This window comes from Streptomyces sp. NPDC028314 (genome assembly GCF_055565795.1).
In genome coordinates, this window is record NZ_JBVHTP010000016.1 from 56652 (window position 1) to 113605 (window position 56954).

Annotated in this window: 44 protein-coding genes and 1 pseudogene (2 of these 45 cut by a window edge); 21 read left to right on the top strand and 24 right to left on the bottom strand. The window is 73.5% G+C overall.

Annotation, left to right across the window (positions count from 1 at the left end):
• On the top strand, positions 1 to 469 hold the 3' portion of the coding sequence (locus tag ACZ4TG_RS31000) for a hypothetical protein (RefSeq protein ID WP_468169045.1). Its footprint begins 11 nt before the window's first position; the window shows 469 of its 480 coding nt (coding positions 12-480); its start codon lies beyond the left edge, outside the window; the stop codon is at positions 467 to 469.
• A gap of 24 nt (positions 470 to 493) precedes the next feature.
• On the opposite strand, the gene ACZ4TG_RS31005 is transcribed toward ACZ4TG_RS31000, so the two are convergent.
• From ACZ4TG_RS31005 to fxsA, 6 genes are all read right to left on the bottom strand, one after another.
• Entirely contained in the window at positions 494 to 1390 is an 897-nt protein-coding gene (locus ACZ4TG_RS31005) for a DUF4231 domain-containing protein (RefSeq protein ID WP_468169048.1), read from the bottom strand.
• Positions 1391 to 1465: 75 nt separating this feature from the next.
• Entirely contained in the window at positions 1466 to 5446 is a 3981-nt protein-coding gene (gene fxsT / locus ACZ4TG_RS31010; protein WP_468169051.1) for an FxSxx-COOH system tetratricopeptide repeat protein, read from the bottom strand.
• Positions 5443 to 6870: a TIR-like protein FxsC gene (locus ACZ4TG_RS31015; RefSeq protein ID WP_468169430.1), complete on the bottom strand. Its 1428-nt coding sequence runs from the start codon at positions 6868 to 6870 to the stop codon at positions 5443 to 5445. The genes fxsT and ACZ4TG_RS31015 overlap by 4 nt, the downstream gene beginning before the upstream one ends.
• Before the next feature lie 43 nt (positions 6871 to 6913).
• Positions 6914 to 7912 carry an AAC(3) family N-acetyltransferase gene (locus ACZ4TG_RS31020; protein WP_468169054.1) on the bottom strand — a complete coding sequence of 333 codons (999 nt, stop codon included), beginning with the start codon at positions 7910 to 7912 and terminating at the stop codon, positions 6914 to 6916.
• Positions 7909 to 10173, bottom strand: coding sequence for a radical SAM/SPASM protein FxsBH, inactivated beta-hydroxylase extension form (gene fxsBH, locus ACZ4TG_RS31025; protein ID WP_468169057.1), 2265 nt, complete (start codon positions 10171 to 10173; stop codon positions 7909 to 7911). The genes ACZ4TG_RS31020 and fxsBH overlap by 4 nt, the downstream gene beginning before the upstream one ends.
• A gap of 29 nt (positions 10174 to 10202) precedes the next feature.
• Complete coding sequence (gene fxsA / locus ACZ4TG_RS31030) at positions 10203 to 10367, bottom strand: FxSxx-COOH cyclophane-containing RiPP peptide (RefSeq protein ID WP_468169060.1); 165 nt, start codon at positions 10365 to 10367, stop codon at positions 10203 to 10205.
• A 260-nt stretch (positions 10368 to 10627) separates the two neighbouring features.
• On the opposite strand from fxsA, the gene ACZ4TG_RS31035 reads away from it, so the two are divergent.
• Positions 10628 to 11878 (top strand): hypothetical protein, encoded by a 1251-nt coding sequence (locus ACZ4TG_RS31035; RefSeq protein ID WP_468169063.1) that lies wholly within the window; start codon positions 10628 to 10630, stop codon positions 11876 to 11878.
• 8 nt (positions 11879 to 11886) lie between these two features.
• On the opposite strand, the gene ACZ4TG_RS31040 is transcribed toward ACZ4TG_RS31035, so the two are convergent.
• Positions 11887 to 12789: an alpha/beta fold hydrolase gene (locus ACZ4TG_RS31040; protein WP_468169066.1), complete on the bottom strand. Its 903-nt coding sequence runs from the start codon at positions 12787 to 12789 to the stop codon at positions 11887 to 11889.
• 342 nt (positions 12790 to 13131) lie between these two features.
• Here ACZ4TG_RS31040 and ACZ4TG_RS31045 point away from each other — a divergent pair.
• Positions 13132 to 13351, top strand: a pseudogene (locus tag ACZ4TG_RS31045) (butanol dehydrogenase); the annotation flags it as partial.
• Positions 13352 to 13584: 233 nt separating this feature from the next.
• On the opposite strand, the gene ACZ4TG_RS31050 reads toward ACZ4TG_RS31045, so the two are convergent.
• Positions 13585 to 14190, bottom strand: a complete 606-nt coding sequence (locus tag ACZ4TG_RS31050; RefSeq protein WP_468169069.1) for a TetR/AcrR family transcriptional regulator — start codon at positions 14188 to 14190, stop codon at positions 13585 to 13587.
• Between the two features lie 156 nt (positions 14191 to 14346).
• Here ACZ4TG_RS31050 and ACZ4TG_RS31055 point away from each other — a divergent pair, with 156 nt between their 5' ends.
• Together ACZ4TG_RS31055 and ACZ4TG_RS31060 are read left to right on the top strand one after the other, a co-directional pair.
• Positions 14347 to 15798, top strand: a complete 1452-nt coding sequence (locus tag ACZ4TG_RS31055; RefSeq protein WP_468169072.1) for a purine-cytosine permease family protein — start codon at positions 14347 to 14349, stop codon at positions 15796 to 15798.
• 136 nt (positions 15799 to 15934) lie between these two features.
• Positions 15935 to 17584 carry an amidohydrolase gene (locus ACZ4TG_RS31060; RefSeq protein ID WP_468169075.1) on the top strand — a complete coding sequence of 550 codons (1650 nt, stop codon included), beginning with the start codon at positions 15935 to 15937 and terminating at the stop codon, positions 17582 to 17584.
• A gap of 16 nt (positions 17585 to 17600) precedes the next feature.
• On the opposite strand, the gene ACZ4TG_RS31065 is transcribed toward ACZ4TG_RS31060, so the two are convergent.
• Positions 17601 to 17879 carry a hypothetical protein gene (locus ACZ4TG_RS31065; protein WP_468169078.1) on the bottom strand — a complete coding sequence of 93 codons (279 nt, stop codon included), beginning with the start codon at positions 17877 to 17879 and terminating at the stop codon, positions 17601 to 17603.
• 472 nt (positions 17880 to 18351) lie between these two features.
• Between ACZ4TG_RS31065 and ACZ4TG_RS31070 the strand changes: the two genes are divergently transcribed.
• The gene (locus tag ACZ4TG_RS31070) at positions 18352 to 19611 is read left to right on the top strand and encodes a vanadium-dependent haloperoxidase (protein ID WP_468169081.1); all 1260 of its coding nucleotides are present in this window, start codon (positions 18352 to 18354) and stop codon (positions 19609 to 19611) included.
• A 302-nt stretch (positions 19612 to 19913) separates the two neighbouring features.
• Here the strand turns inward: ACZ4TG_RS31070 and ACZ4TG_RS31075 are convergent, their stop codons facing one another.
• Positions 19914 to 21044: an ABC transporter permease gene (locus ACZ4TG_RS31075; RefSeq protein ID WP_468169084.1), complete on the bottom strand. Its 1131-nt coding sequence runs from the start codon at positions 21042 to 21044 to the stop codon at positions 19914 to 19916.
• 176 nt (positions 21045 to 21220) lie between these two features.
• Between ACZ4TG_RS31075 and ACZ4TG_RS31080 the strand changes: the two genes are divergently transcribed.
• Both ACZ4TG_RS31080 and ACZ4TG_RS31085 read left to right on the top strand, forming a co-directional pair.
• Complete coding sequence (locus tag ACZ4TG_RS31080; protein ID WP_468169087.1) at positions 21221 to 24907, top strand: DNA polymerase III subunit alpha; 3687 nt, start codon at positions 21221 to 21223, stop codon at positions 24905 to 24907.
• Complete coding sequence (locus tag ACZ4TG_RS31085) at positions 24904 to 25908, top strand: DNA polymerase Y family protein (RefSeq protein WP_468169090.1); 1005 nt, start codon at positions 24904 to 24906, stop codon at positions 25906 to 25908. The genes ACZ4TG_RS31080 and ACZ4TG_RS31085 overlap by 4 nt, the downstream gene beginning before the upstream one ends.
• A 301-nt stretch (positions 25909 to 26209) precedes the next feature.
• Here ACZ4TG_RS31085 and ACZ4TG_RS31090 read toward each other — a convergent pair whose 3' ends face one another.
• Both ACZ4TG_RS31090 and ACZ4TG_RS31095 read right to left on the bottom strand, forming a co-directional pair.
• A complete protein-coding gene (locus tag ACZ4TG_RS31090) occupies positions 26210 to 26830 on the bottom strand; it encodes a hypothetical protein (RefSeq protein ID WP_468169093.1) in 621 nt (206 codons plus the stop codon).
• Positions 26827 to 27312 (bottom strand): hypothetical protein, encoded by a 486-nt coding sequence (locus tag ACZ4TG_RS31095; protein ID WP_468169096.1) that lies wholly within the window; start codon positions 27310 to 27312, stop codon positions 26827 to 26829. The genes ACZ4TG_RS31090 and ACZ4TG_RS31095 overlap by 4 nt, the downstream gene beginning before the upstream one ends.
• 178 nt (positions 27313 to 27490) lie before the next feature.
• Between ACZ4TG_RS31095 and ACZ4TG_RS31100 the strand changes: the two genes are divergently transcribed.
• Complete coding sequence (locus tag ACZ4TG_RS31100) at positions 27491 to 28351, top strand: esterase/lipase family protein (RefSeq protein ID WP_468169099.1); 861 nt, start codon at positions 27491 to 27493, stop codon at positions 28349 to 28351.
• 38 nt (positions 28352 to 28389) lie between these two features.
• Here the strand turns inward: ACZ4TG_RS31100 and ACZ4TG_RS31105 are convergent, their stop codons facing one another.
• The 3 genes from ACZ4TG_RS31105 to ACZ4TG_RS31115 form a co-directional block, all read right to left on the bottom strand.
• Positions 28390 to 29502 carry a lytic polysaccharide monooxygenase auxiliary activity family 9 protein gene (locus ACZ4TG_RS31105; RefSeq protein WP_468169102.1) on the bottom strand — a complete coding sequence of 371 codons (1113 nt, stop codon included), beginning with the start codon at positions 29500 to 29502 and terminating at the stop codon, positions 28390 to 28392.
• A 269-nt stretch (positions 29503 to 29771) separates the two neighbouring features.
• Complete coding sequence (locus ACZ4TG_RS31110) at positions 29772 to 30254, bottom strand: ribonuclease FAU-1 family protein (protein ID WP_468169105.1); 483 nt, start codon at positions 30252 to 30254, stop codon at positions 29772 to 29774.
• A 54-nt stretch (positions 30255 to 30308) separates the two neighbouring features.
• Positions 30309 to 31250, bottom strand: coding sequence for a GNAT family N-acetyltransferase (locus tag ACZ4TG_RS31115; RefSeq protein ID WP_468169108.1), 942 nt, complete (start codon positions 31248 to 31250; stop codon positions 30309 to 30311).
• Positions 31251 to 31321: 71 nt separating this feature from the next.
• Here ACZ4TG_RS31115 and ACZ4TG_RS31120 point away from each other — a divergent pair, with 71 nt between their 5' ends.
• Positions 31322 to 31714: a GntR family transcriptional regulator gene (locus ACZ4TG_RS31120; RefSeq protein WP_468169111.1), complete on the top strand. Its 393-nt coding sequence runs from the start codon at positions 31322 to 31324 to the stop codon at positions 31712 to 31714.
• 154 nt (positions 31715 to 31868) lie between these two features.
• Here the strand turns inward: ACZ4TG_RS31120 and ACZ4TG_RS31125 are convergent, their stop codons facing one another.
• On the bottom strand, positions 31869 to 32408 hold the full coding sequence (locus ACZ4TG_RS31125) for a heme-binding beta-barrel domain-containing protein (protein ID WP_468169114.1): 540 nt from the start codon (positions 32406 to 32408) through the stop codon (positions 31869 to 31871).
• Between the two features lie 183 nt (positions 32409 to 32591).
• A complete protein-coding gene (locus ACZ4TG_RS31130) occupies positions 32592 to 33689 on the bottom strand; it encodes a DUF5925 domain-containing protein (protein ID WP_468169117.1) in 1098 nt (365 codons plus the stop codon).
• Between the two features lie 200 nt (positions 33690 to 33889).
• Between ACZ4TG_RS31130 and ACZ4TG_RS31135 the strand changes: the two genes are divergently transcribed.
• Complete coding sequence (locus tag ACZ4TG_RS31135) at positions 33890 to 34702, top strand: SGNH/GDSL hydrolase family protein (protein ID WP_468169120.1); 813 nt, start codon at positions 33890 to 33892, stop codon at positions 34700 to 34702.
• Here the strand turns inward: ACZ4TG_RS31135 and ACZ4TG_RS31140 are convergent.
• Positions 34686 to 36413 carry a serine/threonine-protein kinase gene (locus ACZ4TG_RS31140; protein WP_468169122.1) on the bottom strand — a complete coding sequence of 576 codons (1728 nt, stop codon included), beginning with the start codon at positions 36411 to 36413 and terminating at the stop codon, positions 34686 to 34688. The two genes, ACZ4TG_RS31135 and ACZ4TG_RS31140, sit on opposite strands and share 17 nt — an antisense overlap.
• A gap of 283 nt (positions 36414 to 36696) precedes the next feature.
• Between ACZ4TG_RS31140 and ACZ4TG_RS31145 the strand changes: the two genes are divergently transcribed.
• Positions 36697 to 36966 carry a hypothetical protein gene (locus ACZ4TG_RS31145; protein ID WP_136214965.1) on the top strand — a complete coding sequence of 90 codons (270 nt, stop codon included), beginning with the start codon at positions 36697 to 36699 and terminating at the stop codon, positions 36964 to 36966.
• Positions 36967 to 37043: 77 nt separating this feature from the next.
• On the opposite strand, the gene ACZ4TG_RS31150 is transcribed toward ACZ4TG_RS31145, so the two are convergent.
• The 3 genes from ACZ4TG_RS31150 to ACZ4TG_RS31160 all read right to left on the bottom strand — a co-directional run bounded on the left by ACZ4TG_RS31150 (position 37044) and on the right by ACZ4TG_RS31160 (position 40258).
• Complete coding sequence (locus ACZ4TG_RS31150) at positions 37044 to 38255, bottom strand: CaiB/BaiF CoA transferase family protein (protein WP_468169126.1); 1212 nt, start codon at positions 38253 to 38255, stop codon at positions 37044 to 37046.
• Between the two features lie 186 nt (positions 38256 to 38441).
• Entirely contained in the window at positions 38442 to 39230 is a 789-nt protein-coding gene (locus ACZ4TG_RS31155) for an ABC transporter permease (protein WP_468169129.1), read from the bottom strand.
• Positions 39227 to 40258: an ATP-binding cassette domain-containing protein gene (locus tag ACZ4TG_RS31160; RefSeq protein ID WP_468169132.1), complete on the bottom strand. Its 1032-nt coding sequence runs from the start codon at positions 40256 to 40258 to the stop codon at positions 39227 to 39229. The genes ACZ4TG_RS31155 and ACZ4TG_RS31160 overlap by 4 nt, the downstream gene beginning before the upstream one ends.
• Positions 40259 to 40328: 70 nt before the next feature.
• On the opposite strand from ACZ4TG_RS31160, the gene ACZ4TG_RS31165 reads away from it, so the two are divergent.
• Positions 40329 to 41060 (top strand): TetR/AcrR family transcriptional regulator, encoded by a 732-nt coding sequence (locus ACZ4TG_RS31165; RefSeq protein ID WP_468169135.1) that lies wholly within the window; start codon positions 40329 to 40331, stop codon positions 41058 to 41060.
• Positions 41061 to 41094: 34 nt separating this feature from the next.
• On the opposite strand, the gene ACZ4TG_RS31170 is transcribed toward ACZ4TG_RS31165, so the two are convergent.
• Positions 41095 to 42222: a type ISP restriction/modification enzyme gene (locus ACZ4TG_RS31170; RefSeq protein ID WP_468169433.1), complete on the bottom strand. Its 1128-nt coding sequence runs from the start codon at positions 42220 to 42222 to the stop codon at positions 41095 to 41097.
• A gap of 139 nt (positions 42223 to 42361) precedes the next feature.
• On the opposite strand from ACZ4TG_RS31170, the gene ACZ4TG_RS31175 reads away from it, so the two are divergent.
• Positions 42362 to 42532 (top strand): hypothetical protein, encoded by a 171-nt coding sequence (locus tag ACZ4TG_RS31175; RefSeq protein WP_468169138.1) that lies wholly within the window; start codon positions 42362 to 42364, stop codon positions 42530 to 42532.
• A 64-nt stretch (positions 42533 to 42596) separates the two neighbouring features.
• On the opposite strand, the gene ACZ4TG_RS31180 is transcribed toward ACZ4TG_RS31175, so the two are convergent.
• Entirely contained in the window at positions 42597 to 43346 is a 750-nt protein-coding gene (locus ACZ4TG_RS31180; protein ID WP_468169141.1) for a GntR family transcriptional regulator, read from the bottom strand.
• A gap of 50 nt (positions 43347 to 43396) precedes the next feature.
• On the bottom strand, positions 43397 to 44725 hold the full coding sequence (hmgA, locus tag ACZ4TG_RS31185) for a homogentisate 1,2-dioxygenase (RefSeq protein WP_468169144.1): 1329 nt from the start codon (positions 44723 to 44725) through the stop codon (positions 43397 to 43399).
• Positions 44726 to 46289: 1564 nt separating this feature from the next.
• On the opposite strand from hmgA, the gene ACZ4TG_RS31190 reads away from it, so the two are divergent.
• The 7 genes from ACZ4TG_RS31190 to ACZ4TG_RS31220 form a co-directional block, all read left to right on the top strand.
• Positions 46290 to 48431 (top strand): right-handed parallel beta-helix repeat-containing protein, encoded by a 2142-nt coding sequence (locus ACZ4TG_RS31190; RefSeq protein WP_468169147.1) that lies wholly within the window; start codon positions 46290 to 46292, stop codon positions 48429 to 48431.
• Positions 48432 to 48523: 92 nt separating this feature from the next.
• Complete coding sequence (locus ACZ4TG_RS31195) at positions 48524 to 49405, top strand: cupredoxin domain-containing protein (RefSeq protein ID WP_468169436.1); 882 nt, start codon at positions 48524 to 48526, stop codon at positions 49403 to 49405.
• Positions 49406 to 49485: 80 nt separating this feature from the next.
• Positions 49486 to 50793 carry a hypothetical protein gene (locus ACZ4TG_RS31200; RefSeq protein WP_468169439.1) on the top strand — a complete coding sequence of 436 codons (1308 nt, stop codon included), beginning with the start codon at positions 49486 to 49488 and terminating at the stop codon, positions 50791 to 50793.
• A gap of 35 nt (positions 50794 to 50828) precedes the next feature.
• The gene (locus tag ACZ4TG_RS31205) at positions 50829 to 51449 is read left to right on the top strand and encodes a TetR/AcrR family transcriptional regulator (protein ID WP_468169150.1); all 621 of its coding nucleotides are present in this window, start codon (positions 50829 to 50831) and stop codon (positions 51447 to 51449) included.
• Positions 51450 to 51636: 187 nt separating this feature from the next.
• The gene (locus ACZ4TG_RS31210; protein ID WP_468169153.1) at positions 51637 to 54057 is read left to right on the top strand and encodes a molybdopterin oxidoreductase family protein; all 2421 of its coding nucleotides are present in this window, start codon (positions 51637 to 51639) and stop codon (positions 54055 to 54057) included.
• Between the two features lie 73 nt (positions 54058 to 54130).
• On the top strand, positions 54131 to 55639 hold the full coding sequence (locus ACZ4TG_RS31215; protein WP_468169156.1) for a CitMHS family transporter: 1509 nt from the start codon (positions 54131 to 54133) through the stop codon (positions 55637 to 55639).
• Positions 55640 to 55747: 108 nt separating this feature from the next.
• Positions 55748 to 56954, top strand: the 5' portion of a protein-coding gene (locus ACZ4TG_RS31220; RefSeq protein WP_468169159.1) for an aldehyde dehydrogenase family protein. 206 nt of this gene lie beyond the right edge of the window; 1207 of the gene's 1413 nt are visible here — the first part of the coding sequence; its start codon is at positions 55748 to 55750; the stop codon falls past the right edge of the window.

A 56954-nucleotide genomic window follows, 5' to 3' on the forward strand; every position in this document is an offset into this window, starting at 1 on the left:
CGGCGTGACCGGACACCGGTCGATTCCCATCGAGGTCCTCGACCACGTGACGGACGGCCTGCGGAACGTGCTGGACGGCCACGAGGGGCCGTTGGAGGCCTTCTCCAGCCTCGCCGAAGGAGCGGACCAGCTGTTCGCCGACATCGCCCTGGAATGCGGCGCCGACCTCACGGTGGTGATCCCCAGCGGGGACTACGAGGACGCCTTCGAGGACGCCGAGTCCCTGGCCCGCTACCGGCGGCTCAAACGCCGGGCCACCCAGGAGGTCCGGATGGACTTCGCCCGCTCCACGGACGAGGCCTACTACGCGGCCGGCACCTTCATCGCCGACTCCTGCGACCGGCTCGTCGCGGTCTGGGACGGCCTGCCGGCCCGCGGGCACGGCGGCACCGCCGAGATCGTCGCCTACGCGCGGGCGCTCGGCAAACCCGTCGTCGTCATCTGGCGCGAGGGCGTGACCCGGGACTGAGCCACACCCCCACCCGGCCCCTCGTCAACTGCTGTGCCGGGCCAGCCAGTCGGTGTGCTGCGGAGACACGTACCGCTCCGTCTCGTAGACCGCGGACGGCCACTGGGACTCGGTGATCGTCGTCTGCATCACCACCATCATCGCCGACAGGTCCTGCTCGATCAGGGTGTGCGCCTCGATCAGCGGATGGTGCCTGCGCACCTCGTTCCAGGCGATCCCGGCCGCCGCGGCCGCGCTCAGCAGCCCGGTCAGCTTCGACCCCGGACCCGAACCGAACGCCCCCAGCAGGGCGAACAGCAGGGCCAGGCAGGTCAGCAGCACGATCGTCCACGACCACAGCGCCGTCGCCCGCCGGGACACCTCCGTCTTGCGCTGGTACCAGTTGCGCTGCTCGATCAGCCGGTCCCGGACGTACGTCTCCCTGCGGACGTGGTAGCCGAGACCGCGCAGCCGGTGCATCGCCCCCGTGATCTCCCCGCCCTCCGGCACCAGGCCCGAGGTCCGCGGATCCTCCCAGCCCATCTTGCGGAGCTCGTCCAGCCCCTTCTCCAGCCGCTCCCGGTACGCGGCCTCCGGGCCGCCGTCGGTGGAGCCGAAGGGCGCCCCGTGCACGGCGTACCGCCAGGCCAGGGACTTGATGAACTCCGCCGCACTGCGGTTGAGCTGCCACTGCGGACGGGCCCGGCGCCGGGTCGCCCGGACGCCCACCGCCAGCACCCCGGCGTACGCCAGCGCGCTCAGCGCCCCGAACAGGTGCAGCGAGCCCAGGGCGGGCCCCGAAGGCAGGGCGGCGGCTGCCGCGGCCGCGACGAGCAGCATCAGCTGGGCGCGCGTGGCCTGGGTGGACTCCCGCTGCCGGGAGATCGCCGCCTGGTCGGTGTGGTGGAAGAGGGCCGGCAGGTCCTCGTTTCGAAAGGTCATGCTGTCGGTCACAGCGAACCCCCCAGTCTGCTGCTCGGTCGGGGGCGGCCCCGGTCCGGGGCCGCCCCCGTCGGATCACACGGCGAGCGGCTCCAGGTCGCGGTGGACCCGCCGTTCGTCGCGGGCGTAGCGGGTCAGGCCGTGGTCCTCGCCGAGCAGCCGCGTCAGCTCGGCCACCGCCTCCGCCCGTACCCGGGCCGCCTCCTCCTTGCGGCCCATCATGTCCAGGCTCACCGCCATGTTGGAGGCGCTCGCCAGGGTCTCCGGATGGTGCACCCCGAGGGCCTCGCGCAGCCGCATCACCGCCAGCCGCTCAAGTTCCAGCGCGCCCTCCGGATCACCCAGGTCCGCCCGGGTGTTGGCCAGGTTCAGGTTGGCGAAGATGGTGTGCGGGTGATTGTCGCCCAGCACCTCGCGCATGTGCCGGATCGTCTGCCGCAGCATCGGCTCCGCGGTCTCCGCCGCGCCCGTGCCCCAGTGGAACACCGCGAGGTTGTTGACCGCGGCCAGCGTGTACGGGTGCCGCTCGCCCGGCACCTTCATGAACTCGTCCACCACCTCCTGGGCCAGGTCCCTCGCCGCGCCCGGATCACCGGTCGCGAACAGGTCGGAGGCCAGGTTCAGTTCACAGGCCAGCAGGTCGGGGTTGACCGAGGTGTACTTGGCCCGGTAGCGGTTGCGGGTCGCGGTCGTCAGCCGCAGCGCGTCCTCCAGCTCCCCCGCCCTGCGCAGCGAGACCGCCAGGTTCTTCGCGGCCGACAGGGTGCCCGGGAAGGCCCGGCCCAGCGTCCGCTTGTAGATCTCGTACGTCCGGGCCAGCAGCTGCACCGAATCGTCGTAGCGCCCCACCTCGCGCAGGTCGCGGGCCAGGTTCTGGGCCGAGGACAGGGTGTACGGGTGGTCCGTGCCCAGCACCTCGGTGCGCCGGTCGAAGACCTCCTGGTCGATCTCCCGCGCCCGGGCGTACTGGCCGACCATGCGCAGGTTCAGCGCCAGGTTGTTCGCCGCTGCCAGGGTGCGGGGGTGCGCCTCGTGGAATATCTGGCTGAATCCCTCGTGGGCGGCCGTCGCCAGCTCCATCGCCTCCGCGTACCGGCCCAGCGCGCCCAGGTCCATCGCCAGTCCGCTGGTGGTCATGTACGTGTGCGGGTGCGAGGGGCCCAGCACCGTCCGCTGCCGTTCCAGCGTGACCTCGCCCAGCTCCTTCGCCTCCACGAACCGGCCCTGCGAGCGCAGGATGTTCGACAGGTGGAAGCGCAGGTACAGGTACTGCAGGTCGTCGTTGCCGAGGGTGTCCTTCCAGATCTCCCGCAGCTCCTCGCCCAGCTGGTACGCGGCCTTGAAGTCACCGCGCTTCCACAGGTAGCGGACCCGGTCGATCAGGAGCCGGCGGGTCTCCGGCTCCTTGCAGTTACGGGCCTCGGAGGGGGTCAGGTGCGGCCAGATGGTGTTGAACCGCGGCCAGGTCTCCGGGTTGTCTATCGGCTCGTCGTCGTCCGGGCGGGCCCCGGCGAGGATCCGGTGCACGGCGTGCCGGGCCTCGCGCTGCTCCTCCTCCGACAGCTGCGCGCGGATCACGGCCTGGACCAGCCGGTGCACCTGGATGCTGTTGCCGACCTGGTCGACCTTGGCCATCGCGAAGCGGCCGATCTCCCGGATCACCCGGCCCAGCATCAGCTTCTCCTGGAGCGAGGAGTCGTACGGCTTGAGCGCGTTGATCATCTCCTTGCTGTAGAGGAGGTTCGCCGAGATCGGCTCCGGCGCGAAGAAGGCGCACAGCTGGAGCAGCCGCACCGCCGCGGGCGAGCGGGACTGGAGCCGCTCGATGGACACGTTCCAGGTGGCGGCCACCGGCTCCGGATAGCCGGGGGGCTGGTTCAGCCCCAGCACCCGGGCGGCCTGCTCGGCCAGCTGCTCCAGGTACGCGGACACCGGCGTCGCCGTCTCCGCGATCCAGGCCCCGGCCTGCTCGACGGCCAGGGGCAGGTCGCCCACCGCCACGGCCACCTGCTCGGCGTCGTCCTTGGTCAGCCCGGGGGCCCGCCGCTGGAGGTGCTCGATGGACTCCTCGCGCAGGAACACGTCCACCGGGAGCGCGTCCCCGTACTGCGACCAGGACTGGTTGCGCGAGGTCACCAGGACGTGCCCCGGGCCGCCCGGCGGGAAGAACCGCTTGAGCGTCTCGGGATCGTCGGCGTTGTCGAAGACCAGCAGCCAGCGCGAGGTCGGCACCCCGCGCCGCAGCAGGTCGATCGCCTCCTGGGAGGCCGCCGACATGTCCTCGCCGGTCTGGGCGCCGAGCCGTACCGCCAGCTCCGCGAGGGCCGCGACCACGTCGTCGGTCTGCTCCGAGGAGATCCACCAGACCAGGTCGTAGTCGGCCATGAACCGGTGCACGTACTCCAGCGCCACCTGCGTCTTGCCCACCCCACCGAGCCCGTACAGGGTCTGCGGCTGCGGCAGCACCACGGCCATGCCGCCGCCGAGCTGGTCGCGCATCCGCTCCAGCACGATGCTGCGGCCGGTGAAGCCGGGGTTGCGCGGCGGCGCGTTCCAGATCTTCGGGACCGTCCCCGGGAACCGGGGGCCGGGCTGGGTGGCGCTGTTGACCGAGTCCGGCAGGGCCATCGGCCGCTCCACCGCGCGCAGCAGGGCGGTGGTGGCGTGCACCTCGTCGAGCCGGAACAGGTCCACCGGGTTGCGGTCGATGTAGGGGGTGGCGAGGCGTACGTCGCCCACGCGCAGCGGCACCAGCTGGCGCCTGCCCCCGGTCGGGTCCTCGGCGGCGGCCCGGTTCCAGACGTCGACGGCCCGGGCGGACTTGAGGTAGGCGCTGGAGAGCAGCACCACGGTCCGGGCGGCGTTGTCGATGCTGATGCCGGACCCGCCGATGGTGTCCCCGGCGCCCGATGCGCCCGGGGCGCTCTCCGCGGAGACGTCCTTGGGCACCACCCGGAAGCCGGCCCGGGTGAGGACCGACTCGATCCAGTCGGCCCACATCCGGTTCTCGGCGACGTACGAGAGGAACAGGTCGGCGGGCAGGGCCGGACGGCGCCGGGTGAAGGCGTCCCGGATCCGCATCCGGACGTCCTCCGCGATGGCCGGCATGGAGCTGATCTCGCCCTCGGTGACCACGGCGGTCAGCCGCTCGAAGGCGGAGAGCAGGGAGTTGGTGAGACCGGCCTCGTCGCCGAAGGTGGCCAGCGTCTCCTCGTAGGCGTAGTAGGGCCGGTACGGGATCTCCACCGCGCCCCAGTAGGAGGTGAGTTCGTCCCCGACGAGGCCGTTGGGGAAGCGGTCGAACCTGATCCGGGCCAGCGCCCGGCCGGCGTCGGCCTTCTCCTTCTCGCCCTCGTCGATGCGCATCGGGACCGGGTAGATCTTGATGCCGCGGTCGTTGAACCGCTCGTCGATCTGCCGGGCCACGGAGGCGGCGCCGTCGATGGACTGGTCGGAGAGGGTGAAGCAGTCGACCAGGACGTCCGGCAGGTGCACCGTGCAGATGTCCGCGATGTCGGACAGGCCGGTCCGGCTGTCGATCAGCACGTAGTCGTAGTTCTTCTTCATGTCGGCCCGTAAGGCGTCGAAGAAGAGGCCGCCGCCGAGCCGGTCGTAGAAGTTGTCCCAGTCGAAGGTGGAGACGGTCGCGGAGTACTCGCGGTTCTGCCGGCCCGCCGAGACGAAGTCGAGGGTGCCGCCGTCCGGGAACTCCCAGCCCAGGGTCTCCGGTGTGAGCGAGACGGCGTGCGGCTGGATCCGCGCGTAGTCCTTGTGCCAGTCGTCGGCGCGCTGCACGGGACTGGTGGCCGCCCAGGCGTACTCGCTGATGAGGTCGATCACCCCGGTGGTGGCCCCGAGGGTGGAGGGGTCCAGGAAGGGGTGGAAGAAGCGGTGCAGGCCCGGGGCCTCCAGGTCCCAGTCCACGGCGAGGACGCGCTTGCCGTTGGCCGCGAGGATCCAGGCGGTGTTGGCGAGCGCCATGGTGCGGCCGGTGCCGCCCTTGTACGAATAGAAGGTGACGATGTGTCCGTCACGGCTGTCACGACTCGCTGTCATCCGCGTCCCCCCGGGTCTGTGTCGTTGTCGTCGGTGGCGCTCCGGCCGCGGGGCCCGTCGTCGCTGTCGCGGCCGTCGTCGCGGCTGTCTCCTTCGCGGCGTTCGCTGTCGGGCGGGAAGGGTGCGCGCGGCGGCAGTGGTGCGGGCGGCCCGTTCATCCCCATCGGCCCCAGCAGCCGGGGCCGTTCGGTGTGGGTGCCGCCCGCCGGCGGGTACACCTGCGCATGTCTGAGGAACTGCTGGGCGGCGGCCTCCACCACCTGGGGCAGGATCTGCCCGAGCGTCTCCATGTTGGCCACGCCGTTCGCGGCGGCCCGGCAGGCGGCCCGGCCCTGGCTCATCTTGACGGGCATGGTGTCCTCCAGCCGGTGCGCCAGCTCGTTCTCCTTGGCCCGGCTCTGGTGGTCGTACCGGTTCCAGGGCACGACCACGTTGATCCACGGCCGGGACTCCTGGTCGAAGGCGGCGAGGCGCTGGCGGCGCTGCTCGTCCTCCACCGCCCAGCGGTCGACGATCAGGATCTCCGGCCGGGTCGGCGGCTGTTTGCTGTCGAAGTGCCCGGCCTCGTCGTCGAAGGAGCCGAGGCTGGTCTGGTAGTTGAGATTGCGGACCAGGTCCTCGGCCACCAGGGCGATGGGCCGCTGGGAGGCCGGATGGTACGGATTCCAGTCCAGCGCGCTGTCGCCGTAGTACTCGGGGCTGCGGCCCTCCGGCAGATCGTGCCGGGAGGCGGCCGCCACCGTCACGTGCAGGGAGCGGGCCGGGCTGCCGGTACTGCCGAAGGCGCTGGGCACCACCCGGTAGTCCACCGGCCGGATCGGGTCGAGGCGGACGGTCTCCGCGACCCGCACGATGCGCTTGGCGAGCTCGTACACGGCCCGCTCGTACTGCTCGGCGTACCCGCGGAGCTTGATCAGGCCGTACAGCCCGTCCGTGACGTAGCGCTCGCCGAAGGTGTTGTGGTTGAACTGCAACCGTTCCGCGGGACCGGGAAGCTGGGAGGGCGGGACCGGCACCCACAGGGCCGGCACGATGGCCTCGGCGGGCTGGTTGCTCACCGCTCCCTGCTGGATGGCGCGCTGCGCGAAGGCGAACCACTCCTTCCCGCACATCTCGCTGGCGAAGTACCGCGGCGAGAACAGCGGGACGAAGACCCGGCAGGTGGCGAGTGCCGCCCCGAGCCGTTCCGACCAGCCCTCGCCGCTGCGTATCTCCCGGTCCATGAAGCCCGCCTCGGATCCGGCGGGCAGATCAGTCAGCGCCATGACGTGGTTGCAGAGATCACGGAAGAGGCGCTCGACCCACATGTCCGGGTCGGGCCCCCCGGCCCCGAATCTCGGTGTATGCGCATAACTGAGAAAAAAGTACGGCTGCACTGATGCGGGCACACGACCCCCGTCCCGAAGATGCGAGCGAAGAAACATCATTCCGGAGCTGCTTCGCCACATCCCCTCATCGTTCAGTCAATCAGCGTCTGTTTTCGGTCATCCAGTCGAGGGCGTGGTCGACGGCATCAGGAATCGAGAAGAGCATGGCCGGTACCCCTCCCACCCGGCCCCTGCGCAGCTGCGAATCGGGGAACGTCCTGCCGATCTCGGCGAAGTCGCCGTCGTCCAGCGCGACATCCTCGTACGAGGTCCACTCTCCCCCCTGCTGACGCCCGTGCTGATCCCCCGGAAGGTTCACCTTCACCACACAGTCGTACATGCGCAAGGGGGGCTTCGGAATTCGATACTCCGCGAGATGGAAAGCGGTGCAGACGGAAAAACCCACATTGATCATGAGTACCTGTCCTCCCTCCCAGCACAGCTTTCCCAGGGGCGACTCCTCACCCATGTGGCTGTCGATCCGATGGCCCTCGCACAGCCTTTCCGCGTCCTTGCCGAGAGCGGCGAAGGAGGTCTGCGGGTGGGCGCTGCGCGCGGCTCCGGGGGCGGTACGGACGGCCTCGGCCAGGACGCCCATGCCGTGACTCGGGGTGGACGCCGGATCGAAGGCCGGCATCCGGGCGCGGAACCCGGCCACCTCGGACTCGTCCAGCCCGGCGATCCGCGCCAGATGGGCGGTGGAGGTCAGCGAGTTCTCCGTGGTGAAGGCCGGGACCACCAGGGTGCCGTGCGGGCCGAGGACCCCGGTCAGGGCGTCACGCAGCGCCTCGGCGCGCAGCCCGGTGCCGCCGAGCGCGGCGTGGACCATGAGCCGCATCCGGGGGCGGACGCCGAGCAGGCGCAGCTGCACGGCGAGGGAGAGGGTACCGGGGGCGGCCGGGCGTAACCGGGCGGCCGGGGCGTCGGGGTCGGCCGGGGCGGTCGCGGTGGGCGGGCTCGCCGGGCCGGCCACAGCGGGCGGGGCGGCCGCGGCAGGCGGGGAGGTCGTGGCAGGGGGGGAGGCCGTGGCGCGCGGGGCGCCCGCAGTGCGCGGGGCGACCGCGCTGGGCGCGGAGGCCTCGGCCGCCGGGGTGCTCACGCGTCGACCGCCTTCAGCTCCCAGCGCAGCTCCTCCACCAGGCGCTTGCCGGTGGTGGTCAGTTCGGCGGCGCCGGCCAGCCGGTCCAGGGCCCGGTGGATCCGGTCCGCCGAGCCCGGCTCGGGGGACGCCGTCGCCCGCCGGTACGCCTCCACCGCCACCCGCTCGTGCACGTCGGCCAGCAGCCGGGACACCGGGACCGGCTGCTTCCGCCACGGCGAGGGGTGCTGCCACTCCCCGTCCAGCGCGTACAGGTCGGCCACCTCGGCCAGCGCCCGCAGCCGGGCCCGCCGCCGCCCGGTCAGCAGCGCCAGGGCCGTCTCCCGCACCCCGGCGCCGTACGGCACCCCGAGCGCTCCGGGCCCGTGCCGCCCGGCCTCGCCCCAGCCGTGGGCCCGGGGCCCGCCGGCCAGCGGGGTCAGCGTGGTCAGCCCGGCGGCCGCCGCGCGCGCGAACTCCGGGACCGTGCCGTGCAGCAGGGCCCACGCCCGGTCCAGCAGGCCGCGCCACTCCTCGGCCTCCCCCGCCCCGAGCCGCAGCCGGGGCGGGCGGGCGAAGCAGTTGCGGTACGGGTCCAGGTCCTCCAGCGCCACCGGGGCCGCGTCCGGCCCCGGCGACCAGGTCCGTACGGGCAGCCAGCGCGCGTCCCCCGCCGCCGGGCCGAAGCGGTGCTCGGTGCGCCCGTCCCGTACGGCATAGCCCGCGTCGGTGGCGCGCAGCGCGGCCCGGCCCTCGGTGCCCGGCTCCCCGAGCCGCAGCAGCCCCAGCGTCGGCAGGTACACCTCGCCGTCCCGGTAGGCCACGTCGGCCGGCAGGTCCAGGCCGCCCCGCAGCACGGCGGCGGCCGCCAGTGCGGCCAGCCTCCGGGCCGCCCCGGGGCCCTCCGCGCGCCGCTCGCGTTCCGCGTCGAGGGCGGCCAGTACCCACGTCCGGGTGAAGGGGTGGTCCAGTACGGCGTCCAGCGCGTCCGCGCCCGCGTCCCCGGACCGCTCCACGGCGGTCAGCAGCTCCCAGGCCCGGTCCCAGGCGGGATCACCCGTACGGTCGGCGTTCAGCCGGGCCAGCAGCACCCGGGTCAGCTCCTCCTGGGAGCGGGCGAGTTCGGCCGGGTCGGCGAGTTCGGGGGCGCTCTCCCCGGGCGCGGTCCGGGCCTCGACCCCGTCCACCAGCTCACGCAGGTCGGCGCAGTACACGGAGGGGTTGTCGAAGCTCCCGCCGGTGTCCGGGCCGGGCCGGTAGCGGTGGGCGTAGAGCCCGCCTCCGCATGAACGTACGACGGGGCAGCGCCGGCACGAATCGCTGACGCCGGCCAGTCCCAGCTGCCGCGCCCGGACCCCGGGATGGGCCGCCACCTGGTCGAACGAGTGGTCGAAGACGTTGAACCCGGTGGCCGCGGCGCCGTCGAAGGCCGTCTTGAGGGAGTCGACCTGCTCCAGCTGCCCGTCGGTCTCCACGACGACCAGGTCGGTCGGCGCCAGACCCAGGGACTCGGTCAGGCTGGGGCCGCCGCGCAGGGTGGACAGCAGGGACTCGAAGAGCCTCACCGGGACGGGTCGTTCCCGGCGCTCCCAGTGGTCGAAGACCCGCAGCAGCCAGCGGGCGTACGCGTCGGGGGCGCCGTCCGGGCGGACCGGCGGGGTCTCCCAGGTGGCGTGGGGGAGCAGGAAGTCCACCCGGGGGGGCTCCAGCTCGACGAGGGCGTCCAGTACGGCGACGGGGTCGTTGGCCACGTCCACGGTGCAGAGCAGGCCCTGGTAGAGGTGGCGGTAGGGCTCCGAACGGAGCAGTGCGACGGCGGCCAGGACCAGGGGGTGGCTGGTGCGCCCGTCCGCGAAGCGGCGGTGCCGGTCGTTGGCGGCGCGGTCCCCGTCGAGGGAGATGCCGACCCGGACGCCGTATTCGGCGAAGAGGTCCAGGTACCGGTTGCTGAGCTGGAGCCCGTTGGTGTGGATCCGCAGATCGAGGGCGGCGATTCCGGCGAGGGAGCGGGTGAATTCCTCGCATACGAGCCGGAGTCGGGCCGTGCCCGCCAACAGGGGTTCCCCTCCGTGGAGAATCACCGTGACGGAGGGGAGGGCATGGTCACGGGCATGTTCGGCGAGCCGCGACGCGGTATGCGCAATCACCTCGGGGGAGATCACCTTGGGCCGGGCTCGCCAGCTCTGATCTGCGTGTTCGTAGACATAGCAATGATCACAAGCGAGATCGCATCTGCTGTGAACCTTCAGGACGATCTCGCGAAATGCGATCAGGCCGGTCATTCCACCAGTCTAGAGCGCGTACTTCGGCGTCAGAGCGCAGAGTTGAAGATCGGTGCCTGAACGTGGCGACCGGATTCCGTCGGCAGCACGCGACCGAGTGCGGCCGCCGCCGAGGCGCTGCGCACGTCGATCCGGTCGAGCGGCACCCGGGGGGCCTTGACCGTGCTGGTCGGAGGGGTTGCGGAAGTGTTCACGACACCGTCCTTGGGGAAGCCATGTGAAATGGGCAAGGGGATGACAGCAGCGACGCGCTGGTGTCAAGCGTGGACTTTACTCGTCCACACCCTATTGGCAACCGAGACATGACGCCTGGTCAAGCGTTCTATGGAAAGCGTGACGCAATTCTCGGGGTGCCGCATTCCGCCGTTTGGCGGGGGGCAAGATCCTTTTCATTCGGCCCGGGAGCCCGTCCCCCTCGGCAGAGTTTTGATCATGGTCGGGGTCGGCGCTTAGCATGAGCACGCCACCCCTCGTCACCTGCCGTTTCCGACGAAAGACCCTCATGCGCATCCAGCGGATCCTCGCCCTGACCGCGGTCCTCACCTGCCTCGCCACCCTCCCGGCCTGCGAAGGCGACACCGCCCCGCCCGCACCGCCCGCCGGAGCGTCCGGGCCGGCCAGGACCGGAGCCGCGCCGCCGGCGGGCGCGGACCAGTCCGGATCCTCCGGTTCGGGCCTGGAGAAGGCGGAGCAGTACATACGGCAGTTCACCAACTGCGATCGCCTCAGCGCCGATCCGAAGGACTCGCGGCTGCCGCTCGGCGAGTTCGCGAACGTCGGGAAGTGGTCGGTGACCGAGCGGGGCGTCTGCAGCGACAAGGCCAAGCACGGCGACCTCATCATCTACGTGCCCTCGGACATGAAGGCCTTCCAGGAGGGCTACAAGCAGAGCATCAAGTCCTCCTCCGACGGCTCCGCGGGTCTGTTCAGCCGGGTCTTCGTCGGCAAGGGCTTCGTCGTCACCCCGACCTCGACCGAGTCGGCGCTCGCGCTCGCCCGCTCCGAGCTGCGCATCCTCTACTGCAACCCCAGCTTCTGGGCGCCCAAGGGCTACAAGATGGAGAAGGCGCTGGTGGAGGGATGCGGCCTCAGCGACTTCGTCAACTCCGAGGACGGGGACGGCAGTCCGAACCTCGAGACCCCGCAGGACCCCGGTGGCGAGAAGCCGGGCCAGCCGGCGCAGGGCAGCCTCGGTCTGGCGCGCGCCGGGAGCCTCGCCGAACTGAGGAAGATGGTGTCCTCCAGCGTGGACTGCACGAACTTCTTCACCGATCCGGAGTCGGTGGCCATCGAGTCGATCGACTACACCCCGGTGGTGAAGGGGAACGCTTCGGACTGGGGTCTCACGGGTCGCGCGATGTGCGGGCAGCCCGCCAATGAGCGGCGTGCCCACAACCTCAACTGGCTCGACACGGTCGGGGACATGAAGAAGCTCCAGACCAAGGCGAAGGCCGCCCAGCAGGCCGACCTCAAGGACGACGGCAAGCTCAAGGCCACCGCGAGCCGGCTGCTCGTCGGGGAGAACATCGCGGTGGAGACCAACAACCCCGCCATCCGGTTCGACCTGTACCAGCGGCAGTTCCTCTACCTGAACTGCACGCCGGGCTTCTCCGCCCCGACCGGCTACCGGATGGAGCGGTCCCAGGTCGAGGGCTGCGTCCTGACCAACTACGACCCGGAACACCCCGTCACCGGCGGCAACTGACCGGCTGATCAGGCCGGTTGCTGTTCCTCCAGGGGCGGCGCGGGCAGCTCCCGCAGGAGCCAGGTGAGTACGTCGGGCAGCGCGCGCAGGGCCGCGAAGTGCGCGGCGTCCGGGTCGATGGTGGTCGTGGCGCCCGGGATGCGGCGGGCCAGCCAGCGGGAGTGGCCCACCGGGGAGAAGACGTCGAGCTCCCCGTGCCAGATCAGCACGGGGGAGCGGATGTCGGCGGGGTCGAAGCCCCAGGGCCCGCTGAAGGCGATGGCGTCGTCGATCCACCCGTAGGCGGAGGTGCGGACCCCCTCGCGGTAGTTGCGCAGCAGCATCGACCGCAGCCCGGCGTCCGCGACGATCATCCGGTCGCTGTCGGTCAGCTCCCTGCGCAGTTCGTCCAGCAGCCGGCCGGGGTCCTTGCGGATGCCGGCGGCGCGCGGGATCAGCCGGGCCGCCAGCTCCTCGGGGTCGTTCGAGGCGGTGGTGTACTCCCGTACGTTCGAGGCGGCCATCCCGGCGAACCAGTCGAGGTCCTCCGCGTCCCGGGGGGCGAGCGGGACCAGGGCCGCGGTCCGGGTCACCCGTTCCGGGAGCAGGGCCGCGCAGGCGAGGGCGCCGGGGGCGCCGCCGGAGCGGCCGGCGACGGCGAAGGTGTCCAGACCCAGGGAGTCGGCGATCGCGGCCACGTCCTGGGCCACGTCGGCGACGGTGCGGCCCGGGTGGCGGTCGGAGCCGCCGTAGCCGGGCCGGTCGTAGGCGATGAGCTGCATGCGCCGCTGGTAGAGGACCATCCCCCGGGGGGCCGGGCCCAGGCGGCTGCCGGGGGTGCCGTGGAGCAGGAAGACGGGTCTGCCGTCCGGGTCGCCCCAGCGCTCCACCATCAGAGCGCGGCCGTCCGCGGTGCGCACCTGATTGCGCACGCGTTCCCTCCTTCACGTCCGACGCGATGGGTCAGGGTGATTGTGCTCTTCGGGGGAGGAGTGCGGTAGGGCGCACTTCCCCCGAAATTCTTGTGAAAACTTTCACAAGCGGGCAGGGGTCCAAGGTCCTACGAAATATGACCAGGTCAGGCGGGTGATCCAGGCGGAGCGCGCGGTGGTGAACGGCCCTTCGGCCTCCCGTGAAAGGGCCTTTTCGGCGCCGCTGCTTCCGCTTTCGGGTGTCGAATTGAGGCATCGGGAAAGCGGTTCGGCTCCCGCCGATATGACGACGGGACGATAAGAAGGAGTCCTGCCATGCGGGCCAACGAGATGGCTCGGAACCCCTTCGCCGTCATCTCCGACCCGGCCGCGGCCCGGAAGTACCCGCTCGCCGACTACGCGCTGACCCCGGACGTCGTCATCGTCGACCCGGTCCTGCCGATGGGCCTGCCGGCCACGGTGACCGCGGACTCCGGCTTCGACGCCCTGAAGCACGCCACCGAGGCGTACGTGTCCGCGTACTCCGACGACTACACCGACGGGCTCTGCCTCCAGGCGGTCAAGCTCGTCCGCCTACGCCGACCAGTGCGCCCCCGCCAACCCGCGGATGCCGACGATCGACGACATGAAGCGGCTGATGCGCCAGGCGTACTACGGCAACACCGAGGGGGCGCCGGCGGAGGAGGCGGCCGGGTAACTCCCCGCGCGAAAGCGCGAATACGCGTACTCGCACTCACGGGAAGCCCGCCCGGGCAGGCACGTTCCGGGCGGGCTCTGCCGTACCCCCGGGGCACGTCAGAGGTGCGGGATCAGCAGGGCCGCCGCCGAGCGGGCCCGCTCCAGGGCCTCCGCCCGGTCCGCGCCGCGCTGGCCCAGCACCACGCGGGTGCTCAGCCCGTCCAGGAGCGCGAGCAGCTCCGAGGCCCGGGCGGGGACGTCCAGCCCGGCGGCGAAGCGGCCCTGCGCGACGCCCTTGGCCAGCAGGGCCTCCAGGTCCCGCTGCCAGCCCTCGTCGATCTCCTGCTGCGCGGACCGCAGGGGCTCGTTCGAGGGGATACGGGCCCACAGCTCGATCCAGAGCGTCCAGCGCGGGTCCCGGGGGCCGCGCGGCAGGTACAGCTCGACGAACAGGGCGAGCTTGCGGTGTGCGGTGACCCGGCGGCCCAGCAGCTCGCCGCGTTCGGCCGTCAGCTGCGCCTCGCTCCAGCGCAGCGCCTCCAGCAGCAGCCGGTCCTTGCTGCCGAAGTAGTAGAGGATGTGGCCCCCGCTGGTGCCGAGCCGCTCGGCCAGCGCCGACATGGTGAGCGTCGCCAGCCCGTCCTCGGCGATCGCCGCCATGGCCTCTTCCAGCATCCGCTCCTGGGCGATCTGCCCGTCGCGCCGCCGTGCCGCTCCCGCCACCGGTTCCGCCTTCCCGCTCCCGCCTGGCCAGACCTTATCCCGGACAGGGTCTTGACGCGGCCCCGCCGGGCGGCGCATCTTGAATGCCATTCAAGAACTTAGAACGCCATTCAAGGTCCATCGGGGCCGAGAGTGCCAAGGTCAGGGGTACGGCGGATGGGACAGCAGGAGACGGAACAGCAGGGCGCCAGACGACAGGAGCCAGGGCAGCAGGCGGCCGGGCACGGCGAGGCCTCCGCCCACGTGGACGAGGTGTTCAAGGTCGAGACGCACGGCATCGACCCCATCCCCGACGCGGAACGCCACGGCAGCGCCAAGGACCTCTTCTGGCTCTGGTTCGGCTCGAACCTGACCTTCACCTACGTGATCAACGGCGCCCTCGCCGTGGCCTTCGGGCTCTCCTTCTGGCAGGCCACCGCCGTGGTCGTGCTCAGCGGGCTGTCGTTCTTCGCCGTCAGCGCCGCCGGACTCAGCGGCATCCGCACCGGCACCGCCACCCTGGTCATCTCCCGCGCCGCCTTCGGAGTACGCGGAAACTTCCCGGCCGGCGTCCTCAACTGGGTGGTGAGCATCGGCTACACCATCGTCAACACCGTGGTCGGAACGCTGGCGCTGGAGGTGTTCTTCACCGAGATCGGCCTGGGACACGGGCAGCTGACCCGGGCCCTCGCCCTCGCCGTCACCCTCGCGCTGACCTTCGCCGTCGCCATGTGGGGTCACGCCACCGTGCAGTTCGCCGAACGCTGGATGGCCTACGTCCTCGCCGTCGGCTTCGGCGCGCTGCTCGTCTTCGTCCTGCCCGGCGCCGACACCTCGGCCCCCGCCGTCGCCCCGGGCCTGTCCGGCTGGAGCCTGGCCTTCGTCGTCATGCTGGCCGGGCCGTTCTCGTACCTGCCGATGCCCGCCGACTACACGCGCTACCTGCCGCGGACCACCTCGCTGAAGTCGATCACCTGGATGGGCGCCCTCGGCGGATTCGTCTCCTCCGTGGCCCTCGGCGTCGCGGGCGTCGCCGCCGCCACCCAGACCGACATGACAGATGCCGTCGCGGGCGCCGAGAGCCTGCTGCCGGGCTGGTTCCAGACGGTGTTCCTGGCCCTCGTGCTCGGCGGTTCGGTCACCAACTCGATCATCACTCTCTACTCCTCCAGCCTGAACCTCCAGGTCCTCGGCATCCCGTGGAGCCGCTCCCGGGCCATCGTGATCAGCGCCGCCGTGACCGCCGTCGGCTCGCTCGCCGCGCTGTTCCTCACCGACTTCACCAGCGCGCTGCTCTCGTTCCTCTCCCTGCTGATCATCGTGTTCGCGCCCTGGGGCGGCGTCTTCCTCGCCGACATGCTGCTGCGCCGCTGCCGGTACGACTCCGACGCACTGCACACCGGGAGCGCGGGCGCCTACTGGTACCGGGCCGGCTACCACCCCGCCGGTATGGCCGCCCTGGCCGCCGGGACCCTCTTCGCCGCCCTGACCTGCGACTCCGAGCTCTGGACCGGGCCGCTGGTGGCCCCCCTCGGCGGGGCCGACCTCACCCTCCTCGGCTCGGTCGTCTCCGGGCTCACGTACTGGGCCCTCGCCCGCCGGGTCCCCGAGCACGCGCGGGCCGCCTGAGCCTGCGCCCCCCGTCGCGCCGGCCGCCTGAGCCCGCGTCCCCGAGCACGCGCCGGCCGCCTGAGCCCGCGCCCCCGTCGCGCCGGCCTCCCGGGTCCCGCGCCCCATCCCTTCTGCCGCTACAGGAGCACCACCCATGACGCACCCCGTCGCCGCCGACCTGCTGCTCACCGGAGCCCGGATCCACACCGTGGACCCCGGGCTGCCCGAGGCCGAAGCCCTCGCCGTGTACGACGGGAGGATCGTCTGGGTGGGCCCGGACGCCGAGGCCGGGGCCTGGGCCGGGCCGGACACCGAGCGGATCGACGCGGGCGGCCGGCTGGTGCTCCCCGGGTTCATCGACGCCCACAACCACGTCCGGCTCGGCTCCGACGACGCCTGTGTCCAGCTCGCCGGGGTCCGGACGCTGGACGCGATCCTCGACCGGATCGGCGCCTGGCGGGAGGCCAACCCGGACGCCGGATGGATCGAGGCCGAGGCCTTCGACTACTCCGCCATCCCCGGCGGCCGGATGCCCACCGCCGCCGACCTGGACCCGGTCACCGGGGACACCCCGGCGATCGTCCTCTCGTACGACGTCCACACGGCCTGGCTGAACACGGCCGCCATGCGCCGCCTCGGCGTCTCCCGGGGCCGCACCGACCTGCCCTTCGGTACCGCGGCCGTCGACCCCGAGAGCGGCGAACCCACCGGATTCGTCAAGGACTTCGCCATCAAGGGGCTCTCCCGCGACGGCCATCGGGCACTGCGCGAGCTGGGCGTGCCGTGGGCCTCGACGGACCGGCAGTACGGACGCCTCGCCAAGAGCCTCGACGACGCGATCCGCTTCGGCATCACCACAGTGGTGGAGCCGCAGAACTCCCTGGACGACCTGGAACTCTTCGAACGGGCCCGAGCCGAAGGGCGGCTGCGGTCCCGGATCGTCGCGGCCCTCTTCCACCCGCGCGGCACGACCGAGGAGGAGCTCGACCTCTTCGCGGCCTGCGCCAAGATGTACTCCGGGGACCGGCTGCGGGTGGGCCCGCTGAAGCTGTACATCGACGACGTGGTGGAGCCGCGTACCGCCGCGCTGCTGGAGCCGTACACCGGGTGCGGGGCACACCGGGGTGACACCTTCTACCCGGCCGAGGAGTTCGCGGAGCTGCTGGCCGGGCTGGACGCACGCGGCTTCCAGTGCTTCGTGCACGCGACCGGTGACCGGGGCATCCGTACCGTCCTCGACGCGGTCGAGCACGCGCGGACGGTCAACGGCCCGCGCGATGCCCGCCACCAGGTGGTCCACGTGGAGTGCCTGGACCCGGACGACGTGCCGCGCTTCGCCTCGCTCGGGGTGGTGGCCTGCATGCAGCCGAGGCACTGCGCGCCGGAGATCGCCGGACCGGGGCAGGACTGGGCGGAGAACGTGGGCGAGGAACGCTGGCACAAGGCGTGGCCGATGCGCAGCCTGCACGAGGCGGACGCGGTGCTGGCCTTCTCCAGCGACTGGAACGTGGCCGAGATGGACCCGATGATCGGCATCTACACGGCGGTCACGCGGCGCCCGCTGGACGGCGGCGACCCGTGGCAGCCGGGCGAGACGGTGGACGTCGCGACGGCCGTGCACGGCTACACCATGGGCTCGGCCTACGCCAACTTCCTGGACGAGGAGCGGGGTTCGCTGACGGTGGGCAAGGCCGCCGACTTCGTGGTGCTGTCCCGGAACATCCTGGAGATCCCGGCGGAGTCCATCCCGGGCACGGTCGCCGAGACGGTGGTGGTGGCGGGAGAGGTGGTCCACACGGCATGACGGGGGCGCCCGGCCGTCATGCCTCCGGTACGGCGGCCAGCCGCAGACGGCCGGGGCCGCCGTGGCGCCGTACCAGGACTTCGACGGCCGAGGTGTCGAAGCGGAGGGTGAAGCAGGGGTCCCAGTCCATGAGCTGCTCCAGGTCCGCGTACGGGTCACCGTCGAGCGGGCGCTGGACGACGGCCTCCCACTCGCCCGCGCCGGCGGCGGCCGTCACCCTGACCGGGACGCGGGCCAGGCAGAGGGACAGGTTGGCCCACCACTCCAGATGCGCCGCCTTCTCAGAACGCTCCATGCCCTGACCCTAAGCGCCCGCCCTCCCCGGCCGGGGCCGCCGCCGGGGGGCGGACGGTACTGCCCTGCCGGGTCTCCGGCCGGGCGGGCTTCGCGTACGGGAAGCCCGGCGCGGGCCCGGACGGCGGCCCGGTCCTCCGGCGGCCCGCCCGCCCGCCCTCCGCCGGCGCTGCCTGCGGGCGGCCGGGCGACCCGCAGGACCGGACGGCGGCCGGCATGCAGATGTTCGAGTACCGCGCGCCCGACGGGGAGGAGCTCTGGCTCCTCTTCTGCGACGCCGATGCCGAACTCGCGGCCCGGGTCCTGCGGATCCCGGATCCGGCCGACTACTTGTGCCCTCCTGACCGTCTGACCCCTGCGCCGGGCGCCGACTGTGACGGGACCATGGCCGGCGGACGACATGTCCGTGGCCGAACCGCCCCGGCGGGAAAGGACCGTTGCGGGGCCGCCCGGCGGCTGGCTAGCTTCGGCGCATGCCGACCACCCCCGTGAAGTCGACCCGCTCCGCGCTGCTCACCCTCGGAACCGCCCTCGCGCTGGCCGCCACCGCCGCCGTCCCCTCCGCCCGGGCCGCCGCTCCGGCCGCCGACGGCGGAGCCGTCGTACGCGACTGGTACGACACCACCGCGCAGACCGTCGCCGCCGCCGGAGCGGCCACCCAGGTCACCAACAGCCGCACCTGGGCCATCAGCTGGCTGGCCGCCGCCCGCGCCGCCCGGGAGGCACCCGCCGGGCGGGACCGGGCGGCCTTCCAGGACGCGGCGGTGGCCTCCGCGGTCCACGACGCCCTGGTGGCCCTCGCCCCGGGCCGCGCGCCGGAGCTCGACGCCGCGCTCGCCGTCAGCCTCGGGCGGATCCCGGACGGCCCCGCCGAGACCCGCGGCATCGCCGCCGGCGCCCGGCAGGCCAAGCGCGCGCTCGCCGAACGCCAGGGCGACGGCCTGGACCCCGCGTCCGTGAACGCCCCCTTCACCGTGCCGCCCGCCGCCCCCGGGGTGTGGCAGCCGACGCCCGACCGCTACGCCCCCGCCGCCCAGTACGGCAACCGCGTGGCCAGGCCCTTCCTGCTCGGCTCCCCGTCGCAGTACCGGCTCGGCCCGCCGCCCGCCCTCGACTCGCGCCGGTACCGGGCGGACCTGGCGGAGGTGCGCGCGTACGGGCAGGCCGACAGCCCCGTACGCACCCCGCGGCAGACCGAGACCGCCAACTTCTGGTACGGCTCCTCGCTGACCCTCTACACCGAGCCGCTGCGGGTGGCGGTGACCCGCTCGCACGGCTCGGCCGCCGAACGGGCGGGGCTGGTGGCGCTCTTCCACGCCGCCCTGGTCGACACCCAGATCGCGACCTCGGACAGCAAGTACGCGTACACGCGCTGGCGCCCTGTCACCGCGATCCGCACCGGGACCATCGGGACCGACCCGGCCTGGACCCCGCTCCACGAGACCCCGGCCCACCCCGACTACCCCAGCGGCCACACCACGTACGCCGGAGCGGCCGAGGTCGTCCTGGACGCTCTGGCCGGCCCCCGTACCGCGCCGTTCTCCCTCACCAGCCCGACCGCGCCGGGCGTCCGGCGGACGTACACCGGCTGGAGCGGGCTGACGCGGGACAACGTCGACGCGCGGGTCTTCTCGGGGATCCACACCCGGTCCGCCGACGAGGCGGGCGTCGCCCTCGGCAAGGCGGTCGGGCTGCACGCCCTGCGGGGCGCCGACCGGCTCCTCGCTCCCTGACCGGCCCGGCCGCCCCGTGCCCCCCAGGGGGTGACGTGGCGGCCGGTCCGGGATCAGCCCCCCGCGCGCAGAGCCGGGTCGGTGGCCGGCAGCACCCACTGGAGCAGGCAGGCCTTGGCCATCCAGAAGAGCCCGAAGGCGCCGAAGACGGCGATGACGGTGACCACGATGAAGCCGGTGAGGCCGAGCGCGCCGGGCTGGGCCTGGGCGCTGGGCCTGGGCGCTGGGCTCCATCCGCTTGACGGAGACGGCCTGTTCGGCCGGTCCCTGGCGGTTGCGGAAGCCGGGGAGCCCGGGGGTGTTCACCGCCCGGAACCGGTCGGCGCGGTGTCCCCGGCGCCCCCGGCGTCCGCAGCGTCCGCGGTGTCCGGGGCATCGGCGATCCCGCTGCCCACCGCGGGGCCGGCCTTGCCCCGGCGGGACACCGCGCAGGCCAGGGTGACGGCCGAGCCGAGCACCGCCCAGCCGGCCAGCACGAGCATCGGCCCGCCCGCGCCGTTGCCCCGGAAGTACGCGATCGAACGCGCGGCGTACGTACCGGCGCCCGGGGGCAGGGCCGGGCCGATGGCCTTCCAGAACGGCGGCAGCAGCGGGTAGGGGTAGGCGCCGCCCGCGCTCGGGTTGCCGAGGACCACGACCAGCAGGATCGCCAGGCCGATGCCGACCACGCCCGCCAGGCCCTGGAAGGCCAGGGTGATCGCGCCGACGGCGAAGACGACCAGGGTGCCCAGGCCCCACAGGCCCATGATGCTGCCCGGCAGCGCGCCCAGGACCGGGCCGGCGATGACGGTGCCGAGCAGCCCGGCGGCGATCGAGTACACCAGCAGGGCGCCGAGCCGGATGACGGCGCGGGCGGAGTTCGCGGGCCGGGCGCCGGCGCTGATCGCGAGGATCGCGGCGCACAGGTAGCCGCCCACGCACCAGCCGACGACCAGGTAGAAGGAGCTCAGGCCGCGGGCGTCGCCCTTGTCGGCCGGTGCCACGTCGACGGTCTCGACGGCGCGTCCCTGGGCCTTCTCGGCGAGGCCGACGACCTGTTCGAGGGCTTGGGAGAGCGAGGCCCCGGCGCCGCTCGCGACCAGCAGCCGGTCGGTCTTGCCGGCCGGGTCGATGATCAGGGCGCCGTCCACCTTCCGGTCCTTGACCTGCGCGAGCGCCGTGGCCTCGTCCGCGACCGCGCGGGCGTCGAGCGGTTTGCCCGGCAGGGTGTCGAGCCGCTGGGCGGACTGAGCGGCGACCGGCCCGGCGGGAGAGGCGACGGCGAGGGGGATCTCGCTGGGCTCGGGGTGGTGGAAGGCCCCGATGTAGGAGGTGACGAAGGCGAGCTGCAGGGCCAGTACCCCCAGGACCAGCAGGGCGGCCCGGGTGGTCACGGCGTCCTTGAGCTCGGCGAGGAAACCGCCGGGCGGACCTGCGGAGGTGGTCTGGGTCATGTGTCACACGCTCGGCGCAGCGCGGGAGGGGCGCAGCAGGGGAGGGCCGAACGGATGACCTGGCGACCGGACCGCGCACCACTGGCTGATCGAACAAGTGTTTCGCACGGATATTCGAATTGCTCTATGGTGGAGATCGGGGGAGGTGTTCGATCGAGCGAAGCAGGAGGCCGCGGGTGCCTGGTTTTACGCATCTGCACACCGTTTCGGGGTTCTCCATGCGCTACGGAGGCTCCCACCCGGAACGACTGGCGGAACGCGCCGCCGAGCGGGGCATGGACGCCCTCGCCCTCACCGACCGCGACACCCTCGCGGGCGCGGTGCGGTTCGCGAAGGCCGCCGCGAAGGCCGGGATCCGGCCGCTCTTCGGCGTGAACCTGGCGGTGTCCCCCGCGGCGGTGCGGGGCGCGGGCGGTACGGGCGGACCGGGCCCCGCCGGAGGGCCGGGCGCGGGCGCCGGTACGGCCGGGCCTTCCCGCGCGGGGGCCGTCCCCGCCGGGGCCTCCTCCACCGGTGCTTTCCCCACCGGGGCCGTCCCCGCCGGGGCTTTCCCTGCCGGGGCCGTCCCCGCCGGGGCTCCCCACCCCGAGGCCTCCTACCGGCGGCGGAACCCCGTCAGGGGCGGCGCCTTCGTCGACGAATCCGCCGCCCGGGCCGTCTTCCTCGCCCGCGACGGCGCCGCCGGCTGGGCCGAGCTGTGCCGGCTGGTCACCGCCGCCCACGCGGGCGGCCCCGACGTCCCGCTGCTGACCTGGGACGCCCTGCGCGAAGCGCTCGGCGCCTTCGGACTGAGCGGAGTGTTCGTCCTGCTCGGCCCCGGCTCCGAGGTGGGCCGGGCGCTCGCCGCCGGACGCCCCGACCGGGCCGCGCGGCTGCTCGCGCCCTGGCGGGAGCTCTACGGCGACGCGCTGCGCCTGGAGGCCGTCCACCACGGCCGCACCGGCACCGGCCCCGGCTCGCTGCGCCTCGCCGCCCGTACGGTCGGCTTCGCCGTCGAACAGGGCGTGCCGGCGGTGCTCACCAACGCCGTCCGGTACGCCGACCCCGGCCAGGGCCCGGTCGCCGACGTCCTCGACGCGGCCCGCCGGCTGGTCCCCGTGGACCCCCGCAAACAGCTGGACAGCGGCGAGCGCTGGCTCAAGGACCCCGCCGCCATGGCCGAGGCCGCCGACCGGATCGCCCGGGCGGCCGGCCTGCGCCCCGCCGACGCCCGCCGACTGCTCGCCGAGACCCGGCGTACCGCCGATGCCTGCGCCGTCGACCCCGAGGACGACCTCGGCATCGGCTCCGTGCACTTCCCCGAAGCCCGGCTCGTCGGCGCCGCCCACCGCACCGCCCAGCGGGTGCTGACCTCCCGCGCCTCCGCCGGCATGGTGCTGCGCGGCTACGCCGACGACCGAGCGTACTGGGAGCGGATGCACCAGGAGCTCGACGTCATCGCCTACCACGGCTTCGCCTCGTACTTCCTGACGGTCGCTCAAGTCGTGGACGACGTACGGGATATGGGCATCCGGGTGGCAGCCCGCGGCTCCGGCGCCGGCTCCCTCGTCAACCACCTCCTCGGGATCGCGCACGCCGACCCCGTCGCGAACGGCCTGCTGATGGAGCGCTTCCTGTCCAAACGCCGCCGTGTCCTGCCCGACATCGACATCGACGTGGAATCAGCCCGCCGGCTGGAGGTCTACCGGCGGATCATCGACCGGTTCGGCGCCGAGCGCGTCGCCACCGTCTCCATGCCCGAGACCTACCGGGTCCGGCACGCCATCCGCGATGTCGGCGCTGCCCTGTCCATGGACCCGGCCGCCGTCGACCGGCTCGCCAAGGCCTTCCCGCACATCCGGGCCCGCGACGCCCGCGCGGCCCTCGCCGAGCTGCCCGAGCTGAAGGACGTGCGCGAGGAGTCGTACGGCCGGCTCTGGGAGCTGGTCGAGGCGCTGGACGCGCTGCCGCGCGGGATCGCCATGCACCCGTGCGGGGTGCTGCTCTCCGACGCCTCGCTGCTCGCCCGCACCCCGGTCGTCCCGAGCAGCGGCGAGGGCTTCCCGATGTCCCAGTTCGACAAGGACGACGTGGAGGAGCTCGGGCTGCTCAAGCTCGACGTGCTCGGCGTACGCATGCAGTCCGCGATGGCCCACGCCGTCGCGGAGATCCGCCGCGCCACCGGGGACGAGCTCGACCTGGACGACCCCGTGCAGGTGCCGCCCGGCGACGGGGCGACGTACGAACTGATCCGCTCGGCCGAGACGCTGGGCTGCTTCCAGATCGAGTCGCCGGGCCAGCGCGACCTGGTGGGGAGGCTCCAGCCGGCCACCTTCCACGACCTGGTCGTCGACATCTCCCTCTTCCGGCCCGGGCCGGTGGCCGCCGACATGGTGCGGCCCTTCATCGAGGCCCGGCACGGGCGGGCCCCCGTCCGCTTCCCGCACCCGGACCTCGCGGACGCGCTGCGCGAGACGTACGGGGTGGTGGTCTTCCACGAGCAGATCATCGAGATCGTGAACGTCCTGACCGGCTGCGGCCGGGACGAGGCGGACCGGGTGCGGCGCGGGCTGTCCGACCCGGAGTCGCAGGGCCGGATCAAGGTCTGGTTCGCGGCGGCGGCGCGGGAGCGCGGCTACTCGGCCGAGGTGATCGGCCGGACCTGGGAGATCGTGGAAGCCTTCGGCTCGTACGGGTTCTGCAAGGCGCACGCGGTGGCCTTCGCCGTGCCCACCTACCAGTCGGCCTGGCTCAAGGCCCACCACCCGGCGGCCTTCTACGCCGGGCTCCTCACCCACGACCCCGGCATGTACCCGAAGCGGCTGCTGCTGGCGGACGCGCGGCGCCGGGGCGTGCCGGTGCTGCCGCTGGACGTGAACCGGTCGGCGGTCGCCCACCGCATCGAACTGGTGTCCGGTAAGGGCTGGGGGCTCCGGCTCGCCCTGGCCGACGTCCACGGCATCAGCGGGGCCGAGGCGGCCCGGATCGAGGCCGGGGCGCCGTACGCCTCCCTGCGCGACTTCTGGGACCGGGCCCACCCCGGCCGACCGGTGGCCGAACGGCTCGCACAGGTAGGGGCGTTGGACTCCTTCGGCGCGAACCGGCGTGACCTGATGCTGCACTTGGCCGAGCTGCACGGTGTCCAGCGGGCGGCCGGCGGCCGGGGAGGAGCCGGGGACGGCGGCCGGGGAGGAGCCGGGGACGGCGGCCGGGGAACCGCCCGGGGGAGTGCCCAACTACCGCTGGACGGTGGCCAGTCCACGGCCCCCGTCGGCCTGCCCGACCTGACCGAGGCCGAGCGGCTCAGCGCCGAACTCGGCGTCCTCGGCATGGACGCCTCGCGGCACCTCATGGGGGACCACCACGCCTTCCTGGCCGAGCTCGGCGTGGTCCCGGCACACCGGCTGCGCGACACCGAACACGGGCAGACGGTCCTGGTCGCGGGAGCCAAGGCGGCCACCCAGACCCCGCCGATCCGGTCCGGGAAGCGGGTCATCTTCACCACCCTCGACGACGGGACCGGCCTGGTCGACCTGGCCTTCTTCGACGACAGCCACGAGGCCTGCGCCCACACCGTCTTCCACTCCTTCCTGCTGCTGGTACGAGGAGTCGTGCAGCGGCGCGGCCCGCAGAGCCTGAGCGTGGTCGGGGCGGCGGCCTGGAACCTGGCCGAGCTGGTCGAACTGCGCGGGGAGAGCGGCCTGGAGGCGGTCACGGCCCGGCTGTCGGAGCCGGTGCGCGAGGGCGCCCCCGACTCCGGCGGCCGCCGCATCCACCTGCCGACCGGCTACGAGATGAACCCGTGGGCCGACCTCCAGCCGCCCGGTGAACGCGCCGCGACCGGCCGCAAGCTGTGGCACTCCAGCCCGGGGAGCGCGGGATGAGCCGTAGCGGTGTGCTCCACGTGCGGTGCGCCCCGACGCTGACCGGGGAGGGCTACCGGGAGGTCCTGGAGCTCCTGCGGGAGTTCTCCCCGGTCGTCCAGGCCCTGCCGCCGCGCGCCGCCCTGGTCCAGGTGCGGGGAGCCCAGCGGTACTTCGGCATCGGCGCCGCCCGGATCGCCGAGGTGGTCCGGCTGCGCGCGGTGGCCCGGCTGGGCACCGACGTCCGGATCGGGGTCGCCGGGACCTGGGCGGTGGCGGCCATGGCCTCCGCCCGGGTCCCGGGGCCCGGCGGGATCCTGGCCGTGGCCGACGAAGAGGTGCCCGGCTTCCTCGGACCGCTGCCGGTGGAGGCACTGCACGGGCTCGGCTCCCGGCAGGCCGAGGCGCTGCGCGGGTACGGGCTCCACACCGTCGGGGCGCTCACCCAGGTCCCGCCCGGGGTCGTCGAGCGGATCCTCGGCAAACGGGCCGGCCGGCTGTTCGCGGAGCGCGCCCGCGGGATCGACCCGCGCCCGGTCACCCCGCGGGACCTGCCCTCCTCGGCCGCCGTAAGCAGCGGCTTCACCCGGGAGGAACTGGACGGCCCGCACGCCCGGGCCGCCCTCCTCGGCCTGGTGGTCCGGCTCGGCGCGGTCCTGCGCGGCCGCCGTCAGGCAGCCCGGTCCCTGTCCCTGACCCTGCGGTTCGCGGGCGGCATGCGCTGGGAGAAGTCCAGGCGGCTGGCGGAACCCTCCGCGCACGACGAGGACCTGCGCACCATGGCGTACCGGCTGATGGACGCGGCGGGTCTGCAGCGGGCCCGGCTGACCGGCATGGTGCTCCGGGCCGAGGACCTGACCGGCGCCGAACGAGTGGCCCGGCAGATCTCCCTGGACCCGGTCCGCGAATCCCGGCTGACGGTGGAGGCGGCCATCGACCGGGCCAACGCCCGCTTCGGCGCGGGCACGGTCCGCCCCGCGGCCACCTTTTTCGGCGGCTCGGTTCGCCTCCGGGGCGCTTGAGGCCCCTCTTTTTTTGGCGGCTCGGTTCCCCTCCGGGGCGCCTGGTGCCGGGCTCACAGTCCGTCCGTGCTCAGAAACCGCTCGTTCCCCTTTTTCGGCGGCTCGGTTCCCCTCCGGGGCGCCTGGTGCCGGGCTCACAGTCCGTCCGTGCTCAGAAACCGCTCGTTCCTCGCGGTTTCCTCCGCGCGCACGGCCTGTTCCCCCGGCGCGCCCCTTCGGCTCACTCGCCGGGGCGCGCCCCTTCGGCTCACTCGCCGGGGCGCGCCCCTTCGGCTCACTCGCCGGGGCGCGCCCCTTCGGCTCACTCGCCGAGGTCGGGCAGGAGGCGGGCGGCCGTCGCCGTGCGCAGTGGGGCGGTCTGGGCCTGGATCAGGTGGAACTGGGCCTCCCGCGAGAGTCGCCCGGCCGTGTTGCCGTACTGGATCGCGCGCCCGCCGGCCACCGCCACGCAGGCCGCGGCCGCCCGTACGGCCAGGTCCAGGCTCGCGGCCCGCAGCCGCAGCCGGTCCGCGGCCCCTTCCCCCGGCGGGAGTTCGTCCCGTAGCGCGTACGCCTCGGCGCGCAGCCGGGCGGCCCGATCCGCGACCCGCAGGCCCAGGTCCTCGTACCCCTGCGCGCCGAGCAGGAAGTCGGCCGTGGCGCGCAGCTGGCCGAAGACGGCCGGCTGGGCGTCGCAGTTCTCCAGGTCGTAGGCCTGCGCCCAGTCGGCCCGCGGCTCCCGCACCACCACCTCGGCGTCCGCCACGTGCAGGTCGCGCAGCTCGACGGCGGCCGTGTGCGTACCGCGCATCGCCCACAGCGGGGCCGAGGGGACCGCGGTCAGGGCGCCGCCCGGCAGACAGTCCACCGGGGCGAACAGCACCTCGTCCCGCGGGGTGAGGGCGCCCAGGTACACCACGTCGGCCAGCCCCCAGCCCGTCATCCACGGCACCCGCCCCGACAGCCGCCACCCACCCGGGGCCCGCCGGGCCGTGACGGGCGGGCGCGGATGCCGCAAGAAGGCGAAACCGGCCGTCGCCCGCCGCTCACCGCGGGCGAGCACCGGCAGCCAGGCCTCGCCGAGGCTGGGTCACCGCTCCTCAACAGGCCCTTCGACAGGGCGAAATGCTGGGTCCACACGAACCACGTCGACGGGTCGGCCGCCGCCAGCAGCTCGTGGACCTCGCGCGTCACCTGCCGCGCCGTGACCCCGCTCGCCGGGCCCGGTTCGTATGCGATCAGCCCGTACGCACCGCACGCCGCGAGCGCGTCGAGATGGGTCCGCGGCACACCCGCCTCGGCGGTCTCCTCCACGCACGGCCGCAACGTGCGCACCGCCACCTCCGTGACGGCGGCGACCAGCGGCTCGACCGCCAGGCCGGACGGGGTGGCCAGTGCGGTTCCGGCGCCGGGAGCCCTGTGCATGCGGGTCATTGTGCTGGTGCAGCGCCGGAGAGGGGCTCGACACGCGAGTTTTTACCGACGCGTAACTTCCAAGTCTTGCTACTCGCCCGTAATTTGACGGCAGCAGCTCCCCCTTGTGATCCGGATCACGGGACGAACCCCCACGCCCTTTCCCCTTGACCCGCAAGGAGATCACACGATGCTGCCCTGGAGACGACTGCTCCGCCCGCTGGCCGTCCTCGCCCTGACCACCGCCGCGCTCGTCGCCCCCACCGGCACCGCGCAGGCCTCGTCCGCCCCCAGCAGCGGCTGGAACAACTGGTCCTGCAAGCCGTCCGCCGCCCATCCGCGCCCCGTCGTCCTCGTGCACGGCACCTTGGGCAACTCCGTCGACAACTGGCTGGGTCTGGCTCCGTACCTCGTACACCGCGGCTACTGCGTCTACTCCCTGGACTACGGACAACTGCCCGGGGTGCCCTTCTTCCACGGGCTCGGCCCCATCGACAAGTCCGCCGGGCAGCTCGACGCCTTCGTCGACAAGGTGCTGGCCGCCACCGGAGCCGGCAAGACCGACATCATCGGACACTCCCAGGGCGGCATGATGCCGCGCTACTACCTGAAGTTCCTGGGCGGCGCCGACAAGGTCAACGCACTGGTCGGGCTGGCCCCCGACAACCACGGCACCACCCTGAACGGACTGACCCAGCTGCTTCCGTACTTCCCCGGTGCCGGGGACCTGATCAGCTCGGCGACCCCGGGCCTGGCCGACCAGATCGCCGGATCCCCCTTCATCACCAAGCTCAACGCCGGCGGGGACACCGTCCCCGGAGTGAAGTACACGGTGATCGCGACCCGGTACGACGAGGTGGTCACCCCCTACCAGAGCGGCTTCCTCAGCGGCTCGAACGTACGCAACGTCGTACTCCAGGACCTGTGCGCCCTGGACCTCTCGGAACACGTGGCCATCGGCCTGACCGACCGGATCGCCTGGCACGAGGCGGTCAACGCCCTCGACCCGGCACACGCCGAACGGACCACCTGCGCCTCGGTCTTCGAGTGACCGGGAGCCGCGGGCGGTCCGTCGGAACGCTTCTCTAGCTAGCGGCCGTGGCGGCCCGCCGTGGTACGGCGGCGGGCCAGAGCGAACAGCACGGCCGCACCGACGGCGAGGGCGCCCGCACCGGCGATCGCGATCGCCGGAGTGGCGCTGTCGCCACCCGTCTCGGCGAGATTGCCGTCCTTGGCGCCGGCGGAGGACTGCGCGGCGACCGGGACGGCGGCGGCCTCGCCGTTCGTCTTCGGGTCGTTGTCACCGTGGCCGTTGTGCTCGACGGAGGACTTGGCGGCGCCGTCCGCGATCTGCTGGTCGGTCGGCACCTTGGCCGGCGGGAGCTCGCCGTCCGCGGCGGGGGTGCCGGTGCCGGTGCCGGGCCTGCCGCCGGGCTCGGTCGACGCGGTGGCGCCCGGCTTCGCGCTCGCGCCGGTTCCGGGCTTGGCGGTGGGCTTGCCCCCCGAGCCGCCCGTGCTCCCCGAGCCGCCGGCGTTGCCCCCGTTGCCCCCGTTGTCCTTGCCGAACACCACGTCCGAGCAGGTGTAGAAGGCCTCCGGGCTGTCCGAGCGCTGCCAGACGCTGTAGATCAGGTGGCGGCCGGTCTTGTTCGGGACGGTGCCGGAGAAGACGTAGTCGCCGTTCTGCATGCCCGGGTCGGTGGCCTTCGCGAACGGCGCCGGCTCCAGGTCGGACCACTTCAGCGGCTTCGACGGGTCGTAGCCGTCCTTCGTCACGTACAGCTCGAAGGAGCCCTTGTGCGGGGCGGTGCCCTTGTAGCGGAAGGTGTGCGAGCCGGCCGTCATCGGGCTGGCCGGCCAGTCGGCGCGGGCCAGGTCCAGACCCTTGTACTTGCTGTTGCCCGCCGAGCACAGCTGGCCGTCCGGGATCAGCGACTTGCTCTGCCCGGCCGCGTTCGCGATGTTCACCGCGTTCCAGTCGTAGAACGCCTGCGAGCCGCTCGCCGAGACCGCCGCCTTGCACGCCGCCGACTGCGGGGCCTCCGGACCCTCCGCGTAGCAGGCCGCCACCCGGCTGACCGGGTCCGTCATCGAACCGTGGGCGGCCGCCGGCACGGCGGCGTACGCGGCCACCGCGAGCGGGACCAGGCCGACGGTGACGCGGCCGGCGGTACGGACGGCGGTGCGGCGTACGTGGCGCATGGGTGGAACTCCTCTGGGCAGAGCGGCAGAACGGGCAGCACGAGTCATGGGTGGGCCAGTACGAGCGGGCTGAGCGGCGCCGTCCCCGCAACGCGGTGCCGGCGCCGTCTCCGGCCCTCCCTGGCTCGGCCAAGCTAGCCGCCCGGACCCCCTGTTCCACCCGGATCCGGGCCCGGAAGTTGATCCTTAGGGTCCACTTAAGACAGCGGTAAGAAGGGGCTCAGGAACCGGGCTCGCCCCTGCTGTCGGCGCACCATCTCGCTGTCCGGTCAGACGAGGAGCGCCGCCAGACCGGCTGCCGTGCGGGCCTGGCGGTCCAGGGCGTCGAGGGCCCGTACCGCCTCGGCGGCGGCCGCCGGGTCGGTGGTGGCGAGGCCGCTCTCCTCGAACTCGTCCTCGTCCAGCCGCAGGACCTCGGCCCCGTCCGCCGAGACCCACAGGTCGAGGTCGAGGTCCTCCACCAGGATCTCGCCGTCCTCGACCACGGCCGGGCGGGTGATGTCGCAGTACCAGCCCTTGAGGAGGCCCTCGCCCGTCCGGACCTCCTTGACCGCGTACCAGCGGGTGCGCCAGAAGTGCTCGGTGAACACGTCGCCCGGCTCGAAGCGCACGAAGCCGAAGTCCCGTACGCCCTCGGCGGCCCAGGGGGCGCGGACGGAGATCCGGTCGCCGGTGTCGGCCACCAGGCCGGCCGGATAGCGGATCTTGGTGCGGCCGGCCTTGGTGAGGGCGACGGTGAGCTGGTCGGTCATGGGTGCTGGTCTCCTGTTTTCTTCCGGATCCGGGGGCGGGGTGTTCGGGGTGTTTCAGGGCTTGCGCAGCTTCTTCGCGAAGCGGGTCTCGGTGGCGCAGATCTCGTATCCGAACCACCTGTTGACGGCGAGCATCGGCTCGTTCCCGGCGTCGTTGCCGGTGAAGGCCTGCGTGCAGCCCGCCGCGAGGGCCCGGTGCAGGGAGGCCGTCTTGGCGAGCTTGGCCAGGCCGCGGCCCCGGTGGGCGCGCCGGGTTCCGGTCATCGCCGAGCCGTAGCGGCCCGTACCGTCGGTGCGGGCCGCCGCGAACGCGGCCACCTCTCCGTCGACCAGGACGACCGTCGTCAGCTCCTTGTCGAGCGTGGGCTCGTGCCAGACGCCGCTCAGCCAGGCCTCGTAGTCGTCCAGCAGCACCGGTACGTCGCCCGGCTCGTCGGCGGTCACCTCCGCGTCCGCCTCGTACAGCGGGCGCGGATCCTCCGCGAAGGCCGAAGCGGGACGCAGCTCCACCCCCTCGGGCAGGGCGACCGGGTACGGGGGCAGGGCGGCCGGGGTGAGCTCCAGCCGCAGGAAGTGCGCGGAGCGGCCGGGGCGGTAGCCGTGCCGCCCGGCGAACGCGCGGTGGGCGGGCTCGTCGAGGACCCAGACGTACGCGTCCACCGCGCCCTCGGCGGCCAGGTGCTCCTCGGCCGCGCGCAGCAGGGCGGTTCCGGCACCCAGACCCCGGTGGGCGGGATGCACGTACGCGTTGACGTACGAAGCGCCCGCGTCGGGGCTGTCGTACGCGATCCCGACCTGGGCGGTACCGATGACGTGCCCGTCCGCGGTCTCGGCGAGGAGAAGCCGGTAGCGCCTGGCGGGGTGGGCGGAGGCGAGCTCGTAGGCCACCCCGGCCGACGTCGTGATCATGAACGGGAGTGCCGCGCGCCGTACCCGGGCGACGGACTCGGCGTCCCCGAGGTCGCCGGGGCGCAGGTCGCGGATCGAAAGGGTCATGGGCCCGACGCTAGGGCGAGGCGGTCGGGGACGCCTCCGAATTTCGCCGGGGATGGGAGACAATCGGCCCCGTGACCTCGACTTCCACGAACCTGAAGATCAAGATCGACGGCTCGGCCGGCGCTGCCGCCCCGTACGAACAGCTGCGCGCGCAGATCTCGGCGGGGGCGCGGGCGGGGCGCCTGCCGGTGGGGTTCAAGCTGCCGACGGTCCGCGGGCTCGCGGAGGAACTGGGGCTGGCGGCGAACACGGTCGCGAAGGCGTACCGGGCGCTGGAGGCGGACGGGGTCGTGGAGACCCGGGGCCGCAACGGGACCTTCGTCGCGGCCGCGGGCGACTCGGCCTCCCGGGAGGCGGCCGCCGCCGCGCAGGCGTACGCGGAGCGGGCCCACCGGCTGGGGCTGACCTTCGACGAGGCAACGGCCGCGGCCCTGGAGGGGCTTCGGGCGCGGTACGGGAAGTAGCGCGGGCGGCACGTAGCGCCTACGGGCAGCGGCACGTACCGGAGCAGCGGTTACCGGAGCGGCGCGTACGGCAGCAACGCGTACCGGAGCGGCGCGTACCGCAGCAGTGCCTACCCGAGCGGCGCCTGCGGGGGCGCGCGCCCACCGGCCGGTGTCAGGCCTCGCGCCGGAGTTCCGCCCTGAGGTGGTGCTGCATGGGCTGACCCATGGCCGCCATCTCCTGCACCACCGTCAGCTCCCCGTCGCCGAAGGTGTACCGGCGCTTCATCGCGGTCACCTCCTTGGCCCGCGGGGTCCGCGCCACGTTGTCGGTCTCGATCTCGATCTCCGTGCCGGAGACCCGGCCCACGTACGTCTCCACGATCCCGGTCGGGTGGGCCAGGGTGACCTCCAGCGAGGCGTCCGGCATGACCCGCCACCAGCCGCTCTCCCGCCCCGAGGGGCGCAGCGCCGTCCCTGCCCCGTCGACGAGCCACGCGCGCGACTCGTAGCGCAGGAAGGGCCGGCCGTCATGGCTGAAGGTGATCTCCTGCTCGTACCGGAAACCCTGCTCCAGGGTCGGGTACTCGCCCTGCCCCCGGCCGTGCCAGCGCCCCAGGAGGGCGAGCACCGGAGCGAGCTGCGGATGCGGCTCGGGGCCTTCGCCGGGGGTGTGGCTGTCGGGGTACGGGTTCTCCTGCGCCGGTGCGGGCACGGGGCACTCTCCTGTTCGGTGGACCTCCCCGCGGCGGGCGTTCCCGGCCGGCGGGGCTGCGGCTACGGCGCCATTGTCGCCGTCCCGCCCCGGGGAGCACGCGCCGCCACCCGGCCCGGCTCCCGCGGGCGCGGCCCGCGGACCTCGTACGGAGCCCATACGGGGCCCGTACGCGCGGCCCGCCTACAGGTACAGCCCGGCCTCGGCCCCGTGGCCCTGCGGAGGCAGCAGCGCGGCCGGTCCCGTACCTCGCCGGAGCGCGAAGAGCTCGGCCAGCGTGGCGCCCTCGCGGGAGATGCCCTCGTCGGTGCCGAGCCAGTCGGCCGCCTCGCGGTGGGTCAGCCGGCCGACCTCGATGCGGGCCAGGCAGCGGCCCGGCCGGACCACGGCCGGGTGGAGCCGTTCCAGGTCCTCGTTGGTCGTGACGCCGACCAGGACGTTGCGGCCCTGGCCCAGCAGACCGTCCGTCAGGTTCAGCAGCCGCGACAGGGCCTGCCCGGCCTGGTGCCGGGCCTCGCCGCGGATGAGCTCGTCGCAGTCCTCCAGCAGCAGCAGCCGCCAGCGGCCCTTCGCGGTGCCCTCGTCCTCGCCGATGGCGATGTCCATCAGGTAGCCCACGTCGTTGAACAGCCGTTCCGGGTCCAGGACGCAGTCCACCTGGCACCAGTCCCGCCATGACCGCGCCAGCGTGCGCAGGGCCGAGGTCTTCCCGGTGCCCGGCGGGCCGTGGAGCAGCAGCAGCCGGCCCGCGATGTCGTCGGGGGTGACCTTCATCAGCCGGTCCATCGCCCCGGCGACCGGCGCGGTGTAGTTCGGCCGCACCTCCGCCCAGGTGCCCGCGGCGATCTGCCGGGTGGTGCGGTACGGGCCGCGGCGCGGGGAGACGTACCAGAAGCCCATGGTGACGTTCTCGGGCTGCGGTTCGGGCTCGTCCTGGGCCCCGTCCGTGGCCTCGCCGAGCACGCCGGAGGCCAGTTCGTCGCTGACCGCCGTCACGGTCACGTCCGCGCCCCGGCTCCAACGCGACACGAGTACGGTCCAGCCCTCGCCCTCCGCGAGGGTGGCGCTGCGGTCGGTGTCGCGCGCCGAGCGCAGCACCTTCGCCCCGGGCGGCAGCAGGGTCGCCTCCGTCTTCACCCGCTCGATGGAGACGCTCTGCGAGTACGGCTGCTCGCCGGACGCGAACCGGCCCAGGAACAGGGCGTCGACGACATCCGAGGGCGAGTCGCTGTCGTCGACGTTGAGCCTGATCGGCAGTGCGTCCTGCGGGTTGGCTGGCATGGCGCCCATGATCCGGCACGAACTGTCCTCGTGCACCCGTGTTTCGCCGGAACGGGTGGCCAAGTTCCCTCTTCAAACGCATCGGTGGTGAAGATTCCGGCCACGACTCTGCCCCGAATATTCTTGGCATGGACACTTCCAGAACCCCTCGGCTCCTTGTACCACGGACTCAGGAGTAACCCCCACAAGGAGCCGCACACATGAGCAAGAGAATGTCGCGCTTCGCTGCCCTCACCTCCTCCCTCCTCCTCGCCGCAGGCGCCACCCTGTTCGGCGCGGGCCAGGCGGCCGCCACCGCCCGGGCCGACTTCGGCTACGTCGCTCTCGGCGACTCGTACTCGTCCGGCGTCGGCGCCGGCAACTACGACGGTTCCAGCGGCGACTGCAAGCGCACCACCCGCGCCTACCCGGCCCTCTGGGCCGCCGCCCACTCCCCGCAGACCTTCTCCTTCACCGCCTGCTCCGGCGCCCGAACGGGTGACGTCCTCGCCAACCAGCTCGGCCCGCTGAACTCCGGCACCGATCTCGTCAGCATCACCATCGGCGGCAACGACGCCGGCTTCGCCGACGTCATGACGACCTGTGTGCTCCAGTCGGAGTCCACCTGCGTCAGCCGCGTCAACCAGGCCAAGGCCTACGTCGACTCCACCCTCCCCGGGAAGCTCGACCAGGTGTACAGCGCCATCTCCAGCCGGTCCCCGGGCGCCCGCGTGGTCGTCCTCGGCTATCCCCGCTTCTACAAGCTGAACGGATCCTGCGTCGCCGGCCTGACCGAGGGCGAACGCTCCGCCATCAACGGGGCGTCCGACTACCTGAACGCCGCCGTCGCCAAACGCGCCGCCGACCACGGCTTCGCCTTCGCCCCGGTCGCCGGCGCCTTCACGGGCCACGAGATCTGCTCCGGCAGCCCGTGGCTGCACAGCGTCAACTGGGCCAACATCGGGGAGTCCTACCACCCGACGGCCGCCGGACAGTCGGGCGGCTACCTGCCGTCCTTCAGCAGCAAGGCCTGACCGGGGTCCAGGCCCTGGCGTCGGCCGATTCCTCCGCGCTCGGCGTCGGCGTCTCCGTCGGCGTCGGCGTCGGCGTCGGGCCGGGGGAGCCGGAGGGAGCCGGGGAGGAGGGCCCGCCCGTCGGGGCCTCCTTCTCGCACGTCACGGAGAACTCCAGCCACTCCGAGACCGCCTGCGCGGGCCCCCGCACCTCCAGCCGGACCGCGTCGTCGAGGGTCGCCCCGGCGCGGTGGCCGAGCTCGGTGTGGTTGACCTGCCGGGTCCTGGGGCCGCCCGCCTCGTACGTGACGCCCTGCCAGCCCGCGCCGGAGCCGGCCGGCGCCCCACCGCGGGAGACCCAGCGGTACTCCAGCTCGGCGGGGGTCGTGGCCACCTCCAGCGTGCCTGTGAAGGCCGGCGCGCTCACCTGGGCGGGCGGGCAGCTGCCCGCGTAGCTCCCGCGCAGGGTGTGGACGTACAGGGTGACCTTCTGCGCGGGCGCGCCGCCACCGCCGCTCGCCGACGGGGACGCCGGCCCCGACGCGGAGGGGCTGGGCTTCGCGGGCGCCGACTGCGAACTGCCCGCCCCACCCGTCGGCCCGCCGGCCGCGCCGCCGCCCCGGTCCCCGCGGTCCTTCAGCAGCAGCCAGCCCAGTGCGGCCAGCGCCAGCAGCAGCACCACGATCCCGGCCGTCAGCACCAGCCCGGCCCGCCCCTGCCGGGACGCGGACCCGGGTGGGGACCCGGACCCGGACGCGGACCCGGACGCGCCCGCCGGGACCGGCATCGGCATCGGCATCGGCGGCGTCGCCCCGTACGGACCGGCGCCCCGCTCGTGGTGGTGCGCCGCGGCCGTCGGAGAGTCCGGCCCGGACACCGGTCCGCCGGAGGCCCGTACGGCGCCGCCCGCGCCGATGATCCGCAGCATCCGGGCCGCCTCCGCCGCGGGCAGCCGCTCGGCGGGATCCTTGCGCAGCAGGCCCTCCAGTACGGGCGCCAGCGGCCCGGCCCGGCGCGGCGGCGGGAACTCCTCGTCCACCACCGCCCGCAGCGTCGACAGCGGGGTGTCCTGCCGGAACGGCGAGACCCCCTCGACGGCCGCGTACAGCATCACCCCGAGCGACCACAGGTCCGACTCCGGGCCCGGTTCGTGCCCCAACGCCCGCTCCGGTGCCAGGAATTCGGGGGATCCCACCACCTCGCCGGTCATGGTGATGGCCGAGGACCCCTCCAGGCTCGCGATCCCGAAGTCGCTCAGCACGACCCGCCCGTCGTTGGCGACCAGCACGTTGGCGGGCTTGACGTCGCGGTGCAGGACCCCCGACCCGTGCGCGGAGCGCAACGCCGCCAGCACCTGTTCCCCGATGTGCGCGGCCCGCTGCGGGGTCATCGGCCCCTCGCCCTCCAGCACCTCGGCCAGGGAGAGCCCGCGGACCAGCTCCATCACGATCCAGGGGCGGCCGTCCTCGTTCGCCACGTCGTAGACCGTGACGACCCCGCGGTGCGAGACCCGGGCCGCCGCCCAGGCCTCCCGCTCCAGGCGCCGGTACATCCGGCCCACCTCGGCCGCGTCCAGCCCGGCGGGCGCCCGCACCTCCTTGACCGCGACCTCGCGGCCCAGCACCTCGTCGCGCGCCCGCCACACGATTCCCATGCCGCCCCGGCCGAGGGGGCCCAGCAGCCGGTACCGGCCGGCGATGACACGCCCGTCCGCATTCTCGTTCCCACTCATGCGCGCCCCCCGAATGCGTTGCCGGACGATCACTCCAAGTTAGCGCGGCGCGGGCTCCGCGGCCCCCGTCGTGACAGGACTGCCCGTATGTACCCCCATGAACCCCCGGGGGCTCGCCGGTTCCGCGCTTCCTGTGCGGAGAGTGACCGTTGACTCCGTTGAGTAATCGTCAACTCCCCGTAGGTATAGGGGTAATTCACACCACCGGGATACCCGAGCGCGACGCGGGGGCGATAGGGTTAACCTGCCCGGGCCGGGTGCCCTCGTACGGGTGGGGAGAGACATGGAACAGATAGCAATGCGCAGCAGGCCGCCTCGCGTGCCTGCCATCACCTGCGGCAGCAGCGCGACCAGCTCGCGCCTCGACCGCCACCTCGCCGTGCTGGGCGGACCTGCCGTCCCGCACCACGAGGCGGCCGAGGCGACCCTGCTGATGCGCGAGCTCACCTCTCGCGACCACACGCACGTCCAGCGGAGCCGGAGCGCACGCGTCGCGCTCTTCGCGCCGCTGCGTCGGCTGCGTCGCACGCTCTTCGGCAGCCGCCGCTCGTAACTGACCCCGAAATGCGGCCGGTTGACCCGGCTGCACCCCGGCCCCGTTCGTCCCCGCTGTTCCCGACGCTTCCCGCCTCAGGCGACCACACCGTCCCGGCGCAGTGCCGTGATCTGCGCGCCCGTCATCCCCAGGGCGCGCAGCAGGGCGTCGGTGTGTTCGCCGAGGGCGGGCACCGCTCCCATCCGCGGTGCCACCCCGTCCGGCAGTCCGATCGGCGGCAGCAGGGCCCGCAGCGGGCCGGCCGGTGATCCGACCTCCCGCCAGCGGTCGCGCGCCGCCAACTGCGGATGCCCGGCCAGCTGCGCCACCGAGTTCAGCCGCGCGCACGCGATGCCCGCCGCCTCCAGCCGCCCGATCGCCTCGGCCGCGTCCAGTACGGCCAGCGCCTCCGCCACCACCGCGTCGGTCTTCTCCCGGCCCAGGGTGCGTGCCGCGTTCGTCGCGTACGCCGGATCGTCCGCCAACTCGGGCCGATTCAGCACCTGTTCGGCCAGCCGCCGCCACTCCCGGTCGTTCTGCACCGACAGCAGCACCCGGTCCCCGTCGGCCGTCGCGTACGCGTCGTAGGGCGCGATGACGGCATGGGCGAGGCCGGTCCGGGCCGGCTGCTCCCCGCCGTGCACGGTGTGGTGCAGCGGATGCCCCATCCACTCGGCGAGCGCGTCCAGCATCGACACCTCCACCCGGCCGCCGCGCCCCGTGATCCCGCGGCGCAGCAGCGCGGCGAGCACCCCGGAGAAGGCGTACATGGCCGCCGCGATGTCCGCGGCCGGGATCCCCGCCTTGACCGGCTGCTCCGGCGTCCCGGTCACCGAGACCAGCCCCGCCTCGCACTGCACGAGCATGTCGTACGCGCGCTTGTGGGCGTACGGGCCCTGCGGGCCGTAGCCGGAGATGTCCACGGCGACCAGCCGCGGGTACCGGGCGCACAGCGCGGCCGAGTCGATGCCGAGCCGGGCCGCGGCGCCGTGCGCGAGGTTCTGGACGAAGACGTCCGCGCCGTCGAGCAGTTCGTGCAGCACCTCCAGGCCGCGCGGATCCTTCAGGTCGAGCGCGATGGACTCCTTGCCGCGGTTGGCCCACACGAAGTGCGAGGCCAGCCCCTGGGCGGCGGTGTCGTAGGCGCGCGCGAAGTCGCCGCCGTCGGGGCGCTCGACCTTGACCACCCTGGCGCCGAGGTCGGCGAGCTGGCGGGTGGCGAAGGGGGCCGAGACGGCCTGTTCGACGGCGACGACGGTGACACCGTCGAGGGGGAGCGGATCGGCGGGGCGGGCATCAGGTGTCATGACAGCCTGCCTACCTGGTCGGACCCGGATCTGTCACCCGTTCCCGGGGCCCGGGTTCACGGGACCCGGGTTCCCCGGGACTCGGAGTCCTGGGCTCGGCTTTCCGAGGCCCGGTGTCCTCGGCTCGGCTTCCCGGCGTCCTGGGGCCCGGCTTCCCGCGGCCCGATTGACCGCGGCTCCCCGTCCTCAGCCCCGGCCGCGTGCGAACCGGCGCGTGGCCAGCGGCGCGAAGAGGGCCAGCAGGACCGTCGACCAGAGCAGCGCCCCGGCCACCGGATGCGCCGCCGGCCAGGCGGCGCCCGCCGCGGCCCCGCCGCCGGCGTTCCCGCAGAGCGAGCGCACGGCGGTGGCGACGGCGCTGATCGGGTTCCACTCGGCCACCGTCCGCAGCCACCCGGGCAGCCCGGCGGTCGGGAGGTACGCGCTCGACAGCATCGGCAGGATGAAGGTGGCGCTGCCCAGCTGGCCCGCCGCCTCCTCGCTCCGGCTCAGCAGGCCGAGGTACGTGCCCACCCACGCGGTGGCGAAGCGGAACAGCAGCAGCACCCCCAGGGCGCCCAGCGCACCCGGCAGCCCGTTCTCGATCCGCCAGCCCATCGCGAGCCCCACCAGCATCAGCGGCACCATCGACACCGCGGTCGTCAGCAGATCGGCCGCGGTCTGCCCGAGCGGGACCGCGCTCCGGCTCATCGGCAGCGTCCGGAAGCGGTCCATCACCCCCCGGTGGGCATCCTGCGCGGCGGTGAACATGCCGGTCATCAGCCCGTTCGCGGCGGTCGCGGCGAGCAGCCCCGGCACCAGGAACTCGCGGTACTCGGAACCGGGCATGGCGAGCGCGCTGCCGAACACGTAGCCGAAGAACAGCAGCATGGTGATCGGCATGGTCTGGGTGAGGATCAGCAGCGCGGGCGCGTGCCGGGCCTTCTGCAACTGGCGGGTGAGGACGGCGCCGCCGTCGGACAGCAGGGTGCTCATGCCGCGTGCTCCTCGGTCGTGTCGGTCTCAACGGCCCTGCCGGTCTCATCGGTCCTGCCGGTCCTACCGGTCCTACCGGTCCTGTCCGCGGTGCGGACCCGGGTGAGGCGCAGGAACACCTCGTCGAGGGTGGGCGGGCGCAGGGTCGCGTCGGTGACCGGGATCCCGGCCGCGTCGAGGTCGCGGATGATCCGGGGCAGCGTGATCCGCGCGTCCAGCACGGTCGCGCCGACGGTCAGCCGCTCCTCGTCCAGGACGGGCCGGCCGCCGGTGAGCTGGTCGAGGACGACCGCCGCGCCCGCGAGCGCCCCGGGCGCGGCGATGGTGACCTCGGCGTGCGCGCCGATCCGGGACTTGAGCTCGTCCGGGGTGCCGGTGGCGACGGCCCGGCCGCTGTCGACGACCACGATGTCGTCGGCCAGCCGGTCGGCCTCCTCCAGGTACTGGGTGGTGAGCAGGACGGTCGTGCCCTCGTCCGCGAGCGCTCGTACCGCCGTCCAGATCTTCTCGCGGGCCGCCGGATCGAGCCCGGTCGTGGGCTCGTCCAGGAACAGCACCCGCGGGCGCGTGATCAGCCCGGCGGCCAGGTCGAGGCGCCGCTTCATGCCCCCCGACCAGGTGGAGGCGACCCGGTCGGCCGCCTCGCCGAGTCCGAACCGGTCCAGCAGCTCGTCGGCGCGGGCCCGCCCGCCCGCCCCGCGCAGCCCGGCGAGGCGGGCGAAGAGCCGGAGGTTCTCCCGGCCGGTCAGGTCCCCGTCCACCGAGGCGTACTGGCCGGTGACCCCGATGGCGCGGCGGACGGCGGCCGGATCGCGGGTCACGTCGTGGCCGGCCACCCGGGCGCGCCCGCCGGTAGGCCCGGTGAGGGTGGTGAGGATCCGGACGGCGGTGGTCTTGCCCGCGCCGTTGGGGCCGAGGAGGCCGCAGACCGTGCCCTCGGGCACCGCCAGGTCCAGCCCGCGCAGCGCGCGGACCTCGCCGAAGCACTTCTCCAGCCCTTCACTAAGTACAGCGTACGTAGTCGTCATGTATGGCACCCTACCTGACTCCGTACGGTGTACGTAACTAGGATGGTGGCGACGAACGAGGTGATGAGCGATGACCCCCAGCGGCCGCCCCGCTGAACCCGAAGTGATCTGGGCCCGCCCGCAGCGGGCCGGCCGCGGCCCCCGCCCCGCGCACAGCCGCGACTCGATCGCGGCCGAGGCCGTACGGATCGCCGACTCCGAGGGGATCGAGGCCGTCTCCATGCGGCGCGTGGCGGCCGGGATCGGCGCCGGGACGATGTCCCTGTACAACTACGTTCCGCGTAAGGAGGACCTGTACGAGCTGATGGTCGACGCGGTCAGCGGGGAGTACGAGCTGACCCCGCCGGCCGGCGACTGGCAGGCCGACCTGCTGGCACTGGCCCGTCAGACGCGGGACCTGATGCACCGCCACCCCTGGCTGCCCCGGCTGCTCACCCCGGTCTACGGCTTCAGCCCGCACGCCCTGCGGTACCTGGAGCACAGCCTGGCCTGCCTGGCCCCGCTGGACGCGCCGGACGGCCAGAAGCTGGAGCTGATCGCCGCGGTCAACGGCACGGTGGCGACGTACGTCTCGAGCGAACTGGCCCTGGCCGAGCGGGCCCGCGCGCTGCCCTGGAGCGAGGCCGCCGAGCAGGGCGTACGGACGGCCTGGCTCGGCTCCCGGCTGGCGACGGGGGAGTACCCGCTGCTGGCGAACGCCCTCCCGGCGCTCCCGGCGCTCCCGGCGGTCCCGGCCGACCTGGGCGAACCCGAGGAGCTCTTCGACCGCTGGATCATCCGGCTGCTCGGGGCGTGGAGCTAGGGGGTGGGGTGTCCTGGGCGTCACTCCGCCTGGCTCAGAGCAGGGCGAACTGCCCGCCCGGGCCCTCCTCCTCGTGGTCCAGCACCGAAGCCGGACGCCGGGCCCAGCGCGGCGGGGGCAGCACCCCGGCGGCCTCCAGCTCGGCGGCCGCGATGGGCGGCCCCGGCTCGAACGCCGCCCGCTGCGGGGCCAGATCCGCCAGCAGCGCCAGCGTCGTGACCAGGGACAGCAGCTCGGAGGTCCAGGACTGCGGCCACTGGGCCGGGCCCAGCGCCTCCAGCCCGTCGGCCCCGTCCGTACGGTGCGCGGCCCGGGCGGCGAACCAGGACTCCAGGACCCGCTCGCCCTGGGACTCGTACTCCCACGCACCCGGCGGCACGGGGGAGATGCTCCCCTCCCCGAGGCTCAGCGTCTCGCTCTGCGGGTCGTACGCGAGCCCGCGCGGCCAGGCCGTGACCGCCGAGCGTACGTAGGGCCGCCGCCCGCCGGGCAGCCGGGGCGGCTCACCGCCGCGCGCCCCGCGCAGCTGGACGGTCAGCAGCCGGTGGCCGAGCTCCAGCCCGGCCCGCCAGCGTTCCGGATCGGCCGCGAGCGGGACCTCGTACGCCCCGCGCGGCCCGGGACGGCCCGCCGCCAGGATCCAGCACAGCACGTCCTCCGGGGTGACCCAGCCGCCGTGCCGCTCACCCAGCAGGGGCAGCAGGCCCGGCGCCAGATTGGGCTCCGCGCCGCCGGGGCGCCGGTGCAGCGGGCGGATCCGGCCGAGGCGGCCGGCCGGGAGATGGGCGGTGACCAGCAGCTCCGGGATCTCCACCGCGAACAGCTGGTGCTCGTCCCGGACCCGCCACAGCTCCGGGCGGGCGGTGTCGATGAGCCTCTGGTCGGGCAGCAGCCACTGCTCGTCGAACGGGGCGCGGAGCACGCGTACGGGCTCCGGGAAGGGGCCCGGCGCATCCGTGAACCGGGCCGTGGAGGCCGACCGCTGCCCGGGGAGCGCGGCCGCTCCCGAGGAGGGCGTACGGGAGCGGGTCGGGCGGAACAGCCGCTCCCGCTGCGCCCCTTCGGCGCCGGCCAAGGCCGCCCAGCGGGCCCGCAGGGTCCCCGGGTCGGGGGCCGCGACCCAGTCCCGGCCCAGGCGCAGGGAGCCCACGGCCCAGGGCATCAGATCGTCCAGCAGCGGTACGTCGTCGCTCACCCGGCAGATGGTAGCGAGGGCGGGCAATGGCCGGGCCGCGTCCAGGCCGAAGCGTTACGCTCCTTATGTATGCATGTGTACCTGTGCGTGGACCGAGGAGACGGTCATGAGCCAGTACGACGAATACTCGACGCCCTCGCAGGCCGAGGGCGAGCGCCTCGACGACGACATGGACGAGCGGGAGAAGAAGCAGCGCCACCCGCAGACGATGCGCACGACTCCGTCGCAGGCGGAGGGCGAGCGGGGCGTCGAGGACGACGAGAAGCGCGACAAGTAACGGGAGCGGGCCCCGCTGTCGCCGGGGAGTGGGGCTGCGGGGTTTCGGTAGCCGGTAGCCGGGCTCAGTGCGCGTCGACGGTCACGGTGAAGGAGAACCTGTCGCCGCGGTAGCGGATGCGGGCCACGTCCACCACCCGGCCGTCCTCGTCGTACGTCACGCCCGTGTAGTGCAGGATCGGGCTCAGCAGCGGGACCTGGAGCAGGTCGGCCGTCTCCGGGTCCGCGAGCCGGGCCTCGACGGTGTCGGTGATCCGGCTGATCTTCACCCCGACGATGTCACGGAGCACCTTGGTCATCGGATACCGCTCGAGATCGGCCAGGTCGATGCCCTCGGCCAGCTCGGGCCGGACCGCGTTCTCGGCCCAGTTGGTCGGCTCTCCGCTCTCGCTGTCCTGGCGCAGCCTGCGGTACGTGACCAGTTCCGCCGTGTCCGGGAAGTGCTCCAGCAGCTCCCCGGACACGGCGGTCCGTGCATGGCCGAGAATCGTCGTACGCTCACCCGACTGCTGCGCCACGATCGCGTCGACCGAACCCAGCAGCCGTACCGGAGCCCCGCGCCGCGCCCCCGGCTCGATGAACGTGCCGCGCCGCCGGTGGCGGCTGATCAGCCCCTCGCCCTCCAGCTCCTTGAGCGCCTGCCGCATCGTCAGCACGCTCACCCCGTAGTGCTCGGCCAGCTGCTCCTCGGTGGGCAGGCGCAGCGAGGCGTCCGGGGTGCGCCCCAGTATCGAGGCGCGCAGCGACTGGGACACCTGGTACCAGAGCGGAAGCTTCCGGTTCAGTACCAGGGAGTCGGGGGCGAAGGGGGTCACGGGTGGTTCTCCGTACGGCTGGAACGTCGGGGCGGGGCGTGCAGGGAATGTTAGGCGCGGAAGTGGCGCTGGAGCCCCTTCCAGACGTCGTCGTACGCGGGCTGGAGGTGTTCGGCTCCGGCCGCCTGCGCGGTGGCGGTGATCGGCCAGCGGGTCTCGAACATGAAGGCCAGGCCGTCGTCGATCTTCTGCGGCTTCAGCTCGGCGGCGCTGGCCTTGTCGAAGGTCTCCCGGTCGGGGCCGTGCGCGGACATCATGTTGTGCAGCGAACCGCCACCGGGCACGAAGCCCTCCGCCTTGGCGTCGTACGCGCCCTCGATCAGGCCCATGTACTCGCTCATCACGTTCCGGTGGAAGTACGGCGGCCGGAAGGTGTCCTCGCCCACCAGCCAGCGCGGCGCGAAGACCACGAAGTCCACACCTGCCAGGCCGGGGGTGTCGGAGGGTGAGGTCAGGACGGTGAAGATCGACGGGTCGGGGTGGTCGTAGCTGATCGAACCGATGACGTTGAAGCGGCGCAGGTCGTACACGTACGGGACGTGCGTGCCGTGCCAGGCGACGACGTCGAGCGGGGAGTGGTCGTAGGTCGCGCTCCAGAGGTTCCCGCAGAACTTGTTGACCACCTCGGTCGGGCGGTCGGCGTCCTCGTACGCGGCCACCGGGGCCCGGAAGTCCCGCGCGGCGGCGAGGCCGTTGGCCCCGATCGGGCCGAGGTCCGGCAGCTCGAAGGGCTGGCCGTAGTTCTCGCAGACGTAGCCCCGGGCATCGCCGTCGAGCAGCTCCACGCGGAAGCGGACCCCGCGGGGGATCAGGGCCATCTCGCCGGGGCCGGCGCTGAGCAGGCCGAGTTCGGTGCGCAGCAGCAGGCCGCCGCGCTCGGGGACGATCAGCAACTCCCCGTCCGAGCTGCTGAACACCCGGTCCGTCATGGAGGCGTTGGCGGAGTAGAGGTGGATCGCCATGCCGGTGCGCTGGGCGGCGTCGCCGTTGCCGCCGAGGGTCCAGAGGCCGGCCAGGAAGTCCGTCCCGGCGGCCGGATCGGGCAGCGGGTTCCAGCGGAGCCGGTTGGGGTCGGGGACGGTCTCGGTGAACGGCGCGGTGCGCAGGCCGCCGTTGTCGACGCGGGTGAAGGGCGGGTGAGCGGCCGAGGGGCGGATCCGGTAGAGCCAGGAGCGGCGGTTGTGACTGCGCGGCTCGGTGAACGCGCTGCCGCTGAGCTGCTCCGCGTAGAGGCCGAGGGGGGCGCGCTGAGGCGAGTTCCGGCCGTGCGGGAGCGCGCCCGGGACGGCCTCGGAGCTGTGCTCGTTGCCGAAGCCGGTCAGGTACTCCAGCGCCTCCGCGGTCTTCCTGGCCTGCTCGCTGCTGCCGCCGTCACTCATGAACGCTCCCGGTCTGCCGTAGGAATCCTATGCCAGACAGTAGGATTCCTGCGCCGCCCAGTCAACGCCCCCCACCACCGGGCCGCGCCGCTGGGGGGTGCAGGGCCCGCGCTGGGGGAGTCGCGGCTGCCGCCGCGGGGCGGCCCTGGGTCGGGGCCCCGGGAGTCCGGCCCTGCTCGGGGCAGCCCGGAGCCGGGGTCCCGGGAGACGTAGGGGCTTGCCGTGGGGGAGCCCGCCGCCCGCGGGGCAGGCCCGGCGCCGGGTGAGTCGCGGCTGCCGCTGCGGGGGCCGCCCGGAGCCGGGGTCCCGGGAGCCGGGGGCCCTGCCGTGGGGCAGCCCGGAGCCGCCCCGTCGGGAGTCGCAGTGCCCTGCCGGGGGAGGCGGCTGCCGGCGCCGGGGCAAGGCCCGCGGCGGGGGAGTTGACGGCCGCCGCTGCGGGGTCGCCCGGAGCCGGGGTCCCGGGAGCCGGGGGGCCCTGCCGTGGGGGAGCCCGGAGCCGCGCTGCCGGGAGCCCCCACCGCGGGAAGTCGGCAGCTGCCTCGCCGGTGGCCACGACCGGCTGGCTGGCTGCGCGGTTCTGCCCTGGGGACCCTGGAGCTTGCCGCTGCGGGGCTGTTTGGCGCCTGCGCCGTTCCGGGTGTTGGGCTGCGCGGTGCCTCCACCGCTTCGCGGGGGCCACGGGCCAGGGGGTGGGCGCCGAGGGGAGCGCCCGGGTTCCCGCCGGGGGTGGCCGCCCAGGTCCCTGCGGGGCCGACGGGGCGCCCTGGTTCCCGCCGGGGCGGGGGGCGCCCTGGTATCCACGGGGCCGAGGGAGGGCGCCCGAGTTCCCGCCGGGCCAGGGGCGGCCGTCCGGGTTTCCGCTCGTTTCGCAGCTGCCTGCGCCTCGGCCAGTGCCGCTCCGTGGCCGCCCGTCGCCTCCGCCGGTGCGGTTCGGCGCCCCCGACTCCGCCACCCCGCAGCCTCCCAGGTCCTCCGGTGGTCGCCGCTTCGTGCGCCCGCTGCCTCCGCTCGCGGCCCGCCCCACCGCTTCACGGCCTCCCGCTGTCTCCGTCGGTGCTGCTCCACGGCCCGCCTGCGGTCTCGGGGGCCCAGTTCCCGGCCACCTGGCCGGCGGAACGCCGGATGGCGAGTCCGAGCCCGGGCCACACTCAGAACCCGCCATCCTGCGTTGCGCCAGTCAGGTGGTTGACCCGCCGCGGCCCCGCTGCTCCGCCTCCCGGCCTCCCGGCCTCCCGGCCTCCCGGCCGGGCGGTGTCCTACCTCGGTGCGGGTGCCCGGCTGGTCCGGCGGTGTGTTGCCCGGGCTGGCCCGGGCAGGTGGGCGGCGGTGCGCTGCCCGGGCCGGTCCGGGCAGCCGTCCGGCCCCGGGGCGCAGGCCGGCGGGACGGCCAGTCGGGTGGCCTGGGTATTGGGGTGCAACCTCCGTGCGTCGTAGGGGTGTTCGGGGCTGCGACCCCGTGGGTCCGCCGCAGGGGCCGTCTCCGACCAGCGGGGGTTGGGCAATGGCGGGCCGATTCGCGTCGAAGGGGGTCCGGAAAGGTGAACATTGCTCTACTCTCTCGCGCATGTCGTGGACCCGCAGGTTTCCTGCCGTGCCGGCGGCGCTCCTCGCCGCCCTCCTCGCTCTCGTGTCCCTCCTCGCCGCCGCGCCCGCCGCCCGCGCGCACGAGGAGCGCCCCGTCGCCCTCCCCGACGGCACCGGCTCCGTACCCGAGTACCGCAAGGCCGAGCCCGACCTGCTGGTCTGCAAGACCGACCGGCCTGCCTTCGAACGCCGGATATCCGCCTTCCCGGAGGACCTCCGCCAGCGCAACCTCGACCTCTACGCCCGCTGCGAGCAGTCCGGCTTCCGCCACCTCCAAGAGGCCGTGGACGCCGTGGACCGGCCCGGGATGAACATCGCGATCCTCCCCGGCCTGTACGAGGAGGAGCCCTCGCTCCCCAAGCCGACGGGGGAGTGCGCCTCGCTCAAGGCGCCCAACTCCTCGCTCGGCTACCAGATCCTGTCGTACGAGCAGCAGGCGCAATGCCGGCACAACCAGAACCTCGTCGCCATCCTCGGCAAGACGAACCTGCAGATCGAAGGCACCGGCGCCTCCCGTCTCGACGTCGTCATCGACGCCAAGTACCAGAAGCTGAACGCCATCCGGGCCGACAAGTCCGACGGCATCTACTTCCGCAACTTCACGGCCCAGCGCACGACCTTCAACTCCCTGTACGTGCTCGCCGGCGACGGTTTCGTCATCGACGACGTACTGACGCGCTGGAACGACGAGTACGGCTTCCTGACCTTCGCCAGCGACCACGGGCTCTACAAGAACTGCGAGTCGTACGGCAACGGCGACTCCGGCATCTACCCCGGCAGCGCCTCCAACATCAACGACGGCCGCGGCTACGACGTCCCCCGCTACTCCATCGAGATCACCGGCTGCCGCAGCCACCACAACATGGTCGGCTACTCCGGTACGGCCGGTGACTCCGTCTGGGTCCACGACAACGAGTTCGACCAGAACATGGGCGGCGCCTCGATGGACAGCGCCTTCCCCGGCCACCCCGGACTCCCGCAGAACCACGCCAAGTTCGAGCGGAACCTGATCCACGACAACAACGCCGACTACTACCCCCACGTCGCCGACGGCACCTGCGCCAAGCCGCCCATCGAGCGCGGCTACGAGCAGGGCGTGGTCTGCCCGCAGATCTCCATGCCGCCGGGCACCGGCATCATCACCGCGGGCGGCAACTGGAACCTGTACGAGAACAACTGGGTGTACGGGCACCGGCGCGCCGGGTTCTTCCTCAGCGCCGTCCCCGCCTTCATCCGGGGCGAGGAGGCGTGGGGGAAGCAGGCCGACACCTCGCACCACAACCGCTACGCCGCCAACATCCTGGGCAAGGACAAGTCCGGGGCCTCCCGGCCCAACGGCATGGACGTCTGGTGGGACGGCCAGGGCAAGGGGAACTGCTGGCAGCCCGGACCGGACGGCGCCACCCCCGGCGCCCTCCCGAAGTGCGGCGACAGCCGTGGCTCCGTCTCCGGCGGGTCCGTCCGGCTGGCCGGCGAACCGGTGAAGCTCGTCCAACTGCTGGTCTGCGCCGACTACAACGTCCAGGCGCGCAAGCTCCCGGCGGGCTGCGACTGGTACGGCGCCCGGGGCCTGGAGCGCGTGGAGACGCAGGTCGCGCTGGCGGTGGCGGCCGTACTGCTGCTCGTCGGCGGGGTGCTGTGGTGGCGCCGGCTGCGCGGCTCCCGGCTGGGGACGGTCGCCTCACTGCTGGGCCTGGCCGGGCTGGCCCTGGACGTGGCCGGTTCCACGATGGCGCTCACCCCCACCTTCGTGCCCGCCCTCGCCCTGCTGCTCCTGGGCCTGTGGTGGACGGGAGCCGGCCTGGTGCTGCGCCCGGACCGGCCCTGGCTGGCCCGGCTCACCCTGCTGCTGGGCGGCCTGACCCTGCTCGACGCCTTCGACAAGGCCGTGCTGATGATCCCCTGGATCCCGCTCAGCCCCGCCTGGGTCCGCGCCCTCGTCGCGGTGGTGTGGGTGCTCTGGGCGGTCGTCGCCTCCGCCCGCCCGGGCGCCCCGGCCCGCCCCGCAGGCCCGGGCGGAGACCCCGACGGAGACCGCGCCCCCGTTCCGGACGGCCCGGCGCCGGCCCTGAGCGCGGCCGCCACCCCCGAACCCCCGGCCGCAGCCGGAGGCCCGCGGTGACCCACGACCCCGCCGACCGCGTCCGCTGCGACGCCTGCGGTACGCCGCCCCCCGCGCCCCGCCCGCCCCGCCGGACCTCCCGCACCGCGGCCCTGATCGCCCTCCTTCTGCTGCTCGCGGGCGGCGCGGCGACGGGCTGCGGGGGCCGGGCCACCACCCACCACAAGCCCGGCACCAGCCACGAGCAGGCCTCCGGCGACGTGGGCACCCTGCTGGCCGCCGATGACGGCGCCGGCCACCGCCTGCGCGAGGTTCCGGCCCAGGGCGCGCCGCAGGTGCAGCTCATCACCAGGCCCGACTCCGAGGACGGCTGGAACCTCCAGCTGGCCGCGAAGAACTTCCGCTTCACCCCCGACAGCACCGGCGGCGCGGCGCTCCCCGGCGCCGGCCACGCCCACCTGGAGCTCGACGGCCGCAAGCTGGCCAGGGTGTACGGCCCCTGGTTCCACCTGCCCGCGGCACAGGTACCCGAGGGCACCCACACCCTGACCGTCCGCCTGTACGCCGACGACCACACCGCCTGGGCCGTCGGCGGCAAGGCCGTCGAGGCCACCGCCACCCTCACCGGCGGCCCAGCCGCCGCCCCGGGCCAGGCGCCCCACAGCCACCCCGCCCCCACCCCGACGGCATCACCCCAGGCCCCCCAGCCCCCGCAGACCCCCCAGCCCCCGCAGACCCCCCAGCCCCCGCAGACCCCCCAGGACCCGGTGGCCGACCGGACGGTCACCGTCACCATCCGGGACGGCAAGGTCGCTCCCGCCCCTGGCCGCACCGAGCTCAAGCGCGGCGAGCGCGTGGCACTGCGCGTCACCAGCGACCGCGCCGACACCCTGCACGTCCACGGCTACGACAAGGAACTCGCCCTGCCGCCGGGCCAGGAGGCCACCCTGGTCCTGACGGCCGACCGGACCGGTCTCTTCGAGGTCGAGACCCACGCATCCGGCCTCGTCCTGACCCAGCTCCTCGTCCGGTGACCCCACCCCAGCCCGGACCGGTCCCGGTCCCGGGGCCGTGCGCGGAAGGTGGCTGCGCCGGCCAGGACGTGGTCCCGCACCTGGCCGATCCGACGACCACCCTCCTCGCACACGGGATCGGATCCCAGCACGATCTGCCGATCTCCCCCTTCTACGCCTTCGCCGGGGCCTTCGCCGCGCTGTTCATCTCCTTCCTCGCACTGGGCCTGCTCTGGTCCGCCTCCCGCTTCCGCGGCGACCGCTCCGGCCTCGCCCTGCCCGCCGGGCTCCAGCGGGTGGCCGACGCGCCGGCCACCCGCACCGCCCTGCGCGGGCTCGGCCTCGCCGCCGCCCTCGCCGTGCTCCTCCACCTCCTCCTCGGTCCCGACGACCCCGCCAGGAACCCCGCTCCCGGCGCCGTCTACGTCCTGCTCTGGGTCGGACTCGTCCCGGCCTCCCTTCTCCTCGGCCCCGTATGGCGCCTCCTCAACCCGCTCCGCACCCTGCACCGTCTGCTCTCCCGAGCCCTGCACCGCCGCGACCCCGGCGGGCCGCACCCCGCCCGGCCGCTCCCCGCCAGGCTGGGCCAATGGCCCGCCGCGGTCGGGTTGTTCGGCTTCACCTGGCTCGAGCTCGTCTCTCCGGATCCCGCATCCACCACCACCCTCCTGATCGCCCTCGGCGGCTACGCCACCGCCCAACTGCTGCTCGCCGCCCGCTTCGGCGAGAGCTGGTTCGCCGACGCAGACGCCTTCGAGGCCTACTCCGGCCTGCTGGCCCGGCTTTCCCCCCTCGGCCGCCGCAGTGACGGCCGCCTGGTCCTCCGTAACCCCTTCCACGGACTCGACGCGACACCCGAGCGGCCCGGACTCGTCGCCACCGTCTGTGTCCTGCTCGGCTCCACCGCCTACGACGGCTACTCCGACAACCCCGCCTGGATCAACACCGTTCAGACCTCCCCCCTCGGCCGCATCCCCACGGCCACCCTCGGACTCCTCGGTTCCATCGCCCTCGTCGCCACGCTGTACTGCCTGTGCGCGGCGGCCACCCGCCTCGTCAGCGGCCCGCACCCCCGCCCGCTGACCGCCTTCGCGCACTCACTCGTGCCGATCGCACTCGGCTATCTCGTCGCCCATTACTTCTCCCTTCTCGTAACCGAAGGACCACGTACGGTGAGCATCGCACTCGGCACTGACAATGCCCCAGAACCCTTGCCACCACTGGGCTCCGGCGGCCTCGCCACCCTCCAGGTCATGGCCGTCGTCACCGGCCACGTACTCGGTGTGATCGCGGCCCACGACCGCTCCGTACGCCTCTTCCCGCCCGCCAGGGCCGTGGCCGGCCAACTGCCGCTGCTCGCGCTGATGATCACGTACACCACCGGCGGCCTCGCCCTCTTGCTGAACTGAGGCCGACGGCCCCAGCCGAAGCCAGGAGCGGCATGATGGACCCCGTGCCCCCCGCCCACCCCCTGCGCCGGACCCCGATCCAGCAGCGCAGTGCCGACCGGCTCGCCCGGATCCTCGACGCCTGCGCCGAACTCCTCGACGAGACCGGGTACGAGAACCTCAGCACCCGAGCCGTCGCCCTGCGCGCCGGAGTGCCCATCGGCTCCGTCTACCGCTTCTTCGGCAACAAGAGGGCCATGGCCATCGCCCTGGCGCACCGCAACCTCGACCGGTACGCCGAAGGCATCGAAGAACGGCTCGCCGCCCTCCCCGCCACCCACTGGCGGCCCGTCGTGGACGCGGTCCTGGATGAATACCTGGCCATGAAGCGCAGCGTTCCCGGCTTCGCCCTGGTCGACTTCGGCGTGCCCGCGCCCCCTCCCGAGGGTCCGGCGGCCGATCCCAACCATCTGGTCGCCGCACGGCTCACCGAACTGCTCTCCGGGCACCTCGGCCTCATCCGCGACGCCACCCTCGAACGGGCCGTGCTGGTCGCCGTCGAGGCCACCGACGCGCTGATCCAGCTGGCCTTCCGGACCGACCCCGCCGGGGACCCCGGGATCGTCGCCGAAACCCGCGCGATGATGCAGGCGTACCTGGCCCGCGTACTGGACTGACCCCGGCCCCGGAGTGCCGCACCGTCCCGGATCGCCGGGGCGGAGCCGGGTTCCGGGCTCGACCGGGCGGAACGTTCCGCCCCCTGACTCCACCCCTGGTCGCAAGCCCCTCCCCAACCTCCCTACCGGTCGGTATGCTCGGTGTCCCGCGTGCCCGCGCCGCAGCCTGCCGCCCCCAGGAGGGCCCATGCCCCGCACAGCCCTGCGCATCTGCCCCCTCTGCGAGGCCACTTGTGGCCTCACCCTCACCATCGAGGGCACGGCCGTCACCGGTGCCCGAGGGGACCGCGACGACGTGTTCAGCCGCGGATTCATCTGCCCCAAGGGCGCCGCCTTCGGTGCGCTCGACGCCGATCCGGACCGCCTGCGCACCCCTCTCGTCCGCCGCGACGGCCGACTGCGCGAAGCCACCTGGGAAGAGGCGTACGAGGCCATCGCCGCCGCCGTGCCCGCCCTCGTCCGGGAGCACGGCGCCCAGTCCGTCGGCGTCGTCCTCGGGAACCCGAACGTCCACACCATGGCCGGCGCCCTCTACCCGCCGCTCCTCCTCAAGGCCCTGGGCACCCGCAACCTCTTCACGGCCAGCACCCTGGACCAGATGCCCAAACACGTCTCCAGCGGCCTGCTCTTCGGCGACCCCTTCGCCATCCCGGTCCCCGACCTCGACCGCACCGACTTCCTGCTCCTCCTCGGAGCGAACCCCGTCGAGTCCAACGGGTCGCTGTGCACCGCCCCCGACTTCCCCGGCCGGCTCAAGGCGCTGCGCGCCCGCGGCGGCACCCTGGTCGTCGTCGACCCACGCCGGACGCGCACCGCCCGGCTGGCCGACCGGCACCTCGCGCCGCGCCCGGGCAGCGACGCCCTGCTGCTGGCCGCTCTCGCGCACACCCTGATCGCGGAGAAGCTCACCGCCCCCGGAAGCCTGGAGGAACAGACTCTGGGCCTTGCGGAACTCGCGGACGCCCTGGCGAGTTTCACTCCTGAGGCCGTTGCACCCGCCTGCGACCTCCAGGCCGCCGAGATCCGCTCCCTCGCCCGCGAGCTCGCGGCCGCGCCCACTGCCGCCGTCTACGGGCGGATCGGCAGCTGCACCGTGGAGTACGGCACCCTCGCGAGCTGGTTGGTCGACGTACTGAACATCCTCACCGGCAACCTCGACCGGCCGGGCGGCGTCCTCTTCCCCCTCCCGGCGGCCGGCCCGCGGCCCCGCCCCGCCGGACCCGGCAAGGGATTCGCCCTCGGCCGTTGGCGCAGCCGGGTCAGCGGTCACCCCGAGGTCAAGAGCGAACTGCCCACCGTCGCCCTGGCCGAGGAGATCGAGACCCCGGGGGAGGGGCGGATCCGTGCCCTGATCTCCATCGCCGCCAATCCCGTGCTGTCCGCTCCAGACGGCCGGCGCCTCGATACGGCCCTGTCCGGGCTCGACTTCATGGTCAGCGTGGACCCGTACCTCAACGAGACCTCGCGCCACGCCCATGTCGTACTGCCCCCGCCCCCGCCCTCCCAGAGCGCCCACCACGACTTCGCCTTCAATGGGTTCGCCGTCCACAACCAGGTCCGCTACACCCGCCCCGCCGTCCCTCTGGAGGCGGACCGGCTCGACGAATGCGAGATCCACGCCCGTCTCGTCCTCGCCGTCTCCGGCATGCACGGCTCCGCCGCACCGGAGGCCGTGGACGAGCTCGCCATCCACGGCACTCTCGCCAGGGAGACCGCCGACCCGGACTCACCCCTGCACGGCGAGGACCCGACCCGCCTCGCGAGCCTCCTCACCGGCGAGAACGGCCCCGAGCGACGGCTGGACATGATGCTCCGACTCGGCCCGTACGGCGACCTGTTCGGCGCCGGTACGCGGGCACGCGCGGGCATGCCCACGAGCACGGCCGGAGCCGCGACCGCGAGCGAGGCCGGAGCCGCGGGCGGGACCGAGGCTGGGAACGAGGCCGGAGGCCCGGCCGGAGCCTCGGCCGGGGCCGGAAACGCGGCCGGTGCCGGGCTCACGGCCGCGACCGCGACCGAGGCCGGAGCCGAGCCCGCGGGCGAGGCCGGGCTCAGTCTGGACCGGGTGCTCGCGCACCCGCACGGCATCGACCTGGGCCCGCTGCGCCCCCGGCTCCCGGGCGTGCTGAGGACCCGCAGCGGCAGGATCGACCTGCTCCCGGACCCGATCGCGGCCGAGCTCCCCAGACTGCGCGCGGCGCTCGCCGAACGCCCCGCCGCCCTGGTGCTCGTGGGCCGCCGCCATCTGCGGTCCAACAACAGCTGGTTGCACAACGTCCCGGCCCTGGTCGGAGGTTCCAACCGGTGCACCCTCCAGGTGCACCCCGAGGACGCGGCCCGGCTCGGGCTCACCGACGGGGGCCGGGCCAGGATCACCGCCGACGGCGGCAGTCTGGAGGTGCCGGTGGAGATCACCGACGCCGTCCGGACCGGGGTCGTCAGCCTCCCGCACGGCTGGGGCCACGACCGGACGGGTTCCCGGCTCTCGGTGGCGTCCGCCGCGCCCGGAGCCAACGTGAACCAGCTGCTCGACGGCTCCCGCCTCGACCCGCTGTCCGGCACCGCCGTGCTCAACGGCTTCCCGGTGGAACTGGCACCCCTGCCCTGAGCTGGGGTTTTGCTCGTATTGCTCACGCGCCGACGTCTTGTTGGCACAAGGAGGCGCCACCTACGTTCCCTGCATGCTGACCTTCCTCGGCTTCGCCATGATCGCGACCTTCCTGGTCCTGATCATGCTGAAGAAAATGTCGCCCATCGCGGCGCTCGTCCTCATTCCCGCGCTCTTCTGCGTGTTCGCCGGACAGGGCGCGCAGCTGGGCGACTACGTCATCGACGGCGTCGGCAAACTCGCGCCGACCGCCGCGATGCTGATGTTCGCCATCGTCTACTTCGGCGTGATGATTGACGTCGGCCTCTTCGACCCCGTCGTCCGCGGCATCCTGCGCTTCTGCAAGGCCGACCCGATGCGGGTCGTGGTCGGCACGGCCGTGCTCGCCGCGATCGTCTCGCTCGACGGGGACGGTTCGACCACGTTCATGATCACCGTCTCGGCCATGTACCCGCTCTACAAGAGGCTCGGTATGAGCCTGGTGGTCATGACCGGCGTCGCCGCCACCGCCAACGGTGTGATGAACACCCTGCCCTGGGGCGGCCCCACGGCCCGCGCCGCCACCGCCCTCAAGCTGGACGCCGCCGACGTCTTCGTCCCGATGATTCCCGCCCTGGCGGCCGGCCTGCTCTTCGTGTTCGTCCTCGCCTACGTCCTCGGCGTGAAGGAGCGCCGCCGGGTCGGCCTGCTCGTCATGCCCGGCGAGGAGAAGGAGACGCCGGAGCCGGAGCCCGCGCAGGAGCAGTACGTCGCGGTGGCCGCGGGCGCCCCGGGAAGCGCCGGCCTCGACGCCGCGGCCACGGGGGCCACCACCGCCACCGCGACGGGAGCCGGCGGCGCCGCGACAGCGACCGGTGGCGCCGCAACCGGAACCACCACCGCCCCGGTAACCGGCCATGGCGACGCGGGCGGGTCCGCCGACGCCCCCGAAGGCGACGGCTTCCAGGGGCTCGACCCGCACCGGGCGACCCTCCGCCCCCGTCTGTACTGGTTCAACGCGGGCCTGACCGTCGCCCTGCTCACCGCGATGATCATGGAGCTGCTGCCCATCCCGGTGCTCTTCCTGCTCGGCGCCGCTCTCGCCCTCACGGTCAACTTCCCCCACATGCCCGACCAGAAGGCCCGGATCGCCGCCCACGCCGACAACGTCCTCAACGTGGCCGGCATGGTCTTCGCCGCGGCGGTCTTCACGGGTGTGCTCACCGGCACCGGCATGGTCAAGCACATGGCCGACTGGCTGGTCGGCGCGATCCCCGAGGGCATGGGCCCGCACATGGCCCTCGTCACCGGCCTGCTCAGCCTGCCGCTGACCTACTTCATGTCGAACGACGGCTTCTACTTCGGAGTCCTGCCCGTACTGGCCGAGGCCGGCGCGGCCCACGGGGTCTCCCCGCTGGAGATCGCCCGGGCCGCGCTCGTCGGCCAGGCGCTGCACATGTCCAGCCCGCTGGTTCCGGCCGTCTACGTCCTCGTCGGCATGGCCAAGGTCGAATTCGGCGACCACACCCGTTTCACCGTGAAATGGGCCGCTCTCACCTCCCTGGTGGTGCTGGCGGCGGGGATGCTTTTCGGCATCATCTGATCCGGCCGCCCCTGGCGCGCGCAAAACTACCGGCGCTAGTTTGTAGGGTGTTGGCGAGGTCAGGTCGAGGTCAGGTCTACGCGCTCGTGCGTGCTCGGGAGGAATGCCATGAAGGCCCACGACGGGATGTACATCGGCGGCGCATGGCGGCCCGCCGCGGGGCGTGAGCGGATAGAGGTCGTCAACCCCGCCGACGAGCAGGTCATCGCCGCGGTCCCGGCCGGTACCGCCGAGGACGTGGACGAGGCCGTACGCGCGGCCCGGGAGGCCTTCCCCGGCTGGGCGGCCACGCCGCCGGCCGAGCGGGCAGCCCTGATCGGGACGCTCCGCGACGTGCTGACCGCCCGCAAGAAGGAGATCGCGGAGACCATCTCCGCCGAGCTCGGCGCCCCGATCGGCTTCGCGGAGGCGGTGCACGTCGGGTCGCCGATCGCGATCGCGGGCTCGTTCGCCGAGCTCGCGGCCTCGTACGCCTTCGAGGAGCGGATCGGGAACTCCACGGTGCTGATGGAGCCGGTCGGCGTCGTCGGAGCCATCACCCCCTGGAACTTCCCGCTGCACCAGGTCGTTGCCAAGGTGGCACCCGCTCTCGCCGCCGGCTGCACCCTCGTCCTCAAGCCGGCCGAGGACACCCCGCTGACCGCACAGCTCTTCGCCGAAGCCGTGCACGAGGCGGGCATCCCGGCCGGAGTCTTCAACCTCGTGACCGGTACCGGCCCGGTCGCGGGACAGGCACTGGCCGCGCACGAGGGAGTCGACCTCGTCTCCTTCACCGGTTCGACCGCCGTCGGCCGGCAGATCGGCGCCACCGCCGGCGCCGCGATCAAGCGTGTCGCCCTCGAACTGGGCGGCAAGTCGGCCAACGTCATCCTGCCCGGCGCCGACCTCGCCAAGGCCGTCGCCACGGGCGTCGGCCACGCCATGGTCAACTCCGGCCAGCGGTGCAACGCGCTCACCCGCATGCTCGTGCACCGGGACCAGTACGACGAGGCCGTCGCCTTGGCCGTCGACGCCGTCGCCAAGTACCCCACCGGCGACCCCCACGACCGTGGCACCCGCCTCGGCCCGGTGGTCAACGCCAAGCAGCGCGACAGCGTCCGCGCGTACATCGCCAAGGGCGTGGAGGAGGGCGCGCGGCTCGTCGCGGGCGGCCCCGACGCGCCGCACGAGCAGGGGTACTTCATCGCCCCGACCGTATTCGCCGATGTCACCCCCGAGATGACCATCGCCCAGGAAGAGATCTTCGGCCCGGTGCTGGCGATCCTCCCGTACGAGGACCAGGACGAGGCCCTGCGCATCGCCAACGGCACCGTGT

What these genes read in the sequence shown, in the direction of transcription:
- ACZ4TG_RS31005 (WP_468169048.1), bottom strand. Translation starts at nt 1,390, where the DNA reads ATGACCTTTCGAAACGAGGACCTGCCGGCCCTCTTCCACCACACCGAC.
- fxsT (WP_468169051.1), bottom strand. Translation starts at nt 5,446, where the DNA reads ATGACAGCGAGTCGTGACAGCCGTGACGGACACATCGTCACCTTCTAT.
- ACZ4TG_RS31015 (WP_468169430.1), bottom strand. Translation starts at nt 6,870, where the DNA reads ATGTTTCTTCGCTCGCATCTTCGGGACGGGGGTCGTGTGCCCGCATCA.
- fxsBH (WP_468169057.1), bottom strand. Translation starts at nt 10,173, where the DNA reads ATGACCGGCCTGATCGCATTTCGCGAGATCGTCCTGAAGGTTCACAGC.
- ACZ4TG_RS31035 (WP_468169063.1), top strand. Translation starts at nt 10,628, where the DNA reads ATGAGCACGCCACCCCTCGTCACCTGCCGTTTCCGACGAAAGACCCTC.
- ACZ4TG_RS31055 (WP_468169072.1), top strand. Translation starts at nt 14,347, where the DNA reads ATGGGACAGCAGGAGACGGAACAGCAGGGCGCCAGACGACAGGAGCCA.
- ACZ4TG_RS31060 (WP_468169075.1), top strand. Translation starts at nt 15,935, where the DNA reads ATGACGCACCCCGTCGCCGCCGACCTGCTGCTCACCGGAGCCCGGATC.
- ACZ4TG_RS31065 (WP_468169078.1), bottom strand. Translation starts at nt 17,879, where the DNA reads ATGGAGCGTTCTGAGAAGGCGGCGCATCTGGAGTGGTGGGCCAACCTG.
- ACZ4TG_RS31070 (WP_468169081.1), top strand. Translation starts at nt 18,352, where the DNA reads ATGCCGACCACCCCCGTGAAGTCGACCCGCTCCGCGCTGCTCACCCTC.
- ACZ4TG_RS31075 (WP_468169084.1), bottom strand. Translation starts at nt 21,044, where the DNA reads ATGACCCAGACCACCTCCGCAGGTCCGCCCGGCGGTTTCCTCGCCGAG.
- ACZ4TG_RS31085 (WP_468169090.1), top strand. Translation starts at nt 24,904, where the DNA reads ATGAGCCGTAGCGGTGTGCTCCACGTGCGGTGCGCCCCGACGCTGACC.
- ACZ4TG_RS31090 (WP_468169093.1), bottom strand. Translation starts at nt 26,830, where the DNA reads ATGACGGGCTGGGGGCTGGCCGACGTGGTGTACCTGGGCGCCCTCACC.
- ACZ4TG_RS31095 (WP_468169096.1), bottom strand. Translation starts at nt 27,312, where the DNA reads ATGCACAGGGCTCCCGGCGCCGGAACCGCACTGGCCACCCCGTCCGGC.
- ACZ4TG_RS31100 (WP_468169099.1), top strand. Translation starts at nt 27,491, where the DNA reads ATGCTGCCCTGGAGACGACTGCTCCGCCCGCTGGCCGTCCTCGCCCTG.
- ACZ4TG_RS31105 (WP_468169102.1), bottom strand. Translation starts at nt 29,502, where the DNA reads ATGCGCCACGTACGCCGCACCGCCGTCCGTACCGCCGGCCGCGTCACC.
- ACZ4TG_RS31110 (WP_468169105.1), bottom strand. Translation starts at nt 30,254, where the DNA reads ATGACCGACCAGCTCACCGTCGCCCTCACCAAGGCCGGCCGCACCAAG.
- ACZ4TG_RS31115 (WP_468169108.1), bottom strand. Translation starts at nt 31,250, where the DNA reads ATGACCCTTTCGATCCGCGACCTGCGCCCCGGCGACCTCGGGGACGCC.
- ACZ4TG_RS31130 (WP_468169117.1), bottom strand. Translation starts at nt 33,689, where the DNA reads ATGCCAGCCAACCCGCAGGACGCACTGCCGATCAGGCTCAACGTCGAC.
- ACZ4TG_RS31135 (WP_468169120.1), top strand. Translation starts at nt 33,890, where the DNA reads ATGAGCAAGAGAATGTCGCGCTTCGCTGCCCTCACCTCCTCCCTCCTC.
- ACZ4TG_RS31140 (WP_468169122.1), bottom strand. Translation starts at nt 36,413, where the DNA reads ATGAGTGGGAACGAGAATGCGGACGGGCGTGTCATCGCCGGCCGGTAC.
- ACZ4TG_RS31145 (WP_136214965.1), top strand. Translation starts at nt 36,697, where the DNA reads ATGGAACAGATAGCAATGCGCAGCAGGCCGCCTCGCGTGCCTGCCATC.
- ACZ4TG_RS31150 (WP_468169126.1), bottom strand. Translation starts at nt 38,255, where the DNA reads ATGACACCTGATGCCCGCCCCGCCGATCCGCTCCCCCTCGACGGTGTC.
- ACZ4TG_RS31155 (WP_468169129.1), bottom strand. Translation starts at nt 39,230, where the DNA reads ATGAGCACCCTGCTGTCCGACGGCGGCGCCGTCCTCACCCGCCAGTTG.
- ACZ4TG_RS31160 (WP_468169132.1), bottom strand. Translation starts at nt 40,258, where the DNA reads ATGACGACTACGTACGCTGTACTTAGTGAAGGGCTGGAGAAGTGCTTC.
- ACZ4TG_RS31165 (WP_468169135.1), top strand. Translation starts at nt 40,329, where the DNA reads ATGACCCCCAGCGGCCGCCCCGCTGAACCCGAAGTGATCTGGGCCCGC.
- ACZ4TG_RS31170 (WP_468169433.1), bottom strand. Translation starts at nt 42,222, where the DNA reads ATGCCCTGGGCCGTGGGCTCCCTGCGCCTGGGCCGGGACTGGGTCGCG.
- ACZ4TG_RS31175 (WP_468169138.1), top strand. Translation starts at nt 42,362, where the DNA reads ATGAGCCAGTACGACGAATACTCGACGCCCTCGCAGGCCGAGGGCGAG.
- hmgA (WP_468169144.1), bottom strand. Translation starts at nt 44,725, where the DNA reads ATGAGTGACGGCGGCAGCAGCGAGCAGGCCAGGAAGACCGCGGAGGCG.
- ACZ4TG_RS31190 (WP_468169147.1), top strand. Translation starts at nt 46,290, where the DNA reads ATGTCGTGGACCCGCAGGTTTCCTGCCGTGCCGGCGGCGCTCCTCGCC.
- ACZ4TG_RS31205 (WP_468169150.1), top strand. Translation starts at nt 50,829, where the DNA reads ATGGACCCCGTGCCCCCCGCCCACCCCCTGCGCCGGACCCCGATCCAG.
- ACZ4TG_RS31210 (WP_468169153.1), top strand. Translation starts at nt 51,637, where the DNA reads ATGCCCCGCACAGCCCTGCGCATCTGCCCCCTCTGCGAGGCCACTTGT.
- ACZ4TG_RS31215 (WP_468169156.1), top strand. Translation starts at nt 54,131, where the DNA reads ATGCTGACCTTCCTCGGCTTCGCCATGATCGCGACCTTCCTGGTCCTG.